General features: G+C 64.0%; 51 protein-coding genes and 1 pseudogene (2 of these 52 only partly in view). 24 read left to right on the top strand and 28 right to left on the bottom strand.

What is annotated here, in order from left to right; translation table 11 throughout:
- Positions 1–339: the 3' portion of a dimethylsulfonioproprionate lyase family protein gene (locus NKI05_RS04335; protein ID WP_023815484.1), read on the top strand. 270 nt of this gene lie to the left of the window's left edge; the window shows 339 of its 609 coding nt (coding positions 271–609); its start codon lies off the left edge, out of view; its stop codon occupies positions 337–339.
- Between the two features lie 2 nt (positions 340–341).
- A complete protein-coding gene (locus NKI05_RS04340; protein ID WP_352792193.1) occupies positions 342–1,817 on the top strand; it encodes a cobyric acid synthase in 1,476 nt (491 codons plus the stop codon).
- Between the two features lie 148 nt (positions 1,818–1,965).
- Here the strand turns inward: NKI05_RS04340 and NKI05_RS04345 are convergent, their stop codons facing one another.
- Both NKI05_RS04345 and NKI05_RS04350 read right to left on the bottom strand, forming a co-directional pair.
- Positions 1,966–2,136 carry a hypothetical protein gene (locus tag NKI05_RS04345; protein WP_023670429.1) on the bottom strand — a complete coding sequence of 57 codons (171 nt, stop codon included), beginning with the start codon at positions 2,134–2,136 and terminating at the stop codon, positions 1,966–1,968.
- A 52-nt stretch (positions 2,137–2,188) separates the two neighbouring features.
- Positions 2,189–2,974: a TSUP family transporter gene (locus NKI05_RS04350; protein WP_352792194.1), complete on the bottom strand. Its 786-nt coding sequence runs from the start codon at positions 2,972–2,974 to the stop codon at positions 2,189–2,191.
- 196 nt (positions 2,975–3,170) lie between these two features.
- Between NKI05_RS04350 and NKI05_RS04355 the strand changes: the two genes are divergently transcribed.
- On the top strand, positions 3,171–3,602 hold the full coding sequence (locus NKI05_RS04355; RefSeq protein WP_023688142.1) for a TerB family tellurite resistance protein: 432 nt from the start codon (positions 3,171–3,173) through the stop codon (positions 3,600–3,602).
- Between the two features lie 115 nt (positions 3,603–3,717).
- On the opposite strand, the gene NKI05_RS04360 is transcribed toward NKI05_RS04355, so the two are convergent.
- The 5 genes from NKI05_RS04360 to NKI05_RS04380 form a co-directional block, all read right to left on the bottom strand.
- On the bottom strand, positions 3,718–5,340 hold the full coding sequence (locus tag NKI05_RS04360; RefSeq protein WP_023815482.1) for an ABC transporter ATP-binding protein: 1,623 nt from the start codon (positions 5,338–5,340) through the stop codon (positions 3,718–3,720).
- On the bottom strand, positions 5,337–6,206 hold the full coding sequence (locus NKI05_RS04365; protein WP_023688144.1) for an ABC transporter permease: 870 nt from the start codon (positions 6,204–6,206) through the stop codon (positions 5,337–5,339). The genes NKI05_RS04360 and NKI05_RS04365 overlap by 4 nt, the downstream gene beginning before the upstream one ends.
- On the bottom strand, positions 6,203–7,150 hold the full coding sequence (locus NKI05_RS04370; protein WP_023815481.1) for an ABC transporter permease: 948 nt from the start codon (positions 7,148–7,150) through the stop codon (positions 6,203–6,205). Before NKI05_RS04370 ends, NKI05_RS04365 begins: the two co-directional genes overlap by 4 nt.
- 334 nt (positions 7,151–7,484) lie before the next feature.
- Positions 7,485–8,960 (bottom strand): ABC transporter substrate-binding protein, encoded by a 1,476-nt coding sequence (locus NKI05_RS04375; protein WP_023815480.1) that lies wholly within the window; start codon positions 8,958–8,960, stop codon positions 7,485–7,487.
- A 121-nt stretch (positions 8,961–9,081) separates the two neighbouring features.
- Entirely contained in the window at positions 9,082–10,362 is a 1,281-nt protein-coding gene (locus NKI05_RS04380) for an acetylornithine deacetylase/succinyl-diaminopimelate desuccinylase family protein (RefSeq protein WP_352792195.1), read from the bottom strand.
- 222 nt (positions 10,363–10,584) lie between these two features.
- Between NKI05_RS04380 and NKI05_RS04385 the strand changes: the two genes are divergently transcribed.
- Entirely contained in the window at positions 10,585–11,016 is a 432-nt protein-coding gene (locus NKI05_RS04385) for a L,D-transpeptidase (RefSeq protein WP_023681747.1), read from the top strand.
- Between the two features lie 13 nt (positions 11,017–11,029).
- Here NKI05_RS04385 and NKI05_RS04390 read toward each other — a convergent pair whose 3' ends face one another.
- The 7 genes from NKI05_RS04390 to NKI05_RS04420 form a co-directional block, all read right to left on the bottom strand.
- Entirely contained in the window at positions 11,030–12,037 is a 1,008-nt protein-coding gene (locus NKI05_RS04390) for a lipid A biosynthesis lauroyl acyltransferase (protein ID WP_031196351.1), read from the bottom strand.
- A gap of 4 nt (positions 12,038–12,041) precedes the next feature.
- Positions 12,042–13,070, bottom strand: coding sequence for a zinc-binding dehydrogenase (locus tag NKI05_RS04395; RefSeq protein WP_023815478.1), 1,029 nt, complete (start codon positions 13,068–13,070; stop codon positions 12,042–12,044).
- A gap of 36 nt (positions 13,071–13,106) precedes the next feature.
- A complete protein-coding gene (locus NKI05_RS04400) occupies positions 13,107–14,378 on the bottom strand; it encodes a beta-ketoacyl-ACP synthase (RefSeq protein WP_023706061.1) in 1,272 nt (423 codons plus the stop codon).
- A gap of 42 nt (positions 14,379–14,420) precedes the next feature.
- Positions 14,421–15,614: a beta-ketoacyl-ACP synthase gene (locus NKI05_RS04405; protein WP_023735253.1), complete on the bottom strand. Its 1,194-nt coding sequence runs from the start codon at positions 15,612–15,614 to the stop codon at positions 14,421–14,423.
- Positions 15,615–15,669: 55 nt separating this feature from the next.
- Complete coding sequence (locus NKI05_RS04410) at positions 15,670–15,951, bottom strand: acyl carrier protein (protein WP_010909964.1); 282 nt, start codon at positions 15,949–15,951, stop codon at positions 15,670–15,672.
- A gap of 209 nt (positions 15,952–16,160) precedes the next feature.
- Positions 16,161–16,709 (bottom strand): histidine phosphatase family protein, encoded by a 549-nt coding sequence (locus NKI05_RS04415; RefSeq protein WP_023670442.1) that lies wholly within the window; start codon positions 16,707–16,709, stop codon positions 16,161–16,163.
- Between the two features lie 99 nt (positions 16,710–16,808).
- Positions 16,809–19,823 carry a caspase family protein gene (locus NKI05_RS04420; protein ID WP_023815477.1) on the bottom strand — a complete coding sequence of 1,005 codons (3,015 nt, stop codon included), beginning with the start codon at positions 19,821–19,823 and terminating at the stop codon, positions 16,809–16,811.
- A 145-nt stretch (positions 19,824–19,968) separates the two neighbouring features.
- On the opposite strand from NKI05_RS04420, the pseudogene NKI05_RS04425 reads away from it, so the two are divergent.
- From NKI05_RS04425 to NKI05_RS04435, 3 genes and pseudogenes are all read left to right on the top strand, one after another.
- A pseudogene (locus NKI05_RS04425) lies at positions 19,969–20,918 on the top strand (AEC family transporter).
- Between the two features lie 217 nt (positions 20,919–21,135).
- Positions 21,136–22,593, top strand: a complete 1,458-nt coding sequence (locus NKI05_RS04430; protein WP_023714372.1) for an NAD-dependent succinate-semialdehyde dehydrogenase — start codon at positions 21,136–21,138, stop codon at positions 22,591–22,593.
- A 193-nt stretch (positions 22,594–22,786) separates the two neighbouring features.
- Positions 22,787–23,812: an aldose epimerase family protein gene (locus NKI05_RS04435; protein ID WP_023714373.1), complete on the top strand. Its 1,026-nt coding sequence runs from the start codon at positions 22,787–22,789 to the stop codon at positions 23,810–23,812.
- Between the two features lie 4 nt (positions 23,813–23,816).
- Here NKI05_RS04435 and NKI05_RS04440 read toward each other — a convergent pair whose 3' ends face one another.
- Entirely contained in the window at positions 23,817–24,737 is a 921-nt protein-coding gene (locus tag NKI05_RS04440) for a sugar kinase (protein ID WP_023725631.1), read from the bottom strand.
- Between NKI05_RS04440 and NKI05_RS04445 the strand changes: the two genes are divergently transcribed.
- Entirely contained in the window at positions 24,661–25,335 is a 675-nt protein-coding gene (locus NKI05_RS04445; RefSeq protein WP_245260578.1) for a FixH family protein, read from the top strand. The genes NKI05_RS04440 and NKI05_RS04445 overlap by 77 nt on opposite strands.
- 4 nt (positions 25,336–25,339) lie before the next feature.
- Positions 25,340–26,539: a cytochrome-c peroxidase gene (locus NKI05_RS04450; RefSeq protein ID WP_023696486.1), complete on the top strand. Its 1,200-nt coding sequence runs from the start codon at positions 25,340–25,342 to the stop codon at positions 26,537–26,539.
- A 1-nt stretch (position 26,540) separates the two neighbouring features.
- On the opposite strand, the gene NKI05_RS04455 is transcribed toward NKI05_RS04450, so the two are convergent.
- Positions 26,541–26,993, bottom strand: a complete 453-nt coding sequence (locus NKI05_RS04455; protein ID WP_023688158.1) for an Lrp/AsnC family transcriptional regulator — start codon at positions 26,991–26,993, stop codon at positions 26,541–26,543.
- Positions 26,994–27,156: 163 nt separating this feature from the next.
- On the opposite strand from NKI05_RS04455, the gene putA reads away from it, so the two are divergent.
- Entirely contained in the window at positions 27,157–30,765 is a 3,609-nt protein-coding gene (gene putA / locus NKI05_RS04460) for a bifunctional proline dehydrogenase/L-glutamate gamma-semialdehyde dehydrogenase PutA (protein WP_023815476.1), read from the top strand.
- An 87-nt stretch (positions 30,766–30,852) separates the two neighbouring features.
- On the top strand, positions 30,853–31,917 hold the full coding sequence (locus NKI05_RS04465) for a glycosyltransferase (protein WP_023815475.1): 1,065 nt from the start codon (positions 30,853–30,855) through the stop codon (positions 31,915–31,917).
- Between the two features lie 45 nt (positions 31,918–31,962).
- On the opposite strand, the gene hmuQ is transcribed toward NKI05_RS04465, so the two are convergent.
- From hmuQ to NKI05_RS04485, 4 genes are read right to left on the bottom strand one after another with little or no spacing between them, the layout of a single operon-like run.
- Positions 31,963–32,277, bottom strand: coding sequence for a heme-degrading protein HmuQ (gene hmuQ, locus NKI05_RS04470; RefSeq protein WP_023681734.1), 315 nt, complete (start codon positions 32,275–32,277; stop codon positions 31,963–31,965).
- A 54-nt stretch (positions 32,278–32,331) separates the two neighbouring features.
- Positions 32,332–33,423 carry an energy transducer TonB family protein gene (locus NKI05_RS04475; RefSeq protein WP_245261861.1) on the bottom strand — a complete coding sequence of 364 codons (1,092 nt, stop codon included), beginning with the start codon at positions 33,421–33,423 and terminating at the stop codon, positions 32,332–32,334.
- Between the two features lies 1 nt (position 33,424).
- Positions 33,425–33,859 carry a hypothetical protein gene (locus NKI05_RS04480; RefSeq protein ID WP_023710743.1) on the bottom strand — a complete coding sequence of 145 codons (435 nt, stop codon included), beginning with the start codon at positions 33,857–33,859 and terminating at the stop codon, positions 33,425–33,427.
- A gap of 5 nt (positions 33,860–33,864) precedes the next feature.
- Entirely contained in the window at positions 33,865–36,012 is a 2,148-nt protein-coding gene (locus NKI05_RS04485) for a TonB-dependent hemoglobin/transferrin/lactoferrin family receptor (RefSeq protein ID WP_352792196.1), read from the bottom strand.
- A 258-nt stretch (positions 36,013–36,270) separates the two neighbouring features.
- Here NKI05_RS04485 and hemP point away from each other — a divergent pair, with 258 nt between their 5' ends.
- From hemP to NKI05_RS04510, 5 genes are read left to right on the top strand one after another with little or no spacing between them, the layout of a single operon-like run.
- Positions 36,271–36,477: a hemin uptake protein HemP gene (hemP, locus tag NKI05_RS04490; RefSeq protein WP_023673860.1), complete on the top strand. Its 207-nt coding sequence runs from the start codon at positions 36,271–36,273 to the stop codon at positions 36,475–36,477.
- Between the two features lie 36 nt (positions 36,478–36,513).
- On the top strand, positions 36,514–37,572 hold the full coding sequence (locus tag NKI05_RS04495; protein ID WP_023815473.1) for a hemin-degrading factor: 1,059 nt from the start codon (positions 36,514–36,516) through the stop codon (positions 37,570–37,572).
- Between the two features lie 10 nt (positions 37,573–37,582).
- Positions 37,583–38,464 (top strand): heme/hemin ABC transporter substrate-binding protein, encoded by an 882-nt coding sequence (locus tag NKI05_RS04500; RefSeq protein WP_023815472.1) that lies wholly within the window; start codon positions 37,583–37,585, stop codon positions 38,462–38,464.
- A 4-nt stretch (positions 38,465–38,468) separates the two neighbouring features.
- Positions 38,469–39,563 (top strand): FecCD family ABC transporter permease, encoded by a 1,095-nt coding sequence (locus tag NKI05_RS04505; protein ID WP_352792197.1) that lies wholly within the window; start codon positions 38,469–38,471, stop codon positions 39,561–39,563.
- Between the two features lie 6 nt (positions 39,564–39,569).
- The gene (locus NKI05_RS04510) at positions 39,570–40,358 is read left to right on the top strand and encodes a heme ABC transporter ATP-binding protein (RefSeq protein WP_023815471.1); all 789 of its coding nucleotides are present in this window, start codon (positions 39,570–39,572) and stop codon (positions 40,356–40,358) included.
- Between the two features lie 109 nt (positions 40,359–40,467).
- Here the strand turns inward: NKI05_RS04510 and rirA are convergent, their stop codons facing one another.
- Entirely contained in the window at positions 40,468–40,929 is a 462-nt protein-coding gene (rirA, locus tag NKI05_RS04515) for an iron-responsive transcriptional regulator RirA (protein ID WP_023672640.1), read from the bottom strand.
- 295 nt (positions 40,930–41,224) lie between these two features.
- On the opposite strand from rirA, the gene NKI05_RS04520 reads away from it, so the two are divergent.
- The 3 genes from NKI05_RS04520 (at position 41,225) to NKI05_RS04530 (ending at position 43,708) form a co-directional block, all read left to right on the top strand.
- Positions 41,225–42,520 (top strand): DUF445 domain-containing protein, encoded by a 1,296-nt coding sequence (locus tag NKI05_RS04520; protein ID WP_023815470.1) that lies wholly within the window; start codon positions 41,225–41,227, stop codon positions 42,518–42,520.
- 107 nt (positions 42,521–42,627) lie between these two features.
- Positions 42,628–43,050 carry a phasin family protein gene (locus tag NKI05_RS04525; RefSeq protein WP_023815469.1) on the top strand — a complete coding sequence of 141 codons (423 nt, stop codon included), beginning with the start codon at positions 42,628–42,630 and terminating at the stop codon, positions 43,048–43,050.
- A gap of 160 nt (positions 43,051–43,210) precedes the next feature.
- The gene (locus tag NKI05_RS04530) at positions 43,211–43,708 is read left to right on the top strand and encodes a MaoC family dehydratase (RefSeq protein WP_023681725.1); all 498 of its coding nucleotides are present in this window, start codon (positions 43,211–43,213) and stop codon (positions 43,706–43,708) included.
- A 15-nt stretch (positions 43,709–43,723) separates the two neighbouring features.
- Here the strand turns inward: NKI05_RS04530 and NKI05_RS04535 are convergent, their stop codons facing one another.
- Positions 43,724–45,196, bottom strand: a complete 1,473-nt coding sequence (locus NKI05_RS04535; protein WP_023735265.1) for an MFS transporter — start codon at positions 45,194–45,196, stop codon at positions 43,724–43,726.
- 131 nt (positions 45,197–45,327) lie between these two features.
- On the opposite strand from NKI05_RS04535, the gene NKI05_RS04540 reads away from it, so the two are divergent.
- Entirely contained in the window at positions 45,328–46,221 is an 894-nt protein-coding gene (locus NKI05_RS04540) for a LysR family transcriptional regulator (RefSeq protein WP_023815468.1), read from the top strand.
- Positions 46,222–46,225: 4 nt separating this feature from the next.
- Here NKI05_RS04540 and NKI05_RS04545 read toward each other — a convergent pair whose 3' ends face one another.
- Positions 46,226–47,644: an aminotransferase-like domain-containing protein gene (locus tag NKI05_RS04545; RefSeq protein ID WP_031205404.1), complete on the bottom strand. Its 1,419-nt coding sequence runs from the start codon at positions 47,642–47,644 to the stop codon at positions 46,226–46,228.
- A 105-nt stretch (positions 47,645–47,749) separates the two neighbouring features.
- Here NKI05_RS04545 and NKI05_RS04550 point away from each other — a divergent pair, with 105 nt between their 5' ends.
- Positions 47,750–48,613: a DMT family transporter gene (locus tag NKI05_RS04550; protein ID WP_023815466.1), complete on the top strand. Its 864-nt coding sequence runs from the start codon at positions 47,750–47,752 to the stop codon at positions 48,611–48,613.
- A 498-nt stretch (positions 48,614–49,111) separates the two neighbouring features.
- Here NKI05_RS04550 and NKI05_RS04555 read toward each other — a convergent pair whose 3' ends face one another.
- From NKI05_RS04555 to NKI05_RS04565, 3 genes are read right to left on the bottom strand one after another with little or no spacing between them, the layout of a single operon-like run.
- Positions 49,112–50,152, bottom strand: coding sequence for a zinc-dependent alcohol dehydrogenase family protein (locus NKI05_RS04555; RefSeq protein WP_023751579.1), 1,041 nt, complete (start codon positions 50,150–50,152; stop codon positions 49,112–49,114).
- 33 nt (positions 50,153–50,185) lie between these two features.
- Positions 50,186–50,836 (bottom strand): maleylacetoacetate isomerase, encoded by a 651-nt coding sequence (gene maiA / locus NKI05_RS04560; protein WP_352499600.1) that lies wholly within the window; start codon positions 50,834–50,836, stop codon positions 50,186–50,188.
- A gap of 4 nt (positions 50,837–50,840) precedes the next feature.
- Positions 50,841–51,548: a fumarylacetoacetate hydrolase family protein gene (locus NKI05_RS04565; RefSeq protein WP_023815463.1), complete on the bottom strand. Its 708-nt coding sequence runs from the start codon at positions 51,546–51,548 to the stop codon at positions 50,841–50,843.
- 208 nt (positions 51,549–51,756) lie between these two features.
- On the opposite strand from NKI05_RS04565, the gene NKI05_RS04570 reads away from it, so the two are divergent.
- Complete coding sequence (locus tag NKI05_RS04570) at positions 51,757–52,440, top strand: response regulator (protein ID WP_023701705.1); 684 nt, start codon at positions 51,757–51,759, stop codon at positions 52,438–52,440.
- 123 nt (positions 52,441–52,563) lie between these two features.
- Here the strand turns inward: NKI05_RS04570 and NKI05_RS04575 are convergent, their stop codons facing one another.
- Positions 52,564–53,907: a hybrid sensor histidine kinase/response regulator gene (locus tag NKI05_RS04575; protein WP_023805427.1), complete on the bottom strand. Its 1,344-nt coding sequence runs from the start codon at positions 53,905–53,907 to the stop codon at positions 52,564–52,566.
- 3 nt (positions 53,908–53,910) lie between these two features.
- On the bottom strand, positions 53,911–55,047 hold the full coding sequence (locus NKI05_RS04580; protein WP_031200506.1) for an FIST signal transduction protein: 1,137 nt from the start codon (positions 55,045–55,047) through the stop codon (positions 53,911–53,913).
- A 296-nt stretch (positions 55,048–55,343) separates the two neighbouring features.
- Here NKI05_RS04580 and NKI05_RS04585 point away from each other — a divergent pair, with 296 nt between their 5' ends.
- On the top strand, positions 55,344–55,844 hold the full coding sequence (locus tag NKI05_RS04585; protein WP_023815462.1) for a (2Fe-2S)-binding protein: 501 nt from the start codon (positions 55,344–55,346) through the stop codon (positions 55,842–55,844).
- Positions 55,845–55,966: 122 nt separating this feature from the next.
- Positions 55,967–56,443 carry the 5' portion of a xanthine dehydrogenase family protein molybdopterin-binding subunit gene (locus NKI05_RS04590; RefSeq protein WP_023672623.1) on the top strand. Its footprint extends 1,869 nt past the window's final position, so 477 of the gene's 2,346 nt are visible here — the first part of the coding sequence; its start codon is at positions 55,967–55,969; its stop codon lies beyond the right edge, outside the window.

Genomic DNA, 56,443 nt, shown 5'->3' on the forward strand with positions numbered 1-56,443 from the left:
TTCTTGCAAAAATACGGCTGGCTGGAGGTGTTTGGCACGCGCGGCCATTTCGCCAATGAAGAGGTCGCGGCCGGATTGCTGATCCTGGGACCCGGCATCACCTATCCCGACCATCATCACATTGCCGAGGAGATCTACATTCCGCTGACCGGCGGCACCGAATGGCGCATGGGCGAGGGCGGCTTTCACATCCGCCAGGCGGGCGAAATTATCCATCACGCCTCCAATGTCAGCCATGCCATGCGCACCGGCAGCGAACCGTTGCTGGCGCTCTACATCTGGCGCGGCGGGCCGCTGTCGCAGAAGTCGACCGTTTCCGGCGCGCAGGGCAGGGGCTGAGCATGGCCAAGGCGATCATGCTGCAAGGCACGGGTTCGGATGTCGGCAAGACGGTGCTGGTGGCGGGGCTCTGCCGCGCGGCCAGGAGTCGCGGGCTGAAAGTCAGGCCGTTCAAGCCGCAGAACATGTCGAACAATGCCGCCGTCGCCGACATTCCGGGCGACGACCGCCCCGGCGGCGGCGAGATTGGCCGTGGGCAATGGCTGCAAGCGCTGGCGTGTGGTGTTCAGCCGACCGTGCATATGAATCCGGTGCTGCTCAAACCCCAGAGCGACATCGGTTCGCAGGTGATCGTGCAAGGCAAGGTGTTCGGCGAGGCGCGAGCGCGCGACTACCAGACAATGAAAGCGGGGCTGATGGACGCCGTGCTGGAGTCCTGGACGAAGGTCGGTGAGGGCGCCGATCTGGTCGTCGTCGAGGGCGCCGGATCGCCGGCCGAAATCAACCTGCGCAGCCGCGACATCGCCAATATGGGCTTTGCCACACGCGCCGACGTGCCGGTGATTCTGGTCGGCGACATCGACCGCGGTGGCGTCATCGCTTCGGTCGCCGGCACGCATCTGATCCTGCCGGAGGAAGACAGGCGCATGATCGTCGGCTACCTCATCAATAAGTTCCGCGGCGATGTCTCGCTGTTCGACGACGGCATCCGGTCGATCGAAAGCTTCACCGGCTGGCGCTGCTTTGGCGTCGTGCCGTGGCTGAAGGCGGCGGCGCGATTGCCTTCGGAGGATTCGGTCGTGCTCGAACGCCTGGCATCGGGCGAGAAGCGGGCGTTGAAGGTCGCCGTGCCGATGCTTGGCCGCATCGCCAATTTCGACGACCTCGACCCGCTCAAGGCCGAGCCGCAGGTCGAAGTGGTGTTCGTGCCGCCAGGGCAGCGCTTGCCGGAGGATGCCGGCCTGGTGGTCATTCCCGGTTCCAAATCGACGATCGGGGATCTCATGAAATTCCGCGAGAATGGCTGGGATCGCGATCTCCTCGCGCACCGCAAACGCGGCGGCCATATCGTCGGCATTTGCGGCGGTTTCCAGATGCTCGGCCGCCTGGTGCGCGATCCCGATGGCATCGAGGGCAGCGTCACCGAGGCGGAAGGTCTTGGTCTGCTCGACATCGAGACGGTGATGGAACCGGAAAAGACGGTGCGCAATGTCAGCGCGCGCTCGGTGCCGTTCGGCTTGGCGCTCGAGGGCTACGAAATCCATCTCGGCCGCACCACCGGGCCGGACATGGCGCGGCCGTCGGCTGTGATCAACGGCATCGACGACGGTGCCATTTCCGCCGATGGCAAGGTTTTTGGCAGCTATCTGCACGGCCTGTTTTCCGCCGACGCTTTCCGGGCGAGATTCCTGGAAAGCCTCGGCGTGAAAGGCGGCGGCGTCGACTATCGGGCGGACGTGGAAAACGCTCTGGACGAGATCGCAGCCGAACTGGAGCGCCATCTCGATTGCGATGCGATTTTTGGGTTAGCGAGGTAGGGCCGCCCATCGTTTCGTCATCCTCGGGTCTGCGCGTCCGCTTTGCTTCATGGTCATCCTTCCGCGCGGAAGAGCCTAACAGACCATGCATCCAAAGCAAAAGCGCCCGGCTTTGACCGGGCGCTTCGAATGCAGAAGTCGCGGGTGCCTAGGCGCCGCGCATCAGGCAGGCGGCGGCAAGCACGATGTATGCGATGAGGACAATCCACACCGCAGCCAGAGGAATGAACGCAAGAACGCCAAGCGCGGCGAGCACGCCGATGATGGCGATAACTAGGGATATGATGAAAACAAGCTGAGTGGGTGCACTAAGATTCATGTGTGGTCCCTCCAACATGATTCGTACAACGGCACTCTATCAGGCGTGAGGCTTATACACCAATCAGCTGGCGCAATGGGTTCGCCGGGTCGGCCAGCAGCTTCACCGCCAGCGACAGGCAGATGATCACCAGCAGCGGCTTGATCAGCCGGGCGCCGATGCGGATGGCAAGGCTGGCGCCGAGCCGGGCGCCGAGGAACTGGGCGACGCCCATCATCAGCCCGATCTTCCAGTAGACGACGCCGGCGACGGCAAAGACGATGAAGCCGCCAATGTTGAAGGCGAAATTGAGCAGCTTGGTGTGTGCCGTCGCCTTGAGCACGCCGAAGCCGGCAAGGCTGACGAAGGCCAGCATATAGAAGGAGCCGGCTCCCGGCCCGAACAGCCCGTCATAGAAGCCGACCAAAGGGGCGATGACCAGCCCGAACAGGAAGTGCGACAGGCGCTCGGCGCGGTCGACATCGTTCATGTTGGGTTTCACGGCGAAGTAGATCGCGATGGCGATCAAAAGCAGCGGCAGCAGCGCTCGCAGGAGATCACCCGGCACGAATGCCGCCAGCAAGGCGCCGACGGCACTGCCGGCAAGGGCCAGAAGCGCCGATGGCAGCTGTCGGCGCAGATCGACATGGCCATTCATGGCGTAGTGGATGGTCGCCGAAGCGGTGCCGAAAATGCCCTGCAGCTTGTTGGTTCCAAGTGCTGCGACCGGCGGGAAGCCGGCAAGCAGCAGGGCCGGGATGGTGATCAGCCCGCCGCCGCCGGCTATCGAATCGACAAAGCCGGCTGCAAAAGCGGCCAAGGCAAGCATGATGACGGTCTGGGTGGCGAGGTCGAGCATCGGGATTTTCTGAACATTCCGGCGGGAAAGGTGGTGCCGCGCCTTCTCATGGCCATCCGGTTTGCGCAAGGCCGATTCCGCGCTACGTCCATCCAAGCGCGTTGCGCTTGGATTTCCTGTGGTGCATGTCATTATCTCAGTACCGCTGCGCAGTTTTGGGTCATGTGCGCTGGGCGGGCTCGGGAAAGGGACACTGTTGGCGATGGCATTGCTCGACCAGATACGCTCGATCTTCGATGGTGACCCCGGCGTGCGCAAGGTTGCCGACGACCCTGTGCTGTCGGCGGAGCTCTTGATGCTGTTTCGCATGATCCTGGCCGACGGCTCGGTTTCGGAGAGCGAGATGGTCGCCTTCCGGCGCATCTGCAAGGACGCCTTCGGCATCCCGGAAACCAGCATCGACGCGGTCATCGAATATCTCAATGATTTCGGCTACGAGACCAACGGTTCGCAAGCCATTGCGCTGTTCCGCGATCTCGATGTCGAACGGCGCAAGTTGCTGGCGCTCCACATGGCGGAGATCGCCAAAGCCGATTCCAAACTGGCCGAGAGCGAAGTGCGGCTGTTGCGCCGCACGCTCGATTTGCTCGACATCAGCCCGGTCGATGTGGTGAAGCCGGAGGAGTGAGGCAGACCAGGGGCAACGGCCGCCCAGCCGGGTCCCCGCTGCTTCGCAGCGTCCCAGCGTTTGTGACCTTTCATCGTGCCACTGGCACGATGAATTCGCTGCGCGAACCGGTCACTTACCCCTGTTCCTGCATACGGCGAGCGATCGCCCGATGCAGATCGGGCGCAGCCGCGACCAGCGCCCTGGCCGCCTCCGACTGCGGATGATCGAGCACGTCACCGGTCTTGCCGCGCTCGACGATCCTGCCGTCATGCATGACCAGCACCTCATCGGTGATGGCGCGGGCGACGGTCAAATCGTGGGTGATGAAGAGATAGCCGATGCCGAGCTTCTGGTTGAGCTCTGCGAACAGGTCGAGGATCTGGGCGCGGATCGAGACGTCGAGCGCCGAGACCGGCTCGTCGGCGACGACCAGCTTCGGCCTAGTGATGATGGCGCGGGCGATCGACAGGCGCTGGCGCTGGCCGCCGGAAAACTCATGCGGATATTTGTCCATGTCGCTGGTGCCGAGGCCGACCTCGTGCAGCGCATGCGCCACCATCTCGCGCCGCTCAGCCGGTGTCGGCTTCGTCTCCAGTACATGCAGCGGCTCGGCGACCAGTTTTACGACCTTCTGGCGCGGGTCGAAAGAGCCGTAGGGATCCTGGAACACCACCTGCATGTCGCGCCGCGCGGCTTTGAGCTCCGCCTCGCTTTTGCCGGTGATAGTCTCGCCGCGAAAGCGGATCGTTCCCGATGTCGATTTGTCGAGCGCCAGGATCATGCGGGCAAGCGTTGACTTGCCGCACCCGGAGCGGCCGACCAGCGCCACCGATTGGCCCGGCGCCAGCGACAAGGACACGTCGTCGACGGCGCGGATTGGAGCCGCTGACTTGAACAGGGAGGTGCGCCGGCCCGGATAGTCCCGTGTCACGCCTTCGACCTCAAGCAGCGGTTTGCCCTGGCCGGCGGCGTGAACCTTGGCGCGCGCGGGCACGTGCATGGAGGCCAGCGCCAGCTGGCGCGTGTAGGGATGCAGCTGTTCCGACAGCGTGCGTGCGGTGTCGCCGGCTTCCATCACCTCGCCATGGCGCAGAATGGTGATGCGGTCGGCCATTTCGGTGACGACCGCGAGATCGTGCGAGATCAACAGCAGGCCCATTCGGTTTTCGCTGACAAGGCCGCGCAAGAGGTCGAGGATCTGCGCCTGCAGCACCACGTCGAGCGCCGTGGTCGGCTCGTCGGCGATGAGCAGCTTGGGTTTCAATGCGCAGGCAATGGCGATGACGACGCGCTGGCGCTGGCCGCCCGACAGTTCGTGCGGATAGCGCGACAGCGGGAATTTGGCCTCCGGCAGGCCAACGCGGTCGAGCATTTTGCGCGCGCGGTCTTCGGCGTCGGCACGGCTTGCCCTAGTGTGCCAGCGTATGCCTTCGGCGACCTGCTCGCCGATGGTCTTGACGGGGTTGAGCGCCGTCATCGGCTCCTGGAACACCATGCCGATGTCGTCGCCGCGCAGCGCGCACATCTGGTCCTCGGTTGCGGCCAGAATATCGATGCCGTCGAAGGTCACGCGGCCGGTGGCGCGCGCCGCATGCGGCAGAAGCTGCATGATGGTCAGCGCCGTCATCGATTTGCCGGAACCGGATTCACCGACCAGGCCCATCACCTCGCCGGGCGCGACGGAGAGCTCGACCCCTTTCAGGATCGGCGTGTCGCCGACGGCCAGCGACAGGTTCTCGATCTGCAGCAGGCTCATCGCTGCCGCCGCGATTTCGGGTCGAGTATGTCGGCGATGCCGTCACCGAGCAGATTGAGCCCAAGCACGGTGATGACGATGGCCATGCCGGGGAAGATCGCCATCCAAGGCGCCACCACCATGCGCGTCTGCGCGTCGAACAGCATGCGGCCCCAGCTCGGCATTGGCGGCTGGGCGCCGAGGCCGACATAGGAGAGACCGGCTTCGGCCAAAATGCCGAGCGCGAACTGGATGGTGCCTTGCACCAGAAGCAGCGTGGCGATGTTGGGCAGCACGTGCTCGATTGTAATCTGCGTCTTGCTCTTGCCGGCGGCGCGCGCGGCGAGAATGAACTCGCGTGGCCAGATCGCCAGCGCGCCGGCGCGGGCGACGCGCGCAAACACCGGGATGTTGAAGATGCCGATGGCGATGATGGCGTTGATCGCGCCCGGTCCGAAGATGGCGGTGATCATGATCGCCGACAGCAGCGCCGGGAAGGCGAAGACGAGGTCGTTCAGCCGCATCAGCGCCTCGTCGACCAACCCGCCGCGCGCCGCGGCGAAGGCGCCGAGCGGCACGCCGACGCCCATGCCGATGCCGACCGCGACCAGCGCCACGGCGATCGAGTTGCGGGCGCCGACCATGATCATCGACAGGATGTCGCGGCCGAAATGATCGGTGCCGAACCAGTGCGCCGCAGAGGGCGCGAGCGTCTTGTCCGAGATCACCAGTTTGGTCACGTCGTAGGGCGTCCAGACGTAGGAGATGACCGCTATTGCAGCCACCAGCACCGTGATGGCGAAGCCGATGAGGAAGGAGCGGTTGCGGAAGGCCTTGGCCAGAATGCTGCCCAACGTCTCCTGCGGGATGTCGATGTGCAGCGTCATTGCCGGCCTCGAAGGCGCGGATCGACGATGGCGTAGGAGACGTCGACGACGAGGTTAACGGCAATGACGGCGACGACCAGCAGCATGACGATGCTTTCGACGACGATCAGGTCGCGCTGAGTGATCGCCTGGAACACCAGCCGTCCGAGGCCGGGGAGATAAAAGACGTTCTCGATGATGATGGTGCCGGCGAGCAGGAAGGCGAATTGCAGGCCCAGAATGGTCAGAACCGGGATCATCGCGTTGCGCAGCGCGTGCCGCCATAGTACGGCACGATAGCGCAGGCCCTTGGCGCGGGCGGTGCGGATATAATCCTCGTTCAGCACCTCGAGCAGCGCGGAGCGGGCAACGCGCGCCAAGATCGCCGCCTGCGGCAGCGCAAGTGCTACGGCCGGCAGCAGCAGCGATTTCAGCGCCGGCCAGACACCGGCGCTCCAGCCGGGAAAGCCGCCGGCCGGCACCAGCCGCAGCCAGACGGCAAAGAGGTAGATCAGCATCAGCGCGAACCAGAAGTTCGGGATGGCGACGCCGAGTTGGGCGGCGCCCATGGCGACGGTGTCGCCGGCCCGCCCGCGCCGGCTGGCGGAATAGAGCCCGACCGGGATGGCAATGATGGTCGACAGCGCCAGCGCCATCAGCGCCAGCGGCAGGGAAACCGCCATGCGCTCGCGGACAAGATCGATGACCGGCACCGAATAAGTGTAGGAGCGGCCGAAATCGAGGCTGAGCAGGCCGCCGACCCAGTGGAGGTAGCGCAGGAGAAGCGGCTCGTTGAGGCCCATCTGGTTGCGCAGGAGCTCGACCTGCTCGGCGCTGGCGTTGAGGCCGAGCATCAGCCGCGCCGGGTCGCCAGGCAGGATTTCGAGCACGGCGAAGACGACCATCGAGGCCAGGATCAAGGTGGCGATGGCAATCGCGAGGCGTTTGAGGAGGTAGGCGGTCATGGTGGAGGGAATGGTGCGTTGCCAAGTGCGATGACTGAGCAAAGGCAGCGTTCTGTCACACCCCCCTCTGTCCTGCCGGACCCGGCCCTTCGCTGTCGCTTCGGGCGTTCGTTGTTCGGAAAGCCAAGCAGTTGGCTTTCCGTCCGCTGCGCGGACCACTCCTCACCCCCCGCAAGGGGGGAGATCAGCAGTTTCTGTGTCGTCGACCAGCGTTCAACGTTCGCGATAGGCGAAAGCGGAGACGAGAGCCCAATCTCCCCCCTTGCGGGGGAGATGCCCGGCGGGGCAGAGGGGGGTGTGACGGAGCGCAAACGCCGCCCTTTGGCCCGCCGCCTCAATCCGCCCACTTCACCTTGGTCAGGTCATTCGCCTGGATCGGCGCGTTTTCCCACAGGCCCTGCAGCTTGGCGTCCCAGACGCCGACCTTCGGCAGTTCATAGAGGAAGCCGACCACGGCGTCGTCGGCCAGGATCTTCTGTGCTTCGCCGAGCAGCGTGTTGCGCTTGGCGTCGTCGGAGGTGAGGTTCAGCTCGGCGATGATCTTGTCGAAGGCGGGGTTGTCGTAGTTGAAGTAGTAGTCCTCGCGCGAGTAGATATCGATGTCGTTGGGCTCGGTGTGGGAGACGATGGTCAGGTCGTAATCCTTCTTGGTGAACACCTGATCCAGCCACTGCGCCCATTCGACCGGAATGATTTCCAGGTCGATGCCGACGTCGCGCAGCTGCGAGGCGATGATCTCGCCGCCAAGCCGTGCATAGGAAGGCGGCGGCAGTTTCAGCGTCGCCTTGATGCCGTTTTCGAAGCCGGCTTGCTTCAGCAGCTCCTTGGCCTTGTCGACATTGTGCGGGTACAGGCCGGTGAGGTCGACATAGGCCTTGCTGGCGGGCGACATGTGCGAGCCGATCGGCACGCCGAGGCCGGCCGAGGCGCCGTCGATGATCGCCTTGCGGTCGAGCGCGAAGGCAATTGCCTGCCGCACCTCGAGCTTGTCGAAAGGCGGCTTCTTGTTGTTGATCGCCAGAATGGTCTCGCCCTCAGTCGAGCCGATCACCACCTTGAAGCGCGGATCGTCTTTGACCTGCGCGACGCTGTCGGGATCGAAGAAAGGGAAAGCCTGGATGTCGCCGGAGAGCAGCGCCGGCACGGCGGCAGCGGCGTCGGGAACGATGCGGAACTCGGCCTTGTCGAGGAACACCGGGGCGCCCCAGTAAGTGTCCGATTTCACCAGCGTGATCGACGAGCCCTTGGCCCAGCTCTGGAATTTGAACGGGCCGGTGCCGATGGGCTTTTCCTTGTTGGTGTCGGCGCTCTCGGGCGCCACAATCACCGCGTCGCCCCAGCCCAGATTGTAGAGGAACGACCCCTGCGGGTTCTTCAGCGTCACCTTGACCGTCGTCGGATCGATGACTTCGACCGTATCGATGGAGGCGAACAGGGCTTTTTGCGCGTTGACCGAATTGTCGGCGCGGGCGCGGTCGAGCGAGAACTTCACGTCGCCGGCGTCGAAATCGCTGCCGTCATGGAATTTGACGCCGGTGTGCAGCTTGAAGGTGTAGACCTTGCCATCGTCGGAAATGGCCCAGCTCTCGGCAAGGTCGGGCAGCACTTCGCCATTCGGACCGATGCGGGTCAGGCCCTCGAAGACGTTGGCGTAGAGCACTTCGTCGATCGCCGCGGCAGCACCGGCGGTCGGATCGAGATGTGGCGGCTCGAGCGTAATGCCGATCACCAGGTCGGTGCGTGCGGCAAATGCCTGACTGCCGGCCAGTGCCAGCACCGTGGCGGCAAGAATGGTTTTCCACAATTTCATCGTGCAACTCCCAAATGCTCGAACCCTGGTACGATAGAAGCGTGATTTCGAGGTGGAGTAAATTGCGTTTCGTGCTCTGCAGCGGCGCGGGGAGGAATGTTTTTTCAGCGAAGTCGATGGTTCAGTCCGCGGCCGTGCCCCTAAGCAGCACATTCAGCCCGATCGCCATCACCTTGGCCGACTCCACCATATCAGAGATACCGACCCATTCGTCGGGCCGGTGGGCGAGGTCCAAAATGCCCGGGCCATAGGCGATGCAATCATAGATGTGGCCGATGCGGGCGATGTGCTTCTGGTCGTAAGTGCCTGGTGAAATGACATAATCCGGCTCACGGTCGAAGATCGCCATGATGCCTTGCGCCACCGCCTTGACCACCGGCGCGTCGCGCTCGGTCATCAGCGGCAGCACCTCCATCAGGTCGCGAATCTCGTAGTCGAACTTTTTGCGCTCGCGCTTCAGCCGGTCGAGGATATCGGTCACCTCGCTCTTGACCGTGGCAAGGTCCTCCTCGAGCAGGAAGCGGCGGTCGATGGTCAGCCGGCAGGCGTCGGGCACGTTGGGTGAGGGCAGGCCGGGGCGGAAATCCTCGGTCTGGCCGCCATGGATCGAGTTGATGTTCATGGTCGAGCGCTTTGCGCCTTCGGGCACGACAGGCATGCGCGTCACCTTGCGGTCGAGCGCCGGAAACAGTTCATCCTCGAAGGCCTGCAGCACGGCGCCCATGTGGCGCACGGCATTGTCGCCGAGGAACGGCATCGAGCCATGCGCGATCTCGCCCTTGGTCTCGATCTCCGCCCACCAGACGCCGCGATGGCCAAGACAGATGCGGTCCTTGTTCAGCGGCTCGGGGATGATGACGTGGTCGACCTTGGGTTTCGAGAAATAGCCAAGCTTCGCCAGATGGGCGACGCCGCCGAAGCCGCCGGACTCTTCATCGACGGTGCCGGAGATTTCGATGGCGCCAGGAAAGTCGGGGAATACCTCCATGAAGGCTTCCGCCGCGATGATCGAGGCAGCCATGCCCCCTTTCATGTCGCAGGCGCCGCGCCCGTAGACCTTGCCGTCCTTCACCACGCCGGCAAAGGGATCGACGCTCCAGCCCTCGCCGGCTTCGACCACATCGATGTGCGAGTTGAAATGGACGCAGGCTCCAGGCGAGCGGCCGTCGAAGCGGGCGACGACATTGACGCGGGGATAGCGGTCGGTGTCGCCGGGCGTGCCTTCGGCGCGGATGAATTCGGTTTCGAAGCCAAGCCTGCCTAGGCGCGCACCGATATGTTCGGCGCAGGGGCGATAGGCTTCGCCAGGCGGGTTGATGGTCGGGAAGCGGATCAGGTCGGCGGTCAGTGCGACCAGGTCATCAACACGGGCGTCTATCGCTTTGAAGAGTCGTTTGTTCATTCCCGGATTTGAGCAGGCAAGGGGGTGGTTTTGCAAGCATCGCGCCACTGGCGCCGAAACTTCGTGTCGCAGCGGCAACTATGGCGGAAAATCGTTCAAATTCGCTGCTTTAGATTGGCGAATTTATCAAGGAGTGTGTGTTAGATCACTCACCTGTCGTTAAAAAGATGAAAAACCGCGTGATGACAGGGCAGGCAAGGGGCATCAAAGGGGTTTGATCTCATGACTAAAATCGTTCTCATGGCAGCTGCTTTTGCGGCGATGCTGTTCGGCACGTCCATCGAAAGCAGGGCTGCCTCGCTGGTGGCCAGCATCGACGTCTCGTCGCAGACCATGACCGTCAGCCAATACGGCCAGGTGCTTTATCGCTGGAGCGTGTCGACCGCCCGCAGTGGCTATTTCACGCCGCGCGGCACCTATCGGCCGCAACGCACGGCGCGGATGTGGTATTCGAAGAAATACCACATGTCGCCAATGCCTTACTCGGTGTTCTTCCATGGCGGCTACGCCATCCACGGCACCGGCGCGGTCAGGCAGCTAGGGCGTCCGGCATCGCATGGCTGCGTGCGGCTGCACACCGCCAATGCCGCGATGTTCTATGCGATGGTGCGCGAAGTCGGCTTCGGCAATACGCGGATCGTTGTGACGAACTGAGGCTTTCGACGACTTAAGATTGACGCTGCCCCTGGCCGGTGGCGTTGGCCTGTCCGCGCCGGCGGCGACGCCGGCCTGAGATTTCCCACCTTTTGTGGAACCACATCCACTGTCCCGGATCTTCGCGCACCCAGCGCTCGACCACGTCGGCGAGCAGTTGGGTGGTGGCCGCGACATCGACGCTGCCGCTTTCATTGCGCGGCAAGGTCAGCTTGTCCTCGATCTCGAGGCGGAAGCGGTTGCCTGGCAGCCGCACACATCGCGCCGGATAGACGTCGCAATCATAGTGACGGGCGAGCATGCCCAGAACCGGATTGCTCTGGCATGGGCGATTAAAGAAGATCGTCTCCAGTCCGCTGGAGAATTTCTGGTCGACCAAAACGCCGATATTGCCGCCTTTCTCCAGAATCGACGCCAACGCGAAGGAGGCGCCGGTCGAAGACGGCAGCAAGGCGCCCATGCTCGAACGCCGCGTCGAATGGATATAATCGGCGAGGTAGGGATTGTTCGGCGGACGAAACAGCGCCGTGATCTTCATGCCGAACGTCGCGGCAGCCACCGGCAGCAATTCAAAATTGCCGAGATGGCCGGTGAACAGGATATGCGGTTTGTCCTCGCCAGCTATCTGATGGAAATGATCGGCGCCACCGACTTCGACGCGGCCGGGCGTCGCTGCGTTCGGATCATAGTCGAAGAGGGCGTCAAGAAAGATGTATTCGGCGGCGAGCCGGGCCATGTTGCCCCACATGTCGGAGGCGATGGCCTCGATCTCGACATCGCTCTTTTCGGGATAGGCAAGGCGCAGATTGTTGATGGCGACACGGTGGCGCCCGACCCACGGACCGATGCGCCGTGCCGCCCGGTCGGCGAAATTGAGCGCCCTGTCCGCGGGCAAGAGGCGCAGCAGCGAGATGATCGTCATCGCCACGCGCGCCACCAGCCAGTGCTCCATCTGGCGCAGTCTTCGGCCATAGCGGAACATGAAGTCCCGGCGGGCTTTCTTGAACACCTTGCCGACCATAGTCCTAAGAAACGCGCAGGATGATCTTGCCGAACACGTCGCGGCCTTCCATGCGCTTCAACGCGGCGTCGATGCCGTCGAAGCCGACTTCGGTGTCGATGACAGGTGCGACCTGTCCCGCCGCCATCTTCTGCATGGCGTTGGCCATGTTCTCCATGCGGCAGCCGAAGGACCCAAGCAGCTTCAGCTGCTGCTGGAACAGCTGCATCAGATTGATCTGCGTCGACACGCCGGAGGTCGAGCCGCAGGTGACCAGGCGGCCGCCGCGCTTGAGGCACAGCATCGAGGCGGCAAAGGTGTCGGCGCCGACATGTTCGAAGACGACGTCGACGCCCTTCTTCCTGGTGAGCTTGCGCACGACGCCTTCGAAACGATCGTCGCGGTAGTTGATGACATGGTCGGCGCCGAGCGCCTTGGCCTTGTCGATCTTGTCGTTGGAACCGACCGTGGTGATGATGGTGCAACCCATGCGCTTGGCCAGCTGGATCGCCGCCGAGCCGATGCCGGAGCCGCCGGCATGGATGAGGATGGTTTCGCCGGGCTGCAGCTTGGCATTGTCGAACAGCATGTGCTCGACGGTGCCGAAGGTGACGGGGGCGACAGCCGCGCCGACATCGGTCACGCCGGGAGGAGCAGGGACCAGCAGGCGCGCCGGCAGGTTGATCTTCTCCTGGGCAAAGCCGTCGAGATGGAAGCCGTGGACGCCCGAGACATGTTCGCAGAGATTGTCGCGGCCTTCGCGGCAGGCGCGGCAAAGGCCGCAGGTGCGCGCGCCGTAGATCGACAGCAATTGTCCGGGCAGCAGGCTGGAGACGCCGGGGCCGACAGCTTCGACCTCGCCGGAGGCTTCGGCGCCGACGACCAGCGGCAGCTTACGCTTGGCGAAGGCCATGCCACGCCAGCCCCAGACGTCGATATGGTTCAGCGCCACCGCCTTGATGCGCAGCGTGACTTCGCCCAATGCGGGGGGCGGCGGGGGCGGCAGGTCCACCGTTTCAAGACGGCGGTCCTCGATAAGTTGCAGTGCGCGCATGGAGCCTGTCAGTTCAGTCTGGCTGAAAAAGGTCGCTTAGACCGGTTCCCGCGCCATGACAAGGCAAGTGTTCTGGCCGCCGAAGCCGAACGAGTTCGAGAGCACGGTGCCGACTTCGGCATTGCGCTTCTTGTTGGGCACCACGTCGAGCACGATTGCCGGGTCGGGATTGTCGTAGTTGATGGTCGGCGGAATGACGCTTTCGCGCATGGTCATCAGCGAAAACGCCGCTTCGACAGCACCCGCCGCCGACAGCGTGTGGCCGATCATCGACTTGTTGGACGAGACCGGCATCGAGCCGATGCGATCGCCGAACACGGTCGACAGCGACAGATGCTCCATCTTGTCGTTTTCCGGCGTCGAGGTGCCGTGAGCGTTGACGTAGTCGATCTCGTCCTTGCTCAGGCCGGCATCCGCAAGGGCGGCGCGGACTGCTGCGATCGCCGGGGAACCGTCGGGCTTGGAACGGGTGCGATGGAAATCGTCGGCCTTTTCACCGCAGCCGCGCAGGATGCCGAGAACGCTGGCGCCCCGGGCAAGGGCTGCCTCAAGCGATTCCAGCACCAGAGCGCCGGAGCCTTCGGCCAGCACAAAGCCGTCGCGGTCCTTGGAGAAGGGTTTTGACGCCTTTTCAGGGATGTCATTGTGGGTCGACAGCGCCGAGAGCAACGAAAAGCGGATCAGCGCCTCGGCGGTTGCCGAACCGTCGGCGCCGATGGACAGCGCCCGGTCGCATTCGCCGCGGCGGATCGCTTCGACGCCGAGCTGGATGGCGGTGGCGCCCGAAGCGCAGGCCGTCGACAGTGTGATCGGCAGGCCGCGCGTGCCAAAGCGGTCGGCCAGCCGGTCGGCGATCGCGCCGAACTGCGTGCTTGCGAACGTATCTGTTTCCTTCAGCCCGCGCGCCACCCTGAGCAGCCTTTCGGCGCCGGCGCCTTTGCCGTCGGAATTGTAGAGCGCGAAGCGGTCGTGCCAGTCGAGTTCGACCGGCGGCGAGGCGAGGAACAGAGGCCCGCCAAAATCAGAGGAATCGAGGCCGGATTCGGCCACCGCCTCATTCGCGGCGGTTTCGGCCAGTTCGTAGGTCAGCAGGCTGGCGCCTTTCGAGCTTGAGTCGAGGAAATCGACCATGCCGGAGATGCGGGTGTTGAGGTGGTCGACGGGAAAGCGGGTGATCGGGTGGATGCCCGATTTGCCGGAGGTCAGTGCCGCCCAGTTATCGGCCTTGCCGATGCCGAGCGACGTTACCACACCGATGCCGGTGACGGCGACGATCGGCCTGCCCATGTGATCTCTGAGATTGGCCATCCGGAACCTCTTAACTTTGCAGCATGATCGCGCAGCGCTGCTTCAAGCAGCAGCGTTGACCAGAGCCATGCCCTCGAATTGGTGATAGCCGATCGCCGTTGCGAGCACGGTTTCGGGAATGCCTTCGAACGGCTTCTCGGCCGCGGCGTCGAATACTGGGTAGGCGGCCTTGCGGTCAACGGCCAGGGCGGCGAGGGCGACCGCGAATGGAAACTGCGCTTCCTTCATATGCCCGGTCAGCGTGGCGAAGCCGCGCGCCGATATCGCCGGATTGGCATCCAGCGCTGACTTTTCGGCTGACGTTGCGGTATGCGCGCCGGAGGCGCCCGACAGGGCAAGCAGCTTGCCGCTTGGGAGAGTTGCCTGTTTGAGCAGTGTCGCGATCTCGGCGTCAAGCTCGCCGCGCGAGCGCCGGGCGCGGCCTGAGACGACCGGTCCGAGCTCGGCATAGATTTTCCGCCCACGGCTTTGCGCGTGTTCGCGCTGCTCCAGCACCAGGAACGCGCCGCCGGAGCCGGAGACCAGGCCGCCGCCCTCGGCGCCCTGTCTCTGCCAGACCGGCTTCCATGGGCCGCGATGCAGATAGCCGGCCAATTCATAGCCGAGCAGCATGTCGGAATGTTCGGTCTGGAAGGCGCCACCTACCAGTATGTGGGTCGACTGTCCGGAGCGGATGCGCGCCGCGGCGGTCTCGACGGCGGCGACGCCGGCACCTTCCTCGCCCATGAAGGTCCTCGACGATCCCGTCACCTTGTGGACGATGGAGATGTTGCCGGCGAGCAGATTGGAGAGCTGGGCCAGGAAAAGCGTCGGCCGCAATTCGGTGGTCAGCTTCTCGTTGAGCAGCACGTCGCGGTCGTTGCGGCTCTCGGACGCGGCGAGGATGGCGGCATCGACCGCCTCGTCCCGCTCGCCGCCGCCGGCAGCGACAACCATGTCCATGGTCGTGCAGAGTTCGTCATTGCCCTTGATGCCGGCGTCGTCCAGCGCCATGCCGGCGGCATAGGTGCCCAGCCGCTGCCAGGTTTCCATCTGCCGCTGGTCGCCGCGCTTGGCGATCTGCAGGTTCCAGTCGATCTCCGGCAGGGGATGCACGGTGTAGGGCCCAAAGCGCGCGGCTTCGAGCACCGGCTCCAGGCCCGGCTGCGCCAGCTTCTGCCAGTGGGTATCCGGACCCTCTCCCAGCGAGGAGACAAGGCCGATACCGGTGATGACGACGTCGCGAGGGCTGCTCATGAGCGGCTTTGTGGGTCAGGCGGCGCAGCCCGTCAAGGCCGCGCGCTTGCCGATATCAGGCGGTCTTGGCGGCGACCAGCGCGTCGATCTTGGCGCACAGGTTCTTCATGACGAAGTAATCGTCGGTCGAAGCCTTGCCGTCATTGACTTCCTGGGTCCACTTTTCCAGCGGCACCTTGATGCCGAATTCCTTGTCGATGGCAAAGACGATATCGAGGAAATCGAGACTGTCGATGCCGAGATCGTCGATCGTGTGGCTCTCGGGAGTGATGGTATCGATGTCGATCTCGCTGGTGTCGGCAATGATCTTGGCGACTTTGTCGAACGTGGTGGACAAGGGCTCTTCCTTCGGTTGCGGGCGGAATCTGTCCGCATCTGGTTTGGGCGCTGTCTAATCGGTTTTTCCCGGCAGGAAAAGGCCTGATGCGCCGGGCGCAGATGGGATGGCCTTCCCATAAAGACAAGAAGGGCCGCCCGACAAGCCGGCGGCCCTCCCAGTTGACGTTACGTCAGCTCAGTTTTCACGGAGCTTGACCACTGGCTTTCTCAGAACGTGACGCGGCCGAGCACGCGCAAGCCATCGCCCTGCGGCTCGACCACCACCGCTTCGCCCTCGCGCGGCGAGACGCCGGTCAGCGCGACGATGTTTTCGAGATGCGTGACCATGACCAGATTGTCGGAACCGGTGTAGGCGCGGATTTCCTTCATCACCGCGTCGAGCTGCGCGGCCTTCTCGGTCGGATCGCTCCTCAGGAGGTCGAGCGGCGCAAAAAGCTCCGGCTCCGCCTCGAAGGCGATGCGGGCAGTGTCGAGGCAGCGGCAATAGCGGCTGGACAGCACCCGCTCGATGGGGGCGGCGCGGGCGCCGAACAAGGCGCCGATCTTGCTCGCCTGCTGCTTGCCGCGCGCCGATAGGTTGACCTGGGTGGCGCAGTTGTCGATGACGAAATTGGCGGGGTCGGTGGTGCCGGTGACCAGCGCGTGGCGAAGCAGCACGACATGGCCGCCGTCACGCAGCAGCGCCCAGCCGGCGTCGGTCGCGTGGGCGACGGCGGGAACAGCAAGCAGGAACAGCGACAGCACAAATCGAATCATCGAAACCTTTTCCGGGAGCCCGATGCCGCTCCGGTCATTCTGATATAGGGATCGGAAAGCCGGCACAAAGACAAGCGAAAGGCGAACCCTCGGTTCGCTTCACATTTTCGCCATTTGCTTCTTCGCCAGCTCGATCTTCTGATCGGTGAGCGGGATAGGGATCGTGTAGCCGGCTTCGGTGAAGCCCTGCTTGGCGTTCTCGAAGAATTCGATCGCCTTGAGATATTCCGGCTTGCCCGCGCCATAGCTGGCGCGGTTCCAGTGGACGTCGCCGATATTGTTCTGCTCGAAGGCCCACTGCAGCGGCTGACTTTCGCGCGTAAACACCTTCAGCGCCGCCGTGAACGCCGCTTCGGCGTCGTTGAGATATTTGTCGGTCCGCTGGAGATTGCCGAGATTGAGCAGGCTCATACCGATGCCATTTTGAGCGTTGGCCCAGTCGACCGGCGCGGCCTCGATGGTGAGTATTTCGAGCGCTGCCCGCCGCGCCGCAATCGAATCCTGCAGCGTCTTGGCATCGCCATTGCTCATGCTCAACCAGTGCAGCGTCGAGCCCAGGCCGGCCTGGGCCATTGCCCATTGCCGCGGGTTCGTCTCGCGCTTGTACTCGCGCAACGCATTGCCGTAGGCGTCGACCGCCTCGCTGTAATGCTCGGGCTTGTCGGTGACGCCGCCGAGAAGCTGCAGCGTGTTGCCGAGATTGTAGTAGCTCATCGCCCAGTCCTGCGGGAACTTCCGCCTGACATAGACCTGCCGTGCCGCCTGGAAGGCTGCCGCCGACTGTTCCAGCTTGGCCGCATCACGGGTGCGCTGACCAAGGGTCTGATAGATCGATCCAAGATTGTTCTGGGCTGACGCCCAGTCCATCGGGAAGCGCTTGCGGGTAAACACCGTCAGAGCGTCGTTGTAGGCAGCTGCAGCTTCTTCCAGCGTAGCCGTGCCCATATCGAAGCGGGCGATACCGCTCAGCGCATTGCCCAGGTTGAGGCGGCTGGTCGCCCAGGACACCGGGAAGGTTTCGCGGGTTCGCACTTCCAGCGCGGCGCGGAAAGCGTTGGCCGCCTCATTGATCTTGGCCTTATCGTTGAGCTGGATGCCAAGGGTGACCAGCGTGTTGCCGAGATTGTTCTCGATCATCGCCCATTCTACCGGCGCTTTTTCGCGCGTGTATTCCTCAAGCGCCAGCCGGTAGGCGGCTTCGGCCTGCTTAAGATGCTCGCCGGTGGGTTCGCGTTCGGAGAGCGCATAGAGGGCGAGGCCAAGATTGTTCTGCGAAGAGGCCCAGTCCAAAGGCAGCTTGTCGCGCGGGCGCCTCTCCAGCGTGGCGCGCATTGCCGCCACCGCATCGTTCAGGCGCTTGGGGTCGCTTTCGCGTTCCCCGATCTTCAGCAGCACATTGGCCAGGTTGTTCTGCGCAGCGGCCCAGTTGCGATCATCTTTCTCGCGCTCGAAAACGGCAAGCGAACCGCGGAAGATCTGCGCTGCCTCTTCCAGATGCGCGGTCTCGGTTTCGCGTTCGCCGATGGTTTGCAGCACGACCGCCATGTTGTTGCGGGTGATTGCCCAATCGCGGTTCTGTTCGCCATTGGGAATGAAGTTCAAGATGACATGATAGGCCTCGATGGACTGTTGTAGTGCATCGAGGTCGCCGGTGGCGTAGCCATAAGCGTTCAGCGCCTCGGCCTCCTGGTTCTTGTAGTTCCAGCGCAGCTTTTCGTCCCACTTCTCGACCAGCGAAAACGCCTTGGCGTAGTCGGTGGCGGCGGATTTGTAGTCGAAGACCAGCGCGGCGGCGTCGGCGCGTTTGGCATAGATGGCGGCGTCGGCGATGCGCTTTTGCCGGAGCAGGTCCTCGGCCTCGTCGACCGCACCGCTGTTTTCCTCGATCCGGCCGACCGCGTCGTCGAGGAATTTGCGCGCCGTCACCATGGCGCCCTGGCCTATGGCCTTGTCGGCGGATGCGACCAGGCGACTGATCTCGGGATCGTCGGTGCGTAATGCGGCGCGCTCGGCCATCATCTTCTTCAGACGCTCGGCCTGGCTGTCCAGCACCTTCTGCAGGTCGTTGGGATCCTCAGGGATCTTTTCCGTGCCGAGCGCCTTGAGCACGCCGTAGAGCGCGTCAAGGGGCACGCCGTCCTGCAGAGAAGCCAACTCCACCTGAGCCCGTTTGGGATCGGGCAGGTCGGAAATGGTCAGCAGCAATTGCCGCCGCTCACCGGTGATCAGCCCGTCGTCGCCGGTCGGTTCCGGCGGCGCGACGCCGAAATAGAGCAGGCGACGCAGACTCTCGCTGACCCAGGGGCGCTGCTTTGCCTTGGTGTCGAGATAGACCTCCTCGGTGACCATGCGCATGACCGAGCCGAATTCCGTGCCTTTCATCGCGGTGAGGTGGCGCAGCAGGGCGGCGGCGTAGGGGCTGTTTTCGCCGGCGGCGCCATCAAGTGCGGGTCGGCCCGGCTCAGCGGCGAAGCCGACCACGGTTCCCAGGCTGGCATTATCCAATGAGGCATCGGCGAGGGCTTTTGCGCCGCGCACCGGTTCCAGCCCGCCGGCGCCGACAGGCTCGGCGGAAGCCGTCGGCCCGCGTCGCACGACCGCGTCCGGCGGAAACGGGTTGGTGCGGCAGGCGTCAAGCAGCACGATCGTCACCGGCACGGTCTTTTTCAGCTCGTCCATGACGGCTGAAATCGGCACCAGCGCCTCACCAGCATTTTTCAACGACGAGACGTCGGCATCGACCGGCACCAGATAATTCTCGCCGCCCGCCTCGATGCCGTGGCCGGAATAATAGATGAAGGCGACGTCGGCGCCTTCGGCGTCCTCGACAAACCGATCGAGATCGCGCTTCAGCTTGGCGGCATCGCGATCGGTGACGTTGCGGGCGTCGAAGCCGAGGTCGGTCAGCATCTTGGCCATGTCGCGGGCGTCGTTGGCCGGGTTGGCAAGGGCTGCGATGTGTTTGTATTTCGACTGGCCGATGATCAGCGCCACGCCCTTGAGACTTTTGGTCTCGGCGGCCTGGGCCTCAGATACGCCAAGGCAAAGCAGTATAGCGACGAAACCCGCCAGCCACCCCTGTCTGAAATGACGCTGTTTCGGCGTCGCAACCATTCGCTGTGTGTCCGCCCTGATGATCCCAAGCCTGTATAGCGCTGCCACCCGACCATGATCAAATTCAGGCGCCGGGCGGATCGAGGATCAGTTTCTGAAGATCATGGCGATTGCGCTGGAATCCGGGCTCGCCTATCCCTGAAAAATGTCTCCGCTTACCGAAACCGTTCTTTTCGTCTTCAGCCTCGTTGCGCTCGGCTATGTCACCGGGCTCACCGGCTATCTGAAACCGGCCAGCGGGGACGGCATCTCCGAATTCGCCATCAACGTGGCATGCCGCTGCTGCTGTTTCGGACGATGGTGAATTCCGATTTCCACGGCGTGGCGCCCTGGTCGCTGTGGGGTGCTTATTTCGCGGCGGTTGCAATGACATGGGCCGCCGGCCATCTGGTGACGACACGGATCTTCGGGCGGGACGCGCGCACCGGCATCGTCGGTGGAGTGTCGTCATCCTTCTCGAATGTGGTGTTGCTGGGCATTCCCTTCGTTCTCGGCGTATTCGGGTCCAGCGGATTCGAAGTGCTGTCGCTGCTCGTTTCCGTGCACCTGCCGACCATGATGATGGCTTCGATCATCATGTTCGAGATATTTGGCCGCGGCGGCAGCGAGCCCGTACACCCGCTGCGCATCATCCAGAGCTTTCTGAGAAGACTGTTCACGAACCCGCTGATCATCGGCATCCTGGCCGGGCTGGCATGGCGCCTCACCGGCGCGCCGCTGCCGAACCTTGCGACGCGGCTGGTCGATGCGCTGGCTAACACCGCCGGGCCGGTGGCGCTGTTCGCCATGGGGCTCAGCCTGCGCCGTTTCGGCATTTCCGGTAACATCCGACCGGCGCTGGCGCTGTCGACGCTGAAACTGTTCCTGATGCCGGCGCTGGTGCTCGGCCTGGTCTGGCTGTTTGGCCTGCCGCCCTTGACGGCCAAAGTGGCGGTCGTGGTGGCGGCGCTGCCGTCCGGCATCAATTCCTATCTCATCGCCGTTCAGTTCAACACCGGCCAGGCGCTGGCGTCGAACCAGATGACCATCGCCACGGCAAGCGCGGTTGTTACAACCGCCTTTTGGCTGACGGTGGTGGTTCATGTCTTTGGGTAGGCTTGGTCTTCGGCAAGGCTGGGGCCCAAACTAATTTACATGTGAATTTTCTCTGGCGTTTGGCTGGCCCAAAGCCTATATGCCATCTTGCATTGCTTGCCGAGCTTGCCCTAGGTAAAGAGCAGTGGCTCAGCGTGTCGGGCATCCAGGCCATTGCGCGCGCTCATCGAAGACATCCACAGACCGGCCCGTCAGTGCGCCGAACGGAGGCTAGACCATGCTGCAGAAAACCAGCCATTTCATGCGCCAGGCCAATCTCATCAATGGCGAATGGGTGCAGGCCGACAGCGGCCAAGCGGTCGACGTCAACAACCCGGCCACCGGTCTCAAGATCGGCACCGTGCCGAAGTCGGGCAAGGCGGAAACCCGCCGCGCCATCGAAGCCGCAAGCGAAGCCTTCAAGACCTGGCGCAAGACGACCGCGCTGGAGCGCTCGAAGCTGCTGCGCAAGCTGCATGACGCGATGATGGATAATCAGGATGTGCTGGCCGAACTGCTCACCATCGAGCAGGGCAAGTCGCTCGCCGAATCCAAGGGCGAGATCGGTTCGGCCGCCGCCTACATCATGTGGTTTGCCGAGGAAGGCCGCCGCACCTATGGCGATGTCGTGCCATCGCCGTGGGGCGATCGCCGCATCCTGGTGACCAAGGAGCCGGTCGGCGTCATTGCCGCCATCACGCCGTGGAATTTCCCCTCCTCGATGCTTGCCCGCAAGCTCGGCCCCGCGCTTGCCGCCGGCTGCACCGCCGTGGTCAAGCCCGCCTCGCAGACGCCGTATTCCGGCCTTGCATGGGGCGCGCTCGCCGAGGAAGTCGGCTTCCCAAAGGGCGTCATCAACATCCTCACGGGTGCTGCCGGCGAAATCGGCGACGAGATCTGCGCCAATCCGCTGGTGTCGAAGATCACCTTCACCGGCTCGACCGAGATCGGCAAGCTGCTGATCCAGAAGTCGTCCGTCACCGTCAAGAAGGTCTCGATGGAACTCGGCGGCAATGCGCCGTTCGTGGTCTTCGACGATGCCGACCTCGATCGCGCCGTCGCCGGCGCCATCACCGCCAAATACCGCAATTCAGGCCAGACCTGCGTGTGCACCAACCGCTTCCTGGTGCAGGCCGGCATCTACGACAAGTTTGTCGAGAAGCTGGCCGCTGCCAGCAATGCGCTGAAGGTTGGCTCGGGCCTGGAAGAGGGCGTGCAGCAGGGACCGCTGATCGACGTGAAGGCGGTCGAGAAGGTCGAGGAATTCATCGCCGACGCCACGTCGAAGGGCGGCAAGGTCGTTGCCGGCGGCAAGCGCCACGCGCTTGGCGGCTCATTCTTCCAGCCGACCGTCATCGCCGATGCGAAGCCTGACATGCGCTTCATGAAGGAAGAGATTTTTGGCCCGATCGCCCCGGTGTTCAAGTTCGAGACCGAGGAGGAAGCCATTGCGCTTGCCAACGACACCGAGTTCGGCCTTGCCGCCTATTTCTACACCGGCGACCTCGGCCGCGCCTTCCGGGTCATGGAAGGCCTGAAATACGGCATGGTCGGCGTCAATGAAGGCCTGATCACCACGCCGGAAGCGCCGTTCGGCGGCGTCAAGGAATCGGGCCTCGGCAAGGAAGGCGGACATCAGGGCATCGAGGACTATCTCGACACCAAATATGTCTGCATCGGGGGTCTCGGCCTCTAAATCATTGACGGGCAGGGCAGGCCGCGGGCCGGCCCTTGCCAGACGACATTCAGCCGGCCTGGAGCGGTTCAGCGTTTCACGGAAACGCCGAACCGCTCCAGTTCTTTGTTTTTTGCAATTCCGGACGGAAAACCGTTTCACACTTTTCCTGGAATTGCTCTAAGTCGATAGATCGACGAATTAGCATTTGGACATAGCGATGAAGGACGGCGAAGTCTTCGGCACGACGCAGGCGGGCGAACCCGTTCGCCGTTTCACCATCCGGGGCGGCGGCATCAGCGCCAACATCATCGGGCTCGGCGCAATCATCCAGGATCTGCGCCTCGCCGGCCACGATGCGCCGCTGGTGCTGGGCTACGACCGCTTCGAGCCTTACGAGACCGACCGGGCCTTCTTCGGCGCGGTCGTCGGCCGTTACGCCAACCGCATCCGCGACGGCCGCTTCACCATTGCCGGCCAGCGCTACCAGACCGAGCGCAATTTCCTCGGCAAGCACACGCTGCATGGCGGTTCGGAGGGCTTCTTCCAGCGGCCGTGGACGGTTTCGCTGCATGGCCGGGATTTCGTCACCCTGACCCTGCACGATCCCGAGGGCACGATGGGCTTTCCCGGCGCGCTCGACGTCACCTGCACCTACCGGCTGAAGATTCCCGGCACGCTCTCGATGGAGCTGACCGCCACCTGCGAGGAGCCGACGCTGTGCAATCTGGCGCAGCATTCCTATTTCAATCTCGACGATGGCGGCACCGGTGACATTCTCGACCACCGGCTGATGCTGAATGCCGGCGCCTATACGCCGGTCGATGGCGAGATGATCCCGACCGGCGTCGTCAAACCTGTCGACGGCACGCCCTTCGACTTCCGCCAGGCGCGGCCGCTGCGCATGGAAACGGAAGGCGAGCAGCTTCCCTACGACGTCAATTTCTGCCTGGCGTCAGCCCGGGGCCCGCTTCACCAGGTGGCGTGGGCGCAAGGCGCCAATTCCGGCGTCGAGATGGAAGTCTGGACCACCGAGCCGGGCCTGCAGCTTTACACCGGCCAGTATGTCGCGCCGACCTCGGGCGGCCTGGACGGACGGCGCTACAAGGCGTTTTCCGGCTTTTGCCTGGAAGCGCAGACCTGGCCCGACGCGCCGAACCGGCCCTATTTCCCGCAGGCCACGCTGTGGCCGGGCCAGATCTATCATCAGGTGACGGAATATCGTTTCAGGCTTCCCTAAGGTCTTAGCCCTCGAAAGCGGTTCTTAGAACCTCGAACGGCGCCAGCGCGCCTCGCACCTGCACGACAGCGGCGGCGACGCGATGCGCGCGCTGCACGGCATCCGCCGGGGCATGGCCGGCAAGCCGGGCGGCGAGATAGCCGCCATTGAAGGAATCGCCGGCGCCGGTGGTGTCGACCGGGGTGGCGACATGCTGGGCCGGAACCGGCTGCAGGGCTCCGCCAGTGGCGATCAGCGCGGGTTCCTCGCCATTCTTGACGACGACTTCGCCGACCAGTTTTCCGAACCGCTCGGCGGTCGCTTGCGATGCCGTGTCGCCAAACAGCATCTGCTCGTCGGGAAAGGTCGGCAGCGCGATGTCGGTGACGGCAAGCGCGTCGAGGATCGCGGCTTGCGCCTCCTCGCGGCTCTGCCACAGGCGCGGCCGGTAGTTGGGGTCGAAGGCGACGAGCGAACCGGCAGCCCGCGCCTTGGACACTTCCGCCAGCAACGTCTTGCGCGCGGCGGCATCCAGAATTGCCAAAGTGATTCCGGAAAAATACACAAGAGCCTGGTTTTCAAGGCTTTTTGCCAAGGCGGCCGGGTCCGAGGCGAGCCGCCTGGCCGCCGCGTCGCTGCGCCAGTAGGTGAAGGCGCGTTCGGCGCCGGTCAAGGTGATGGCGTAGAGGCCGGGCCGCGCGCCTGGGATGACCGGGCTGGCGCCGATGTCGATGCCGTTTTCGGCGAAGAACGAAATCTGGCCCTGCGAGAAGGGATCGTCGCCGAAGGCCGAGACATAGGTCGCCGGCCGCTCGCCGCTCAGCGCATGCAGCGCCCACAGCGTGTTGAACGTGTCGCCGGCAAAGCCCATGCGCCAGTTCGGCCCGGCCTGGCCGGACAGCTCGAGCATGCATTCACCGATCGAAGCGACGCCGTCTGCTGCCATGTATCTGTCTCCGGATCAGTTCGCTGCTGTAGCTTTTTGCGGCCGGCAGCGCCATGCTTGGCGGCGGCGGTTTTTTGCGCCAGAAGCGTTTTCCCACAGAAGCGGCGGGACGCGAATTGCTTCCCGAGACGTTATGCCCAGAAGAGGAACCGGTTTGGCATCGATATGGCGTTATCTTCTTGCGGGCGTTGGTCTGGCCGGCTTGCTGGCTGGCATATTGGCGATCGTCTATCTGACCGCGCCGCAGTCGGCGCCGGGCCCGGATATTTCGCGCTCGAAGAAGACGGCGAACGGCTTGTTTGTCGCCAGCATTCAGCCGGAACGCGGCGTTATCCGGCAAGGCGAACTGCAATCCTGGTTGCTGACCCTGAAGACGGTCAACGGCGATTCCGTGGAAGGTGCGGCGATCTCGGTGTCCGGCGGCATGCCGCAGCACAATCACGGCTTGCCGACCAGTCCGCAGGCGACCGATTATCTTGGCGAGGGGCGCTACAGGATCGAGGGGCTGAAATTCACCATGAGCGGCGTGTGGCAGTTGCGCTTCGCCATTTCGGCGGCGGCCGGTTCCGACACGGTCGTCTTCAACGTGGTGCTGTGAGCGGATGAACGGCCTGTTGCGCCTTCTGGCATTGGCGGCGGTCGTGCTCGTTGCCGGCTGCGGCAAACCGGATTTTTCCGATGCCGAGAAGAAGACCATCGCTTCGCTGGCGCTGAACACCTTGCCGGCGCTCAAACCCGACACCACCAACCGCTTCGCCGACGTGCCGGCCGCCGCCGCCCTGGGCTCCACTCTGTTCTTCGATCAGGGGATGAGCCGTGACGGGAACGTATCCTGCTCGACCTGCCACAAGATCGACCGGCAATTCCAGGATGACCTGCCGCAATCCGTCGGCGTTGGCCGAACCAACAGGCGCTCGATGCCGCTGGCCGGCATTGCCCGCAATCCGTGGTTCTTCTGGGATGGACGGCGCGACAGCCTGTGGGCGCAGGCGCTGACGCCGCTGGAAAACCCGCTTGAGCAGGCGGGGAACCGCGCGGCCTTCGCGCATTACATCCAGAAGCGGTTCGGCGAGCGCTATGAGCGCATCTTCGGGCCACTGCCGGATCTTTCCGCCGTGCCGGCCAACGCCAGCCCGCTCGGCAATGAGGCCGAGCAGGCGGCGTGGAAGGCAATGACCGCGGCGCAAATGGACGACGTCAACCGCGTCTTTTCCAACATCGGCAAGGCGATCGCCGCCTTCGAACGGTCGATCGAACCGGCACAGACGCGCTTTGACCGCTTTGCCATCGATCTTGCGTCAGGCGCCAAGCCGAAAGCCGACGATGCCTTTTCGCAGGAGGAGATGCTCGGGCTGAAACTGTTCATCGGCAAGGCCAATTGCGTCACCTGCCATAACGGCCCGCGCTTCACCGACAACGCTTTCCACAACACCGGCGTGCGGCCGGTCAGGGATTTGCCATTGGATCGCGGCCGTTTCGATGCGGTGGCCCAGGTTCAGGCCGACCCATTCAACTGCTTCGGCGCCTTCCGCGATGGCGACGCCGGCGCCTGCGGAGAACTGCGCTTCATCGTCAAGGCAGCACCCGAACTGATGCGTGCCTACAAGACGCCGTCGCTGCGGGGCGCGGCGACACGGCCGCCCTATATGCATGCCGGACAGTTCTCCACGCTGGAGGAGGTGGTGGCGCACTACGCGAAGGCGGAGGCGGCCGTTGAAGGCACCTCCGAAGTGCACCCGTTGCAACTGTCGGACCGCGAACGCGCGGCGCTGGTGGCGTTTTTGAAGACGCTGTCGGAGTGAGCTAGCGATCCTTCACCGTCTCCATCGCCACGAAGGTCGAGGTCTGGGCGACGTGGGGGAGCGCCGAGATGCGCTCACCGAGAACACGGCGATAGGCGGCGATGTCGGTGGTACGGACTTTCAGGAGATAATCGAAGCTCGACGCCATCATGTGGCACTGCTCGATCTCCGGCACGGCCTGCACCGCGCGATTGAAAGCATCGAGCGCGGCCGAGCGTGTGTCCGACAATTTGACCTGGACGAAGGCGACATGACCTTCGCCCATGCGCTCGCGATCGATGATCGCCTGATAGCCCCTGATATAGCCGTCCTTCTCCAGGCGCTTCACCCGCGCCTGCACCGGCGTCTTCGACAGGCCGACCTTGCCGGCCAGTTCCGACATGGACAGCCGCCCGTCGCGCGCCAGCGCCGACAGGATGTTTCTGTCGATGCGGTCCAATTGGTCTCCTGTCACGGATATCACAGTCCATCTGATAACAATTTAGCCGCATGATAGACCGCTCGGCCTGCCATGTCGATTTCTTTGGACCGGCCGAAAATGCGGCTCTGTGCTAGCTTGCGCCATTCGGTCCGGCGACCGCCGGCCCGCTCCCAGATGCTTGCTCCGCAGGACCGCCATGCCGCTCGACACCATCCGCCAGCAGATCCGCGCCAACTACCTGCCCGACGAAGACGCGGCTGTGAAGCGCCTGGCTGCCGCGACAGAACTTTCGGCCGATGACCGCAAAGCCGTCTCGGCCCGTGCCGCGGATCTGGTGCGCGCGGTGCGCGGCTCGTCCGACCCGCGGCTGATGGAGGTTTTTCTCTCGGCCTACGGCCTCTCCACCAAGGAAGGAGTGGCGCTCATGTGCCTGGCCGAGGCACTGCTGCGCGTGCCTGACACCGAGACCATGGACGACCTGATCGCCGACAAGATCGCACCGCATGACTGGTCGGCGCATTCGGGCGGTTCGAGCTCGATCTTCGTCAACGCCTCGACCTGGGCGCTGATGCTGACCGGCCGTGTGCTCGACGAAGGCGAGGGCGGCATTGAAGGCACGCTGCGCTCGATGGTTCGCCGGCTGGGCGAACCGGTGATCCGCAAGGCGGTCGCCGCCGCCATGCGCGAAATGGGCGAGCAGTTCGTGCTCGGCCGCACCATTGCGGAAGCCGTCAAGCGCGGCAAGTCGATGATCCAGAAAGGTTATCTCTATTCCTTCGACATGCTGGGCGAGGCCGCCCGCACCGAGGCCGATGCGCTGCGCTACCTCAAGGCCTATGCCGACGCGATCTCCTCGCTGGATTCAGGCTCCAACGGTCCCGATATCCGCCAGAACCACGGCATCTCGGTCAAACTGTCGGCGCTGCATCCGCGCTATGAAGAGGCACAGAAGGAAAAGATGCTGCCGGTGATGGCCGAGCGGCTGCTGTCGCTGGCGCTGGCCGCACGCCATTCGCGCATGGGCCTCAACATCGACGCCGAGGAGGCCGACCGGCTCGACCTGTCGCTCGATGTCATCGAGCGCGTGCTGGCTGAGCCGGAGCTTGCCGGCTGGAACGGCTTTGGCGTCGTCGTCCAGGCCTACGGCCCGCGCGCGGCCTTCACAATCGACTGGCTCTATGCGCTGGCGAAAAAGTACGACCGCAACATCATGGTGCGGCTGGTCAAGGGCGCCTATTGGGACACCGAGATCAAGCGGGCGCAGACGCTGGGGCTTTCCGGCTACCCCGTCTTCACCCGCAAGGCCAACACCGATGTTTCCTATATGGCCTGCGCTAGGAAGCTGCTTGGCATGACCGACCGTATCTATCCGCAATTCGCCACGCACAATGCCCATACCGTCGCCGCCATCCTGTCGATGGCTGACAACCGTGACGCTTTCGAATTCCAGCGCCTGCACGGCATGGGCGAAGCGCTGCATGAGACGGTGCGCCGGGCCGAAGGCACGCGCTGCCGCATCTATGCGCCGGTCGGCGCGCACTCCGACCTCTTGGCCTATCTGGTTCGCCGCCTGCTGGAGAATGGCGCCAACTCCTCCTTCGTCCATCAGCTCACCGACGAGGACGTCGAGCCGGAGGATATTGCGCGCGATCCGCTCGAGACGGTCGAGAGCCAGGGCCCCGCCGCCAATCCGGCAATCGCTCGTCCTGCGACGATCTTCGGCGCTGGTCGGCGCAACTCGAAGGGGTTCGACATCACCGATCCGGTGACGCTGGCGGCGATCGACAAGGCCAAGGCGGCCTTTGCCGGGCCCGAGCGCTGGCATGCCAAGCCGATGACGCGCGCCGCCGGCTACGGCAAGCAGCGCCCGGTGGTCAATCCGGCAAAGCCTGCCGAGATCGTCGGCACGGTCGCCGAAGCCGCTGCCAAGCAGGTCGCGACCGCGGTGCGCTTTGCTGTGGAAGCGCAGCCGTCCTGGGCGAAGCGTCCCGTTGCCGAGCGCGCCGCCATCCTCAACCGCGCCGCCGACCTCTATGAGGCCAATGCGGTCGAGTTTTTCGCGCTGGCTACAAGGGAAGCCGGCAAGTCGCTGGCCGACGGCGTGGCTGAAGTGCGCGAAGCCGTCGACTTCCTGCGCTACTACGCTGCCGAAGCGGCCAACAACGAAGCGGGCACCGAGGCGCGCGGCGCGATCGTGTGCATTTCGCCGTGGAATTTCCCGCTCGCCATCTTCACCGGCCAGATCGCGGCAGCGCTCGTCACCGGCAATTCGGTCATCGCCAAGCCAGCCGAACAGACCCCGCTGATCGCCTTCCGCGCCGTCGAGCTGCTGCGCGAGGCCGGCGTGCCGGAAGATGTCATCCAGCTTCTGCCGGGCGACGGTCCGTCGGTCGGCGGACCGCTAACTGCGGATCCGCGCATTGCCGGCGTATGCTTCACCGGCTCGACCGAGGTTGCAAAGCTGATCGAGAAGCAACTGGCCGAGACAGCCGCGCCCGACGCCATGCTGATCGCGGAGACCGGCGGTCTCAATGCCATGATCGTCGATTCCACAGCACTGCCCGAACAGGCGGTGCGCGACATTCTGGCATCCGCCTTCCAGAGTGCGGGTCAGCGCTGTTCGGCGCTGCGCGTGCTCTACGTGCAGAAGGATGTCGAGAAGAAGATGCTGGAGATGCTGAAGGGCGCCATGGAAGCGCTCACCATCGGCGATCCCTGGCAGATTTCGACCGATGTCGGGCCGGTCATCGATGACGAGGCGCAGGAATCGATCCGCGAGTATTGCACCAAGATGGGGCTGCAGGGCCGGTTGATTGCCAAACTCGAAGCACCGAAGGACGGCCGCTTCGTTGCGCCGCATGTGTTCCGGGTCAAAGGCATCGAGGAGATGGAGCGCGAAGTGTTCGGCCCGGTGCTGCATGTCGCCAGCTTCGACGCCGACGGGATCGACGCCGTCATCGCCGCCATCAACCGCAAGGGCTATGGCCTGACCTTCGGCCTGCACACCCGCATAGAAGGCCGCGCCCAGCATTTCGTCGACGGCATCCATGCCGGCAACATCTATGTCAACCGCAACCAGATCGGCGCCGTCGTCGGTTCGCAGCCCTTTGGCGGCGAGGGGCTTTCGGGCACCGGGCCGAAGGCCGGCGGGCCGCATTATCTCCGGCGGTTCCGCAAAGGGCCGGAGGCGGGCACGGAGATTGCCGAGGGCCACAAGGTGACTGCGACCGAACTCGCCGACAATCTGCCCGATCCGACGCTTGGCGGCTGGTCGACGCGGCCGGATCGCATCGCCATCTTGAGAAAGCATTTGCGTGGCAAGGGCGCTGCAGCCATCGGCGCTGCAGCCGCCATCGATTTCGGCCAGGTCGACCTGCCCGGACCGACCGGCGAGGCCAACACGCTGTCGCTGTCGCCGCGCGGCCGGGTGCTGTGCCTCGGTCCGGACGCCGAAACGCTGCTTGCCCAGACGATCCAGGCGCTGGCCGCCGGCAATGCGGTGCTGGCCGTGGCGCCGGGCGCGCCGGCAGCACTGTCGGCGCTGACCGGCAAGGGGTTGCCGCTGGCGGCCATAGACGGTCGGCCAGACCCAGTCGAAGCGCGTTCGCTGCGCGTCGATGTCGTCGCCTTCTCGGGCAGGCCCGAGGCGGCGCGGATCGTGCGCAAGGTCATTGCCGACCGCAGCGGGCCGATCGTGCCGCTGGTCAGCGAGGTGCTCAACCCGGCGGCCTATGCGCATGAACGCGCTGTCTGCGTCGACACCACGGCTGCCGGCGGCAATGCCAGCCTGCTCGCGGCGGCCTAGGGGGCTTTTCGCGGCTCGCTTGCCTGCGTCGGGTTGCAAGGGTATGCGCAAGGGACAGAGAGCAACTCGAGCGGGGCAGCCGAACAGATGGAAGACACGTCCCGACCGTTTGAGCTGCCGCGCGTGGCGGTGGTCATCACTTGCTTCAACTATCGGCCGTACGTCGAACAGGCGATCCGCTCGGTGCTTGCGCAGACCTACCGGAATTGGGAATGCGTCATCGTCGACGATGCCTCGACGGACGGCTCGGCCGACCATGTCCGACAGCTTCTAAGGGATATAGACGATCCGCGCCTGCGCCTGTTGGCGCGCACGGAGAATGGCGGCCAGACCGCGGGATTCCGCGACGGCTTTGCCGCAACCGACGCGCCCTTCGTCGCGTTTCTCGACGCCGATGACGTGTGGCTGCCAGATTTTCTCCTCGCGCATCTGTCCGCCCATCTCAACACGACGCATTCGGCCGCTCTCTCGAGTTCCGATGTGTTCCTTGTCGATGGCGACGGCACGTTGCTGGGCGGCACCTTCCTTGCCTTGCGCAAACCGCGCTCCGGAGCGGATCGCAGCGGTGTCGCCATCGCGCCCGGTGGCTGGCTTGCCGGCATGGCGCCTGGGATCGCCTACGCATCGGAGCATCCGGTAACCTATTTCGCACCTGCGGTGACGGGCTGGCTGTGGTCGCAATGCTCGGCGATCATGTACCGGCGTGGCGCGCTGGAACCGGTATTGTCCTTCCCGTTCAAGGCCAAGGTCGGGACGGATTATCTGACGGCGACACTCGCGCACCAGGCCGGCGGCAGCCTCATCCTGTCAGAAGGTCTCGGGCTCTATCGCCTGCATGGCTCCAACCTGTCCACCGGAACTGCCTTTGCTGGCGGCAATGTGCGGCAAACGCCTGCATACAGGAGCTACAGGAGCGTGTTGGCGGCGGATGCCGCAGACTATTTGCTGGCGAATTCTGCCTGGCTCAGCGATCTCAACGGGCGCAATTTCATAGCTGCATTCCTGACGCAGCATGTGAGCCAGTTCCCGGAGTTGGCCGGTGATCCGCGGTTGGCGCGCTACCTGACACGCGGACAGCCCTGGCGGCGGCTGCGCCTGCACATTGCCCAGTGGCTTCGGCGACTGGGCGGCCGGAATTCAACCGGAACCTGACGGCATCTGCCCGTCGTCAGATCTCGTCGACGGGTGAAATCTCAATCAGGCCCCTTCGACGACCGAAAAGCCTTCGAACTGCGGATGGCCGAGATAATGCACCTTCGAGGTGCCGGTGTTGCGATGGGCGGCGCGAAAATTCTCGGATTTGGTCCAGGCGACGAAATCCTCATGGCTTGCCCACACCGTGTGCGAGGCAAACAGCGTGTAACCCTCGGCCTCGTTGACCGGGCCGCGCAGCAAGTGGAATTCCCTGAAGCCTTTCATCTCCGAGAGGCTCGAATCGCGGTTCTTCCAGACATCCTCGAAGGCGGTCTCCGAGCCATTCTGGACCTTGAAGCGGTTCATGGCGATGTACATTGGCTTCCTCTCGAATTGGTGGACGATGCCATTTGGCGAAGGTCTACAAGCTGTTTAAAACGGACCGATCCGCGCCCTGAACACCCAACTTGATAATCCGGTCTCGGGTGGAATGGGCGGGAACGGGGCTTGCTGGCGCACCAGTTTCAAAGCGAATTGGTCTAGCTCGGCAGACCCTGAACTTTCGACAAGCTGCAAGTCGCTGACGCTGCCGTCGGCCATGACGACGAAATAGACCCTGGCATTGTTGCGAGCCTTGGCTTGAACCGCCTTCGAAACGTGGCGGTTGGCGCGGACAAGCTTGTTCTGAACTTCAACGCTGTAGCCGGATTCCATCGAATTGCCCGCCGCGCTCTGTTTTCCGCCTTTGCTGGCAACCGCCGTTGCCTCGCGCTCCTCGCCATCTGCCGTGCCGCCAGTCTCTCCCGATATTGGTGCGCCCGATATTGATGTACTTGGCCTCGGGCTTGGGACTGGTGGCCTCGCGGCAGGCAATTCAACGGCAGGCTGATTGGCGGGAGATGCCTCCGAACTCTGCGTTTGAACCGGTGACGGTGCAGGCGTCTCAGCCTCTGGGGCGACACTTTGATCATCCGGGATGGCGGCCGTTGGTGCATCGGGAGCGACGGTTGCCTGGTTGGCAGATTCCGGCGCAGATTTGGGCGCCGCCGGCTCCTCTACGGCTTGAGGCGCCTCGGTTTGCGGCGTGGGTTGGACGGGCTTGGCCGGCTGCGGATCGGTTACCAGGGTAACATCCACCGCGTCGGGTACCGGGTTTTGCAAAGCGGTGCCGAGGACGTCTGCGCCTGATCGATCGGCGCCTTCGGCCTGTATTGCCTTCCCGGTATCAAATGTCCCGGCGGGTGCGACCATGAACGCCGCTGCGGCAGCGGCATGGAGCAGGCAGGACGCGACGATCGCCACAGTCCATTTGCGGTCCGCGGCCGCCGGCTGTACGAGCTCGTCCATTGTTATCGCCGGTTCGTTGCCGGCGTCGGGGAGGGGGGTGATGTCCTGCATGGTTCGCGGCGAGACCTGCCGCGAGCGCGGCGGGATTGTCAAATCAAGATCGGTTGCCGGCCATAACGGCGGAGCTGCGACGGGTCGTGTCGCATTGTCGTGCAGGAAGGCGGGATGCAGACCCACCTCAAACGCCGAATGCGATACCGGTCTTGGTCTGCGTCTTCAGGCCGCGCATGCAGGCGCCCGGTTCGACGCCGGCGCATTCGGTGGCGCTGTTGATCAGCACGCGGCTGAGTTTGGTGCAGTCGGTGCCGGCGAGGTCGAAGCGGATCACCTTGGTCTTGCCGGCCGGCAGGTCCTTGAAGTCGAGCACGCTCAGGCGGTCGACAATGCCGGCCTCGTTGAACAGCGCGATTTCGAATGCCGCCTTGGAAAGATCGGCGCCGAGCGCATTGTTGACGACGAAGGTCAGGCGGCAACCCTTTTCGGAGGGCTGCGCGGCATTGAGCTCGAGGCTGAGTTGCGGAGCCGGCGCGGACTGAGCCCACGCCGGCATCAAGCCAAGCGACATCGCCAGCGTCGAGGTCAGGAGCCGAAGCGATGCCGTCAAACTTGTCATGGGTGTCAGCCTCCAAAGCGCATGGTTGCGGCCAGCTTCAGCGTGATGCCGGGTTCATAGATGACGGCGGTGGTGCCGCCGTTCAGCGGGTTGGTGTATTTGACGTCGAACAAATTGTCGGCGCGGAAGTCCACCTTCAGATTGTCGGTGGCCTGGTAACTGGCGAAGGCGTTGACCAGAGTATAATCCTTGGCCACGGGGTTGCCCTTCGGCTTGCCGTTGTACTGCACCTCGCCGCCGACGGTCAGCTTGTCCTGAAGGAAGCGGAAGCCGAGCTGCCCGGTGACCTGCGAGGACGGGATGGTGGCAAGGTCGGCCCGCTCGCCTTCATCGGAGATGGTGTGGCCGTTGATGATCGAGGCCGACAGCCCGGCATAACCCCAGGCGGCATCGTAGACGCTTTCCAGTTCGAAGCCGTTGATCCTGGCCTGGGCGACGTTCTGGTACTGGAAGCAGATCGGAATGCCGGGGCCGAACGGGCAGCCGCTGGTCGGGTCGAATGGCGACAACGTGACGCCTTCGATGTAGTCGTCGACATCGTTGTGGAAGTAGCCGGCCTTGAGCCGGAACGCGTCGCCGGCCTCGATAAGGTCGTTCAGCTTGTAGTTGACGCCGAACTCGGTGGTCTTGCCGGTTTCAGGCCGCAGGTTTGGGTTGGGCAGGAACGGGAAGGTGACGCCTGCCGGATGGTTGCCGCTGATCAGCGTTTCGGTCAGCGAGGGTGAGCGATAGCCTTCGGCGTAGGTGCCATAGAACTGCAGGCCCGCCAGGCTGGCGCTTTCGAAGGGCGTGACACCAACGGTGATGCGCGGCGACAGACGATCACCTGACGTTCCATTGTCGGAATCCTCCAGGCTGTAATTGTCGTAACGCAGCCCGGCAATGACCTCGAGCCAGTCCCAGGTGAGCTTGTCCTGGATGTAGGCGCCCGAAACACTACGCTTGCCCGATGGGGTGTAGAAGCTGTCGCCGCCGGCGGTGCCGCCGGTCTCGACATCGTCACCCACCCAGTCGCCGCCATAGGTCAATTCGTGCGCAACACCGGCTGTTTCGAAGCGCGACGTGTTCCAGATGTCGACGCCGGCCGTGCCAACGTCGAAGGTCGAGGTCGAACCGACGGGCAGCAGCACGGGAAGGCCGGTCGACGGATCGAAGCGGTTCTGCGGGACCAGCGTGGCGAGGTCGAGATTGGTCTTGTTGTAGGAGGCGTTGATGTGGAGATCGAGCCAGCTCCTGGCGTCGTCAGTGATGTTGTAGCGGGCGGTGAAGGTGTTCGACTTCAGGTCGACGTCGTTGGCCGGCACGCCGCCGCTGGTTTCCGTCCAGCCGTCGCTCGAGCCGACCCAGCCGAGCTTCAATTCGCTGTTCTCGCTCGGGCGGATTGTGGTCTTGAGCAGGCCGCTCAGCACGTCGAAACCGGTACCGGCGACGGTGTCGCCGCTGCCATTCTTGTAGTCGCCGTAGTCGCGGTAGACGATGTTGCCCAGCACATCCAAATCGTCGTTGAATTTGTAGGCGCCGCTGGCGCTGGCGGTCCAGCCCTTGCCGTTGCTTTCATAGCGCCCGGTGACGGAGCCGGCCCAGGTTTCGCCCGGTCTGAGGAAATCCACCGCATCCTTGGTGTCGAAGAAGACGACGCCGCCAATGGCGCCGGAGCCGTAGGTGTTGGCGGTCGGTCCGCGAATGACGTCAACGGATTTGATGAGCTCGGGATCGACATAGAAGGTCGACTGCGTGCCGTGGTCTGAGCGCTGGAAATTCTGCCTGGCACCGTCGACGATGACCGCGACGCGACCGAAATCCTGCAGGCCGCGGATGTTGATGCTGGAGCTGACGCGTCGCGCATCGGCCTGCACGGCGACACCAGGCACACCGAGCAGCATTTCGTTCGGCGTCGTCGCCATGCGGCGGTCGAGCTGTTCCTGGTCAACATGGCTGGCCGAGGCCAGCGATTCGATTGCCGTCTCGCCGGTGCGGCTGATGACGAGGATCTTGTCCAGCAGGGTCGCGCCGGCGGGCGCCGGCTTGGTGTCCTCGGTTTTCCTGGTCTGGTCGGCCTGGTCAGCGGCCGGCTGAGCGGCCTGCTGAGCGCTGACCGGCGATGTCAGCAGCGCGATCGTCGCTGCCCCCGCAAGCAAGGCCACCTTTGCCATACACCGATGCACCGGACCGGTGCTCGCCAGACCCAGTCGTCCAGAATTTCCCAAGCCCATGCCCCAACTCCAAATTCCAGGTTCGACGCTGGCTGGCTTGGCGCTCGCTGGCTTTTTTCATTCCGTCCGGCGTCTTAAATATTGACTCATTTAGTCCGGTATTGCACTGACTAATAAACATGATGATTCAAGTCAAGAAATGAATCGGCATTTGCAACGCCTAGCCAGTTGCCCGGCACAGGAAAGGGATCGAAAGAGATGAACACCCACAATCCCAACGACTTCCGTTACCGCGTCCGCCGTTCCGAGGAGACGCCGACCCGCTTCGACCGGGTGCCGCTGGCGGTGCGGACGCTGTCCTCCAACACGCTGTTCCAGGGCGAGCACGAGATCGGCATCGAGCACCATGGCGCGCTCTATCGGCTGAAGATCACCCGCCAGGGCAAGCTCATCCTCAACAAGTGACGAAACGACCAAACACGGCAGACAGGTAAGCAGGACATGGACCAGCGCGCAAAACCCGCCCCGCATGAAATCCGGCGGGCGCGGGCAGACAATCCGAAAGCGCGCGAGCGCGATCTTGCCGCCGAGCTCGGTATTTCCGAGGCCGAGCTGGTGGCCGCGCATTGCGGCGACGGCGTCGTGCGCGTCGAGCCCAGGGTCAACGATCTTCTGACCGGCCTCGACGCCGTCGGCGAAGTGATGGCGCTGACCCGCAACGAAAGCGCGGTGCACGAGAAGATCGGCGTCTACAACAAGGTTGTCACAGGCACGCACGACGCCATGGTGCTGGGCGAAAACATCGACCTGCGTATCTTTCCAAAGGTCTGGGCGCATGGCTTTGCCGTCGAGAAGCGCGACGGTGGCGACATCCGCCGCAGCCTGCAATTCTTCGACGCGGCCGGCGATGCGGTGCACAAGGTGCATCTGCGGCCGGCGTCTAATCTCTATGTCTACCAGAAGCTCGTGGCCGCACTCGAATCGCCGAACCAGGAGGCGACCGTGTCTATCGCAGGCCTGGCCGACGACGACGCGGAGACGTCGGGCATTGCCGCAGACATCGATGATCTGCGCGACCGCTGGAGCCGGCTGACCGACGTGCATCAGTTCTTTGGCATGTTGAAAACGCTGAAGCTCACCCGCCGCCAGGCCGTGCGCATGGTCGGCCAGGACTATGCCTGGCTGCTCGACAATGATGCCATCGGCGCCATGTTCCACCATGCCGCCGCCGACGGCATGCCGATCATGTGTTTTGTCGGAAACCGAGGCTGCATCCAGATCCATTCCGGTCCCGTCAAGTCGATCAGGCCGATGGGGCCGTGGATCAACGTGATGGACGAGACGTTCCACCTGCATCTGCGCACCGACCACATCCAGGAGGCGTGGGCGGTGCGCAAACCGACCAAGGACGGTCATGTCACCTCGCTCGAAGCCTATGGCGCCGACGGCAAGATGATCATCCAGTTCTTCGGCGAGCGCCATGAAGGCGAGGGCGAGCGCGACGACTGGCGGTTCCTCGCCGAAAATCTGCCGCGCATTCCAAGCCCGACCGCAGCCTGAGGAAACGACGATGATTTCACTGTTCAGGACGCTTGCCGCGGCCATGGGCCTGTCGCTGTTTATTGCCGCCCCAGTGCCGGCCAGCGAGAACGTGGCCGTGTTTGCCGACACGTCGCGGATCGTGGCGATCGGCGGTTCGATCACCGAGATCGTCTACGCGCTTGGCGAGGAAGGTCATCTCGTCGCCCGCGATTCGACCAGCCGCTACCCCGCCGCCGCGGTCGCGCTGCCCGACGTCGGCTATATGCGCCAGCTGTCGCCGGAAGGCGTGTTGTCGGTCAATCCTTCGGGCATTCTGGCGCTGCATGGCAGTGGGCCGAAGGAAGCGGTCGATGTGCTGAAAAAGTCGAGCGTTCCGTTCATCGACGTGCCCGAGCATTACAGCCATGACGGCATCCTGGAAAAGATCCGCATCGTCGGCAAGGCGCTCGGCGTCGACGCCAAGGCCGAGACGCTGGTGGCTGAGACCGACGCCAAGCTGAAGGCGGCCGAGAAGCAGACGGCGTCGATCAAGCAGCGCAAGCGCATCCTGTTCGTGCTGTCGATCCAGGGCGGCAAGATCCTGGCCGCCGGCACCGACACCGCCGGTGATGGCATCATCAAGCTCGCCGGTGCGGTCAACGCCGTCGAAGGTTTTTCCGGCTACAAGCAGATGTCCGACGAGGCCATCGTAACCGCCAGGCCGGACGTGATCCTGGCCATGAAGAATGCCGGACCGCCGATTGCGGAGGCCGAGCTTTTCGCCATCCCGTCGATCACCTCGACGCCGGCGGGTGAAGGCCGCAAACTGATCCTGATGGATGGCAGCTATCTGCTCGGCTTCGGGCCGCGCACGGCCGATGCCATCCACGATCTCGCAGTCTCGCTCTATGGCAGCCAGGTCACGGACTGAGCCGATGGTGGATCAGTCGATCGCCGGCACGGCGCGCAAGATGGCCGAGGGCGATCGTTCCGGGCGCGCGCGCCTGGTTATTTTGCTCCTGTGCGTGGCCCTTGCCCTTTCGCTGTTCCTGTCTCTGAGGTCGGGCGCTTCCGATGCATCGGCCGTCGGTGTCATTCGTGACTGGCTAACCGGCGCCGTGCCGGCCGACGCCGCGCTTGGCGCCCGCGACCGGCTGATCGTCTACGACATCCGCATGCCGCGCGTGCTGCTCGGCGTGCTCATCGGGGCGGCACTGGCCGTATCGGGTGCGGTCATGCAAGGCCTGTTTCGCAACCCGCTCGCCGATCCCGGCCTGATCGGCGTTTCCGCCGGGTCGAGCCTCGGCGCGGTCGCCGTCATCGTGCTCGGCACGACGTGGCTGGCGCCGCTCACTCTGGCGCTCGGCGGGCTGGCCTTGCCGCTCGCCGCTTTCTGCGGCGGCCTTGCGGTCACGCTGGTGCTCTACCGCGTCGCCACGCGGCAGGGGCGCACATCGGTCGCTACCATGCTGCTTGCCGGCATTGCGCTCGCAGCCCTTGCCATGGCGCTGACCGGTATCCTGATTTTCATGGCCGACGACCGGCAGTTGCGCGACCTGACCTTCTGGCAACTGGGCTCGCTGGGCGGCGCGACCTGGCCGAAGATCGCTTCCGTCGGTCCGATCATCATCCTGGCGCTTGCGGCAATGCCGTTCCTGGCCAAAGGCCTCAACGCCCTGGCGCTCGGCGAGGCGACGGCCGGACATCTCGGCATCCCGGTACAGCGGCTGAAATACACCGGGATCGTCGGCGTCTCGGCAGCGGTCGGCGCCTCTGTCGCAGTCAGCGGAGGCATCGGTTTTGTCGGCATCGTCGTGCCGCATCTGCTGCGGCTGCTGATCGGTCCGGACAATCGCTATCTCTTGCCGGCATCGGCGCTGCTCGGCGCCTCGATGCTGCTGCTTGCCGACGCAGTTGCCCGCGTCATCGTGGCGCCGGCCGAATTGCCGATCGGCATCGTCACGGCGATCGCCGGCGCGCCGTTCTTCCTCTGGATCCTGCTGCGCAAGCGCGGCGTAATCGACTTGTGAGGCGGCATGATCGAAGCACGCGATGTCTCGGTGGCGATCGGCGGCAAACGCATCGTCGCTAATGTCGATTTTGTCGCACGGCCGGGCGAGATCGCCGCCATCGTAGGACCGAACGGCTCGGGCAAGACGACTTTCTTGAAGGCGTTGTCGGGCGATCTGGCGTTTACGGGGACAGTGGCCGTCAACGGGCGCGACCTCTCCGAGATGAAGCCGGTGGAGGCCGCGACCGTGCGTGCCGTGCTGCCGCAGACCGCGACGCTGTCCTTTCCCTTCACCGTGCACGAAGTGGTCAGGCTCGGCCTTATCGGCGGCCGTTCCGGCGTTCTGCCGGGCGAAGATGATCGTCTGCCCGAGCGGGCGCTGGCGCGGGTCGACCTCGACGGCTTTGCCGGCCGCTTCTATCAGGAGCTTTCGGGCGGCGAACAACAGCGTGTGCAGCTGGCGCGCGTGCTGTGCCAGGTCTGGGCGCCGGTGCTGGACGGCAAGCCGCGCTATCTCTATCTCGACGAGCCGGTCTCCAGCCTCGATATCAAGCACCAGCTGATCATCATGAACATCGCCCGCGATTTCGCCCGGCGCGGCGGCGGTGTGATCGCCATCCTGCACGACCTCAATCTGACGGCCATGTATGCCGACCGGATTTTCGTGATGCATCGCGGCCGGCTCGCCGCCGACGGTTCACCGCAGGAGGTGCTGAGCGACGATCTGATCGAAAAGGTGTTCGATTGTCGGCTAAGGGTCGGTGTGTTGCCGGCGGCGAACATGCCGTTCGTCTTGCCGCAGTCAGCCGCCTAAAAGCGCGTCGCGTTTGAACGGACTCAGGCGACGCGCTTTAGGTCTTTGTTTTTATGCATGTCGTTGTCTCAAAACCGGGGCCACTTTTGAGCGACATGCACTAGAAAACTCAGGCGGCCGGAGCTCGCTGGACCAGCATGTCGATGCCGAGCAAATGACGCACATTCGGGCGCGCCGCCACCATATCGGCGATAGTGTAGCGGGAGAGTACGGCAAAGAAGGCGTTGAGCGCCTCGCGCAGCGCCGAATTCAGCTGGCAGCTGTCGACCAGCGGGCATTCGGCGGCGTCGTTTTCGAAGCACTCGGCCATGGCGAAGCTCTCTTCGGTCACCCGTACGACGTCGAACAGGCTGATCTGCTCGGCGGGGCGGCCGATTCTCACGCCGCCATTCCTGCCGCGCACCGTCTCGACCAGGCCATGCTCGACCAGCGGCTGCAGGATCTTGAACAGGAAAAGCTCCGACACCGAATAGGCGGCCGCAATCTCGGGGATGCGGCTCAGGCGATCGTTGTTGGCGGCGCAATACATCAGGATGCGCATGGCGTAGTTGGTCTGGCGCGTCAGCCGCATTTCATTCCTCACCCGAGTCCTGGCGCGTTGGAACTGCACCAGATTTTAGATTGTGCTGGTGCGGCTTTCTCACCCGGAGTTTCGGATTCGCCCACACTGGCCTGATCGGAATATGGCCTATACCTTGGAACAATTCCAGACTGGCATTGCATGATAGATGAACATTCTTGTCAACTTTGCGTGCGAAACCGACAATTCCCGGACGAAATCGGCCCATCCGATCATGCTACGGGCCCAAACACCCCCTAAATAGCCCATGCAAGATAGCCAAGAGATCGATGAGGAGCGGCGTATCATGTCCCAATCGGCTTCGTCCCTGGCGCCTGGCGGTTTTGATGCCGAGACGGGCGCCAAGCTTTTCGCGTTGCGGCGGACAAAGTTCCTCGCCACGGCTGCGCTGGTGCTTTGCGTCGTGGTTTTTGCCGTGGCCAAATCGTTCGAGGCCAAGTATCCGTGGCTGGGCTTCGTGGCGGCCTTCGCGGAGGCGGCGACCATTGGCGGCCTGGCCGACTGGTACGCGGTGGTGGCGCTGTTCAAGCGGCCGCTGGGCCTGCCGATCCCGCACACCGCCATCATCCCAGCGAACCAGAACCGCATCGCCGATAATCTGGGCCGCTTCATCGAGGTCAATTTTCTGGCGCCGGAGCCGGTGCGCGAAAAGCTGGCCGAGGTTGATTTTGCAGCACTCGTCGCCGACTGGCTGACTGACGCCGAACGCTCTGCCGGCCTGTCGCGCTTCGTCGTGCGGTTGGTGCCGCAGACGCTTGCGGCGATCGAGCAATCCGGCCTGCGCGGCTTCGTCACCAGCCGCATGCTGGAGCAGATCGACAAGGTGCCGCTGGCGCCGCTGGCCGCCGAATTGCTGTCGGCGCTCACCGACGACCGCCGCCACCAGAAACTGTTCGACGAATTCACCAGGGTGATTGGCCGGTTCCTGAACGACGAGGAAGCGCTGGCGACCATGCGCGAAAAGATCCGCGAGGAATTGCCGTCGCTGTTCAACCTGTTCAGAGCCGACGCCTATCTGCTGAAGAAGATCGTCGCTTCCGCCGGTTCGCTGCTTGACGAGGTGCGGGCCGATCCCGACCATCCGATGCGCGCCGAATTCGACCGTTTCGCGCACAGCTTCATCGAGCGGCTCAGAACCTCGAAGCAATACGCCAAACGGGCCGAGAAGCTGAAGCGCGATTTCCTGGCGCGGCCGGAAGTGAAGTCGCTCGCCGGCGACATGTGGCAGAGCCTCAGCCTGTTCATCGAACAGGACGCCAAGGCGGAGAATTCGATTGTTCGCGCGCATCTCGCCAACATGTTCGTCGAGGTCGGCCGCCATCTCTCAGGCGATCCGCAGATCAGGGCCGACATGAACCAGGGCTTTGTCGTGGCGCTGTCGTCATTCGTCGAGAGCCAGAAGAGCGGTGTGTCGACGTTCATCGCCGATCAGGTCAAGCGCTGGGACCTTGCCCAGCTGACGAGGCTGATCGAGATCAACATCGGCAGGGACCTGCAATATATCCGCTTCAATGGCATGATTATTGGCGGCCTGACCGGTCTCGTGCTCTACACGGCTGAGAGGCTGTTTCTCGCTGGCTGATGCTGCATTTGCCGCTGAATTGCTTGGGCGTCCGAATGGACACACGGCGCGCGAGTGCTATTGTCCAGAACAGGGTTCAGCATTTGCGACACTGGGGAGCACGAGCAATGGCCACACAACCCGACTCCGATTCGTTCCTTGACATGTTCAGCCGGTTCGGCCGTGACCTGAAGGTGCCGAATGTCGAGGCGATCCTCGCGCATCATCGCAAGAACCTCGAGGCCCTGGAAAGATCGGCGCGGGCGGGAGCTGCCGGCGCGACCTCATTGTTGTCCAGACAGCGCGAGATGCTGCAGGACACGCTGCGTGAAGTCAGCGACATGGCGCAGAGCTACAAGGCGCCGGGCAATCCCCAGGAACTGATGACAAAACAGGCGGAGTTCGCCAGGAAATCCTTCGAAGCCGCCCTGAAAAATGCCGGCGAAGTGGCCGAGCTGGTCAAGAAATCCGGCACCGAATCGATCGAAATCCTGCGCAGCCGCATCAAGGAAGCGATGGAGGAAATCCGCTCGGGCTATGACAAGAAGTGACTCTCAACGCAACCATGAGAGGAGTGGGCCGGTTCCGGCGCATGAGCATGGACGAGGGACGCTGTTTGGCGGAAAATGGCGGAACGGAATCGCAACGGGCGAATTGACAGGAGCCGTCCGTTCGTGGTCCGAGGCACTGGGAGCCATCGGGAAAGCAGGAATGACGGAACTACGGCCGAAAACGCCGCCGACCTTCGAGCAGTTAAGGGCAATGGCCGGGCAGGAGCTCGGCGTGTCGGAATGGACGACCGTCGACCAGAACCGCATCAACCAGTTTGCCGAATGCACAGGCGACCATCAGTGGATCCACGTCGATCCGGAGCGGGCGAAGCGGCAGAGCCCATTTCGCACCACGATCGCGCATGGCTATCTGACGCTGTCGATCATCGGCGCGCTGGCGCTGGGCATGGGCATCGTCCCCGAAAACACGCAAGCCGCCTTCAATTACGGCTTCGACAAGGTGCGGTTCCTGGCGCCTGTCAGGGTCGGCGCACGCATCCGGCTGCGCACGACGCTGTTGTCGGTGGAGGACAAGGGGCCGGGCCAGTATCTGATGAAGGCCGCCAACACTGTCGAGATCGAGGGCGAACAGAGGCCGGCTCTGACCGCCGAAACGCTGGTCATGCTTTATGAGCGGCGCAAGCGGGCGGGAGCGTAAGCTCCCCATCTTCGGTCATGATGGCTGTTGCCGCACCGACAGCCTGCCGCCGGCGCGGGTCGAGAGCAGTGCCAGCAACAGCGCAGCCACCGCCAGGACCGTTGCCGTCTGAAAGGTAACCTGCATGCCGCGCGCGGCTGCCGCTGAGGTCAGCATGTCCTGGCTTTGCCGTTCTCCCGTCGAGGCAGCCGCAAAAATGGCGCCCATAAGCGATGCGCCGGTGATCAGGCCGAGATTGCGCGACAGATTGAGCAGGCCGGACACCACGCCGCGCTCGCCGGCAGCGACACCGCTCATGACGGCGGCATTGTTGGATGTCTGGAACAGGGCGTACCCGAAGCAGGTGACGGCGATCGGCACGATATAGCTGGCAATGCCGAGTTTTGTTGCGGCGAGCGACAACAATGAGGTTCCGACGGCAAGACTGAACAGTCCGACGACCATCATCCTGTGCGCGCCGAAGCGATCGGTGAGGCGGCCGGCGACGAGCGCCGAGAGCGCGGAGACCAGCGGACCTGTCGACAGGACCACGCCGACCATCGCAGCATCGAGCCCCAGCGCTCGCGACAGATAGAATGGAGCGACCACCAGGGTCGCCATCATCACTGTGGCGACAACGAGGTTCGTGGCGAGGCTGGCGCTGAGCCGGATGTCGTACAACCGGGCAAGCCGGATCAAGGGATTCTTCGCCCTCTTCTGCGCGACGCCGAACAGAACGACGCCGATGCCGGCGGCAACCAGCAGGCCGGTGTTGAGGGCGCCGAAATGGCCGCGGCCGAGCGTCATGGCCAATGCATAGGCGGCCAGCGTCAGGGCCAGCAAGACCGTCCCGATCGCATCGAAGCTGTTTTGAGCTGCTTCCGCAGTCTTGTCGCGGGCAGGCAGGGCCAGCGAGGCGAGGGCAAAGGTCAGGAGGCCGAGCGGCACATTGACGAGGAAGATCGCCCGCCAGCCGAAGCCGGCGATCAGCAAGCCGCCGAGCGAGGGTCCGAGCGTCGTGCCGATCGCCGACATGGCGCCGAGCAGGCCCATGGCGCTGCCGGTTCTCTCCTTGGTCACGGTCTCCGCGACAAAGGCCAGCGTCAACGCCATCATCAGCGCGGCACCCAGTCCTTGTACGGCGCGCGCCGCAATCAGCAGCCAGAGCGTCGGCGCCAGGCCGCAGAGCACCGAAGCCAGTGTGAACAGCGCGATGCCGCCGAGCAGCAACGGCCGGCGGCCGAGCATATCGGCCAGCCGACCGGCGCTGACGATCAGGGCCGTGATGGCGAGCAGATAGGCGAGAACCACCCATTGCACGGACTGGAACGGCGCACCGAACGCCTGCATGAGGGAAGGCAGTCCGACGCTGGCAATGCTGGTTCCAAGCGACGACAGCAGCGTGGCGAGCGACAGGCTGGCCAATGCCAAGACAGGAGAGTGGGCCAGGCCTGCGGACCGGGTGTTGTGCGGCGCCGATGCGCACTCGTTCTGCTCAGCAATTGCCATGGCGATTTCCTCCTTGTCAGTCCCGCAACCGGACCTGTCGGAGATCTAGTCGTCAGGATGGAATGGCGGAAGGCGCATCATTTGCATCTTATTCGTGCACCAAACGCCATGGCATGTGCTACAATCCGCCGATGGCATCGCCAGATCTCAATCTGCTGTTCGCTCTCGACGTCCTGCTGACCGAAGGTAGCGTGGCTCGCGCGGCAACCCGGCTGCGGCTCAGCCCTTCGGCGATGAGCCGCACGCTGGCGCGGCTGCGGGAAGCGACCGGCGATCCGCTGCTGGTCCGCGCCGGCCGCGGCCTGGTCCCGACGCCGCGCGCGGAGGCATTGCGGCAGCAGGCCGGCCGTGTCGTCCACGATGCGGAAACGCTATTGCGTCCCGCCAGGCTGCTCGATCTGGCAAAGCTGAACCAGATCTTCACGCTGCGCACCAATGAAGGGTTCGTCGAGGAATTCGGGCCGCGTCTTGTCGCCCGCATCCAGGCCGAGGCGCCGGGCGCGCGGCTGCGCTTTAGGCCCAAATCCGACAAGGATGTCGCCTCGCTGCGCGACTCGGACATCGACCTCGAAATCGGCGTTGCCGGCGAGGCCGGACCTGAAGTGCTGATACAGGCGCTGTTTCGCGACCGCTTCGTCGGTGCTGTGCGAGCCGGCCACCCTTTGAGTGAAGGCGCGGTAACGCCTGAACGCTACGCGGCCGGCCGCCACATCAGCGTTTCACGGCGGGGTCGGGAAAGAGGGCCGATCGATCAGACTTTGGCGCTGCTCGGCCTGCAGCGAACCGTGGCGTGCATGGTCTCCGGCTTTTCGGCTGCACTCTCCATGGCGCGCGCTTCGGACCTTATTGCCAGCGTGCCCGAACGGCACACGCAAGGCGCACGCGCCGGCATGGTCAGCTTTCTGCTGCCGGTCGCCACGGTGGAGGTCACCATCTCGATGCTCTGGCATCCACGGCTCGATGCCGATCCGGCGCAACGCTGGCTGCGAGATTGCGTTCGGGAGGTCTGCGCGGCCTCCCGCTGAGCCCTCAGCGCGCCATTGCCCCCTTGAGCACCCTGAAAATCCGCTCGTCCTGGCACTGGGCAACGTTGAAGCGCAGGAAGCGGCTGGCGGTTCCCGACAGGCTGAATGCGTTGCCGGGCGCCAATACGATGTTGTCGGCCAGCGCGCGGCGGGCGATTTCGGCTGCGTCCACGCCATCGGGCAGGCCGCACCACAGGAACAGTCCGGCGGGCTGGTCGATCCAGGGCGCGATGCCGATCGCCTTCAGGCGCGCGCTCGTCTCGCCCATGGCGCGGGAAAGGCGCGCGCGCAGCAGATCCATGTGCTTGCGGTAGCTGCCATCCCTAAGCAGCGTCAGCACAAGTTCGGCCGCCAGCCTGCCCCCGCCGAAGGTGGTGGCGATCTTGAGGTCGGTGAGCTGTTCGATCCAGTCGCGGGGTGCGGCGATAAAGCCGCAGCGCACCGAGGCCGACAGCGTCTTGGAGAAGCTGCCGATATGGACGACGCGGTTGAGGCCGTCGAACGCCGCCAGCCGAGGCGCTGGGCTGTGCTCGAAATCGGCGAAGATATCGTCCTCGATGATGGTCAGGTCCGACTGGTCGGCGAGTTTCAGCAGCCGGTGCGCAGTGACCGGCGACAGGATCGCGCCGGTCGGGTTGTGGATGGCGGAATTGGTGATGTAGAGGCGCGGCTTGTGCTCGGTCAACGCCTGCGCGAACAGCTCGATATCCGGTCCCGATGGCGTGTAGGGCACGCTGACCACGTTGGCGCGGTGGGCGCGCAGCAGCGCGTGAAAATTGAAATAGCAGGGGTCGTCGAGCAGCACGGTATCGCCGGGTTCGATCAGGAAGCGGCACAGAAGATCGATGGCCTGCGTGCCCGATTCGGTCAGCATGATCTGTTCGGGCGAGACCTCGATGCCGTGGCCGGCCATGCGCCGCGCGAGCAATTGCCTGAGCGGCGGCAGGCCGAGCGGCGTGCCGTAATCGGCAAGGTCGACATCGTCAGCGCGTGCAACGGTGCGCAGCGCCCGGCGCAGGGCGGACTGCGGCATCCACGAGGCCGGCATCCAGCCGCAGCCGGGTTTCAGCATGTCGTCGCCGGCTTCCAGTGACTGGCGCGAAACCCAAAGCGGATCGACAGCGCGGTCGAGCCGCGGGCCGATCTCGGCCAGCGACAGTGGCGCCAGCGATCCGGCGGCATAGAAACCCGAGCCCGGCCGGGAGCGTATCGCGCCTTCGGCAGCGAGCCGCTCATAGGCTTCGACCACGGTCGACTTGGACACCTGCATGGCTTTGGCGAAGGCGCGGATCGAGGGCAGCCGCGCGCCCGGCGTCAGGCTGCGCGCGGCAATCCGCTGACGGATGGTCGCCATGACAGTTTCGACCAGAGTGGCCGCGGCAACAGTGCGTGCGGTGTCGACTTCCAGAACGAGACCAGTCATCTGTATTGCTCAATCAGCCATTACAGTTTAGCGAAATTGTACTGCATTGTCTCTGGCTGCACCATAGGCACTTGCCCGATAGAGGGCAAAGCAATGGAGCCTGGAATGGACAAGACCGCGAGCGGCTGGGTGAACGGATTCATCGGCGTGTTGATCTTCTCAGGCTCGCTGCCGGCGACGCGCGTCGCCGTGGCGGAGTTCGATCCGACATTCCTGACCTCGGCCCGCGCCGCGATTGCCGGGCTGCTTGGTCTCGCGATGCTCGTCCTGTTCCAGCAGAAGCGCCCGGCGCGCAGCGATTTTCTGTCGCTGGTGATCGTCGCCCTTGGGGTGGTTGTCGGCTTTCCCTTGCTCACCGCTCTGGCGCTCAAGCACGTCACCTCTGCCCACTCTATCATCTTCGTCGGCCTGCTGCCGCTGGCCACCGCGATCTTCGGCGTGCTGCGCGGTGGCGAGCGTCCGCGCCCGGCCTTCTGGCTGTTTTCCTGCATCGGCAGCGCGCTGGTCGCCGGTTTTGCCCTGATGCAAGGCGTGACGGCCTCACCTGTCGGCGACGGCCTGATGCTGGCCGCCATCATCGTCTGCGGCCTGGGCTATGCCGAGGGGGCGGCATTGTCGCGCAGGCTGGGCGGCTGGCAGGTGATCTGCTGGGCGCTGGCGATCTCGCTGCCGATCATGCTGGTTCTGACCTTTGCGACGCTGCCGTCGTCCTTCGCCGGCGTCGGCTCCGGCGCCTGGATGGGTCTCGCCTATGTCTCGCTGTTCAGCATGCTGATCGGCTTCGTGTTCTGGTACCGCGGCCTGGCCCAAGGCGGCATCGCCGCCGTCGGGCAATTGCAGTTGCTGCAGCCCTTCTTCGGACTGGCGCTGGCGGCGACGCTTCTGCACGAGCAGGTCAGCCCGCTGATGGTGGTTGTCACGCTGGGTGTGGTCGCCTGCGTGGTCGGGGCAAAGAGGTTTGCGCGGTAGGATTGGCTGATTCGGCCGCGGTCTCATTAATGTGAAATGACAGAACTTGGTGGAAGCAGTCACTCCGCGATCAGGTTGGGCCACGAGTCGGAAAGCGGAGCGGGGTTGCCGGATCAAGGCCAACCTCGAAAACCCGAAGCGGTACAACTGTATCGTGTGGATGAACGCGGCCGGGCCAATTTCCCCATACCACCTCAGCCATAAACCTGCGGCCGCGACATTCGACCTCAATCAAGTCACCAACCACCGGAGCCGTTCCAGCAAATCGGTTTTCGTCTGCGCGAAGCTCACGTTCCGTGACTACTTCGCCATCCTTTAGTGCAATACGCTTTACCCAATAGGCCATAGCGACAGTATAGTCCTGTGTGTGGCTGGTCCAGCCAGGTTCAATCCGATGATCGCTTGGGGTCGATTCTGACGGACTAGCGCAACCTTGTCGAGCGATTCTACTGGCGTCTTGGTTGCATGGACTGTTCTGCAATTTCTATCGAATCGCTGTCAGAATTTCGTCACAACCCCGATGCCAATCCCCTCGAACCCGCCCATCGCCATCAGGGCGGCTGGCGCCTCGTCGAGGCTGATCTTTCTGCCGACCAGCAGATCGGGCTTCAGCTTGCCGGTGCGGATCATTTCCATCATTGCGGGGTAGCGATGGGCCTGCATGCCGTGGCTGCCGAGGATTTCGAGCTCGAAGGCAATCACCTTGTCCATCGGCACCTGTGGCCGGGCATGCTCGCCCAGCATCAGGCCAACCTGCACATGGCGGCCACGCCGGCGCAGATTGGAAATCGAGTTGAACGACGTCGTGGGGTGGCCGAGCGCGTCCATCGACATGTGTGCGCCGCCATTGGTGATCTGCTTGACCGCCTTGACGACATTCGGCGTGTTCGAGGCATTGATGGTCGCCACGGCGCCGATCTTTTTGGCGAACTCCAGCTTCTCGTCGGTAAGGTCGATGGCAATGACATTGGCGCCCATGGAACTGGCGATCATGATCGCCGACAGGCCGACGCCGCCGCAGCCATGCACCGCCACCCATTCGCCCGGCGTGACCCGGCCCTGGTCGACAATGGCGCGAAACGAGGTGACGAAGCGGCAGCCGAGGCTGGCGGCGGTGGCGAATTCCATCTCCTCGGGCAGCCGCACGAGGTTGGTGTCGGCATGTTCGATGGCGACATATTCGGCAAACGAGCCCCAGGCGGTGAAGCCTGGCTGCGTTTGATGCTCGCAGACCTGGTGGTTGCCGGAGGTGCATTCGAAACAGCGGCCGCAGCCGACGCAGAACGGCACGGTGACGCGTTCGCCGGCCTTCCAGCGGGTTACCCGCTTGCCGACGGCTACGACAATGCCGGCCAGTTCGTGACCGGGAACATGCGGCAGGGTGATGCCGTCATCATGGCCCATCCAGCCATGCCAGTCGCTGCGGCACAGCCCCGTCGCCTCGACCTTGATGACGACGCCATCGGCGGCCGGCTTCGGATCCGGCACGGTCTGGATCGTCGGCGCTTGGCCGAATTTCTCGAAGACGACGGCTTTCATCGGGTGGTCCTCATGCTCTGCGCCAGTGCGCTTCTATTCCGCATCTATCTGATTCTCCGGTGCTGCCTTCTGAAAGGCCGGCAGCGCCATGCAGGCGGCGTGGATGCGCGAGATCTCGGGGTAGGGTGTCAGGTCGACGCCGAAGCGGGCGTTGCTGGCGATCTGGGCGACCAGGCAGATGTCGGCGAGACCCGGTGCGTCGCCATGGCAAAATGTGCCGGTCTCATCCGATGAAGCCAGAATCTTTTCAAGCGGCTGGAACCCTTCGTTCACCCAGTGGCGAAACCAGTGGATGACATCCTGGTCGCCGGCGCCGAACAAAGTGCGCAGCGAGGTCAGCACCCGCAGATTGTTCACCGGGTGGATGTCGCAGGCGATCATCTGCGCCAGCATTCGCACACGCGCCCGGCCGAGCGCGTCCTTCGGCAACAGCGGCGGTTCGGGATGGGTCTCGTCGAGATATTCGATGATCGCCAGCGACTGCGTCAACAGCGTGCCGTCGCCCAGGATCAGCGCCGGTACCAGCGCTTGCGGATTGACCGCGCGGTAAGCCGGCTCCAGATGGTCGCCATGACGCAGATGATGCGGCACGTAATCGTAGCTTAGCCCCTTCATCTCGAGCGCGATGCGCACGCGGTAGGAGGTGGAGGAGCGGTAGTAGTTGTGGAGGACGAGGTCGCTCATCGGGTCACGGCTTGTCGGTGGAATCTTGGCCGACGGTGATCTCGATGGTGCCGATGCCGTCGACGCCGCCGGTCATCGTCTGTCCCGACGCGACCGCGCCGACGCCCGCCGGCGTGCCGGTGAAGATCAGGTCGCCCGGTTGTAGTACAACCGCACTGCTGCAGATCGAAACGATATCGGCGATCGGCCAGATCAGTTCGGCGAGGTCGCCCTCCTGCTTCACCGCGCCGTCGACGGCGAGCCAAATGCGGCCCTTTTGCGGATGGCCGGATTTGGCGGCCGGCACCAGCGGACCGCAGGGTGCCGAGCGGTCGAAGGCCTTGGACCAATCCCAGGGCCGCGCTGCTTTCTTGGCTTCGTCCTGCAGGTCGCGGCGGGTGAGGTCGATGCCGGCGCCGTAGCCCCAGACATGGTCTAGCGCCTCAGCGCGGGGAATGCGGAAGCCGGCCTTGCCGATCGCAGCGACCAGCTCGATCTCGTGGTGCAGGTTCTTGGTCAGCGGCGGGTAGGGGATCGTGGTGCCGGAATCGACCACCGCGTCGGCCGGCTTGGTGAAGAAGAAGGGCGGGTCGCGTTCGTCATTGCCGAGTTCGCGGGCGTGCGCGGCGTAGTTGCGGCCGACGCAGAAGATGCGGCGGACCGCAAAGCGCTCGGCCGAGCCTTCTATGGCGACCGATGGGGTTGCGGGCAAGGGGAGGACGAAGTCTGTCATGCCAGGTCTTTCTGCTTCAACTGCCGGCACATTTGACCGATTTGGACCGCCGGGCAAGGCAGGAGCCTCCGCAAAAGCGTCGGCTGCGCCTTGATTGTCTGATAAAGTCGGCTTCGCCTCCTGGGGTTAAGATTGCGATAGACTATTTGCCAATAAGCTGGCCATACCAGCGGGAGTATCGTGCCCAGGGAGGACTGAAACGAACACCATGACCGCAGTCAACGATCGCGCCCGGTTTCTGATCATCGACGACCATCCGCTGTTTCGCGAGGCGCTGCACAGCGCCGTGCAGATGGCCTATCCGGAAGTCGACACCGTGGAGGCGCGCTCGATCGCCGAGGCGCTCGATCTCCTGGGTGGGATAAAACCGTTCGATCTGGCGCTGCTCGATCTCAACATGCCTGATGTCCATGGCTTCGATGGACTGCTGCAACTCAGGACCCGCCATCCGCGGCTGCCGGTGGTCGTCGTCTCGGGCTATGAGGAGCCGAAGATCATCTCCGAGGCGTTGTCCTATGGCGCTGCCGGCTTCATCCCGAAATCGGCGCGCAAGAGCGATCTTGCGGCCGCAATCCGCTCGGTGATGGAGGGCGCGATCTATGTGCCGGAGACATATGAGGGACAGCCGCCCGACGCCGACAGCGCCGACCGCGCCGATATGGTGCAGCGGCTGGCCAAATTGACGCCGCAGCAGCTGCGCGTGCTGCAGATGCTGCGCCAGGGCCTGCTGAACAAGCAGATCGCCTACGAGCTGCAGGTCGGCGAGACCACGGTCAAGGCGCATGTCTCGGAGATCCTGCGCAAGCTCAACGTCTACAGCCGCACGCAAGCGGTGATTGAGGTGTCGAAGCTGGACAATGCGGAGCTGTTTCGCGATCAGGCCGGGTTTTGATCTTTACCCTCCCCCTTGTGGGGAGGGTCGATCCGCGAAGCGGAGCGGGGTGGGGGAGCTTGGCGCTGCACCCCGCCCCGGCGCTGCGCGCCGACCCTCCCCATCGAGGGGAGGGTATGGGGCTCAAGCCAGCAGATGCGCCAGCAGCGCCCTTAGCTGCGCCGGCTTTAGCGGCTTCCGCATCAGCTCTATGCCTGCGGCGCGGGCTGCCTTGGCGACGGCCTCCGATCCGTCGGCGGTGACGATCAGCGCCGGCACGGCGCGGCCGAGATAATCGCGGACTTCGGCGATGGTGGCGGTGCCGAGGTCGCCGTCGTCGAGATGCTGGTCGGCAATGACGATGTCGGGCACCCAGTCGGTGTCGCCAAGCAGGCTGATCGCAGCCTCGGTCGAAGTCGCGGCGCGCACCAGGCACTGCCAGCGCTCGAGCAGGAAGGTCATCGCCTGCAACACGTCGGCGTCATTTTCGACCAGCAGGACCTTGGTGCCGAACAGGCCGTAGCCGCGCGGCCGCTCCATCTCGGCAAGGCTGGCGATGGCGTCGGCGCTGGCGCCGATGCCGACCGGCACGTCGATGTGGAAGATGGTGCCGCGCCCAACCCTCGAGGAGAACGTCACGGGATGACCGAGCGCGGCGGCCATGCGCCGCACGATGGCAAGGCCCAGGCCCAGCCCGCCGCCGGAGATCCCGGTATCGGCTGGAATGGCGGAGCCGCGATGGAACTCCTCGAAAACCGCCTCGCGCTGATCCTCGGGAATGCCGCAGCCGGTGTCGGCGACATCGATGCGGATGGTGTCGCCGCGATGCCTGGTGCCGACCAGCACGCCGCCGAAGCGGGTGTAGCGCAGAGCGTTGGACAGGATATTCTGCAGGATGCGGCGCAAGAGCGTGCGGTCCGAACGCACCACGGCGCTGACCGGGCGGAACTTCAGCGCCAGCCCCTTCATCTCGGCCACGGGCAGGAAATCCGACCGCAGCGAGGAAAACAGCGTCTCCAGATTGACATCGCCGATGTCGGGCTGGACCACGCCGGCATCGAGCTTGGAAATGTCGAGCAGCGTGCGCAACAGGTCTTCCATGGTCTCCAGCGAGCGCTCGACCTGGCGGACCAGCTTCTTGCCCTCGTCGCTGGTCTGCACTTCGGCCAGCGCCGAGACGGAGAGGTGGGCGGCGTTCAGCGGCTGCAGCACGTCATGGCTGGCGGCGGCCAGGAACCTGGTCTTGGACAGGTTTGCCAGCTCGGCGTTTTCCTTGGCGGCGCTGAGGTCGATGTTCGACTGTTCCAGCCGGCGCAAGGTCGAGTGCAGTTCCTCGGTGCGCATACGCACGCGGTTTTCAAGTGAAATCGCGGTCTGGAACAGCGAGAAGGCATTGCCTTGCTGGTCCATCGAGCGCTCGACGCGGCTGACCAGAGCGGCGTTGATCTTCTTCAGCCTGTCGACGTCGTCGATGTCCCTGAGCGGCATGGGCTATTCCGCCGCCTGGCGTTCGCCGAAGGCGATGCCGGTGAAGGTTTGGTTCAGATGCATCGAGCGGTACTGTTCGCCATAGGTGCCGAAGCCGATGACATTGTTGACCCGGTAGAGCTCCGAAATGTCGCGGAACACCTGGCGGTTGCGCGCATCGAGCCGGCGCAGCACGCAATCGAAGCCGAGGATCATGTCGATGCCGCCGAGCCGTTGCTCGACGTCGCGCAGTGCTGCGCGCGTCGATTCCACCATGTCCTTGGGCTGGGCGATGGACAGCACGACGCCGTCGTCTATGGCGCAGAAGAAAGACAGCGATCCGTCGGCATGCATCTTCTGGATCGAGCGGCAGTAATATTCGCCGCCCACTTTCACCACCACCGGGTGCGAGGCGAAGCTCATCGGCGTCAGGTTCTGCGCAACGATGCCGACCGAGGCGGCATATTCCTCAGCCGCGTTGGTGGCGTTGAATTCGCGCACGGTGCGGTGGTCCGGATCGGATGCCGTCACCACCAGCTTCTCGTCGGTTGGGATGAAATTGTCGGTCTTGAAGACATGGAACGGTATCTCGGTGGCGATCAGCACAATGATGGCGCTGTCGGACGCTACCTTGCCGTTCGAAATCAGCCTGGTGGTTTCGAATTTCAAATCGTCGCCCGCCGAACCGCCGATCAGCGGGATGTCGTCCAGCCCCCAATGGATGGCCGAGGTCACCGCTTCCTCTGCAAAGGACAGGCCGTCGATGAAGCAGAGCGCGAAAGTGCTTTTGGCATGGCAACTGCCGGTGCGTCCGCGTAGCAGGCGCCGCAAGCCCTCGACTTCATCAGTGATCCTGTCCATGCCCGACGAGGAGAGATTGTCGACCATGGTGCTGACCGCCGAAAACGACGCGGAGGGAAAGAGCAGCGCCAGCACATGGCCTTCCTCCAGGCCCTGGGGGGTAATCTCGCCGGCGGTCGAGCAGGCGGCGTAGGCCAGCGTCGGCGCGTGGGTCTTCAGCCCTTGCGAAAGGACGCTCGCGTCAAACAAGCTCTGGGAGAAGAACAGCAGGGCAAAGCCGGCATCGATGGCTGCGGCCTCGACGGCGACCGCCAGGGCGAATGCATCGGCGTCGGGCTCGTCGGTGGTGAGCGCCGACAGACCGGATGCATAGCTCGTCCGTGAACTGGCCAGAGGCTTCCTCCCGATATCCTCCGACGCTTCCTGCGCGCGCCCGTTTTATGTCTCTCGGCGCGTTGGCGTCGAGGGCATTGTTGCCCCCTATTCGCTCTTTGGCAATGGGGCGGACAGGCCCATGATTTTCGTTTTCTCCATGACCGAAAGTACAATGAGCGCCGTGTGTTTTTTGCGCTTTGTGCAGTGTACCAATAGCGCATGGCCGAGCGCCAAAGCCGCATCGGCAGCATGACTACCAAGGTCATACCCAGGGAGGATGCATGTCGGACGTTTCGTTTGTCGTGAACGGAAAACGGATCAGCGGCGCTGCCGAGGACCGAACGCTTCTGGTTCATTTCCTGCGCGAAAATCTTGGTCTCACCGGAACGCATGTCGGTTGTGACACCTCTCAATGCGGCGCCTGCGTCGTGCATGTCGACGGCAAGGCGGTGAAGTCCTGTTCGATGCTGGCCGTGCAGGCCTCCGGGTCGACCGTGGTGACGATCGAAGGGCTTGCCAATGGCGGCGACCTGCATCCGATGCAGGCCGCGTTCAAGGAACATCATGGGCTGCAATGCGGCTTCTGCACGCCGGGCATGATCATGACCGCGACCGACATGATCGCGCGCCATCCCGAAGGCCTCGATGAGGCGACGGTGCGCGCCGAGCTCGAAGGCAACATCTGCCGCTGCACCGGCTACCACAATATCGTCAAGGCGATCCTTGCCGCATCGCAAACGATGGCGAAGGCGCCGAAGGGCAGGGTGAAACAAGCGGCGTAGAAAGAAGCGAGTAGTGAATAGTGAATAGCGAGTAGTCGGTTTAGCCGAACCGCTCCGAGCACAATTCCCTACTCACTGTTCACTATTCGCTACTCACTATTCGCTATTCCGGAGGAATTCCTATGGGCATTGAAGGCATCGGCGCTCGGGTCGTGCGCAAGGAAGACAAACGGTTCATCACCGGCGCCGGCCGCTATGTCGACGACATGGTGGTTCCCGGCATGAAGCATGCCGCTTTCGTGCGCAGCCCGCACGCGCATGCTCAGATCAAGAAGATCGACGTCAGACGAGCGCAGGCGATGCCCGGCGTCATCGGCGTCTTGACCGGCAAGGAGCTCAAGGCCGACGGCATCGGCAACCTGATCTGCGGCTGGATGATCCATTCCAAGGACGGCTCGCCGATGAAGATGGGCGCGTGGTCGCCGCTGGCCGTCGACAAGGTGCGCTATGTCGGCGACGCGGTCGTCATCGTGGTGGCGGAAACCAAGGGCCAGGCCCGCGACGCGGCCGAAGCGGTCGAGATCACCTACAAGGAATTGAAGGCGGTGGTCGATGCCACCAAGGCGCTGCAAAAAGGTGCGCCGCAGGTCCATGCCGAA

The organism is Mesorhizobium sp. M0771, from assembly GCF_040320155.1.
Lineage (GTDB): Bacteria > Pseudomonadota > Alphaproteobacteria > Rhizobiales > Rhizobiaceae > Mesorhizobium.

What these genes read in the sequence shown, in the direction of transcription:
- NKI05_RS04340 (WP_352792193.1), top strand. Translation starts at nt 342, where the DNA reads ATGGCCAAGGCGATCATGCTGCAAGGCACGGGTTCGGATGTCGGCAAG.
- NKI05_RS04345 (WP_023670429.1), bottom strand. Translation starts at nt 2,136, where the DNA reads ATGAATCTTAGTGCACCCACTCAGCTTGTTTTCATCATATCCCTAGTT.
- NKI05_RS04350 (WP_352792194.1), bottom strand. Translation starts at nt 2,974, where the DNA reads ATGCTCGACCTCGCCACCCAGACCGTCATCATGCTTGCCTTGGCCGCT.
- NKI05_RS04360 (WP_023815482.1), bottom strand. Translation starts at nt 5,340, where the DNA reads ATGAGCCTGCTGCAGATCGAGAACCTGTCGCTGGCCGTCGGCGACACG.
- NKI05_RS04365 (WP_023688144.1), bottom strand. Translation starts at nt 6,206, where the DNA reads ATGACGCTGCACATCGACATCCCGCAGGAGACGTTGGGCAGCATTCTG.
- NKI05_RS04370 (WP_023815481.1), bottom strand. Translation starts at nt 7,150, where the DNA reads ATGACCGCCTACCTCCTCAAACGCCTCGCGATTGCCATCGCCACCTTG.
- NKI05_RS04375 (WP_023815480.1), bottom strand. Translation starts at nt 8,960, where the DNA reads ATGAAATTGTGGAAAACCATTCTTGCCGCCACGGTGCTGGCACTGGCC.
- NKI05_RS04380 (WP_352792195.1), bottom strand. Translation starts at nt 10,362, where the DNA reads ATGAACAAACGACTCTTCAAAGCGATAGACGCCCGTGTTGATGACCTG.
- NKI05_RS04385 (WP_023681747.1), top strand. Translation starts at nt 10,585, where the DNA reads ATGACTAAAATCGTTCTCATGGCAGCTGCTTTTGCGGCGATGCTGTTC.
- NKI05_RS04390 (WP_031196351.1), bottom strand. Translation starts at nt 12,037, where the DNA reads ATGGTCGGCAAGGTGTTCAAGAAAGCCCGCCGGGACTTCATGTTCCGC.
- NKI05_RS04395 (WP_023815478.1), bottom strand. Translation starts at nt 13,070, where the DNA reads ATGCGCGCACTGCAACTTATCGAGGACCGCCGTCTTGAAACGGTGGAC.
- NKI05_RS04400 (WP_023706061.1), bottom strand. Translation starts at nt 14,378, where the DNA reads ATGGCCAATCTCAGAGATCACATGGGCAGGCCGATCGTCGCCGTCACC.
- NKI05_RS04405 (WP_023735253.1), bottom strand. Translation starts at nt 15,614, where the DNA reads ATGAGCAGCCCTCGCGACGTCGTCATCACCGGTATCGGCCTTGTCTCC.
- NKI05_RS04415 (WP_023670442.1), bottom strand. Translation starts at nt 16,709, where the DNA reads ATGATTCGATTTGTGCTGTCGCTGTTCCTGCTTGCTGTTCCCGCCGTC.
- NKI05_RS04420 (WP_023815477.1), bottom strand. Translation starts at nt 19,823, where the DNA reads ATGGTTGCGACGCCGAAACAGCGTCATTTCAGACAGGGGTGGCTGGCG.
- NKI05_RS04430 (WP_023714372.1), top strand. Translation starts at nt 21,136, where the DNA reads ATGCTGCAGAAAACCAGCCATTTCATGCGCCAGGCCAATCTCATCAAT.
- NKI05_RS04445 (WP_245260578.1), top strand. Translation starts at nt 24,661, where the DNA reads ATGCGCCAGTTCGGCCCGGCCTGGCCGGACAGCTCGAGCATGCATTCA.
- NKI05_RS04440 (WP_023725631.1), bottom strand. Translation starts at nt 24,737, where the DNA reads ATGGCAGCAGACGGCGTCGCTTCGATCGGTGAATGCATGCTCGAGCTG.
- NKI05_RS04450 (WP_023696486.1), top strand. Translation starts at nt 25,340, where the DNA reads ATGAACGGCCTGTTGCGCCTTCTGGCATTGGCGGCGGTCGTGCTCGTT.
- putA (WP_023815476.1), top strand. Translation starts at nt 27,157, where the DNA reads ATGCCGCTCGACACCATCCGCCAGCAGATCCGCGCCAACTACCTGCCC.
- NKI05_RS04465 (WP_023815475.1), top strand. Translation starts at nt 30,853, where the DNA reads ATGGAAGACACGTCCCGACCGTTTGAGCTGCCGCGCGTGGCGGTGGTC.
- hmuQ (WP_023681734.1), bottom strand. Translation starts at nt 32,277, where the DNA reads ATGTACATCGCCATGAACCGCTTCAAGGTCCAGAATGGCTCGGAGACC.
- NKI05_RS04480 (WP_023710743.1), bottom strand. Translation starts at nt 33,859, where the DNA reads ATGACAAGTTTGACGGCATCGCTTCGGCTCCTGACCTCGACGCTGGCG.
- NKI05_RS04485 (WP_352792196.1), bottom strand. Translation starts at nt 36,012, where the DNA reads ATGGCAAAGGTGGCCTTGCTTGCGGGGGCAGCGACGATCGCGCTGCTG.
- hemP (WP_023673860.1), top strand. Translation starts at nt 36,271, where the DNA reads ATGAACACCCACAATCCCAACGACTTCCGTTACCGCGTCCGCCGTTCC.
- NKI05_RS04495 (WP_023815473.1), top strand. Translation starts at nt 36,514, where the DNA reads ATGGACCAGCGCGCAAAACCCGCCCCGCATGAAATCCGGCGGGCGCGG.
- NKI05_RS04500 (WP_023815472.1), top strand. Translation starts at nt 37,583, where the DNA reads ATGATTTCACTGTTCAGGACGCTTGCCGCGGCCATGGGCCTGTCGCTG.
- NKI05_RS04505 (WP_352792197.1), top strand. Translation starts at nt 38,469, where the DNA reads ATGGTGGATCAGTCGATCGCCGGCACGGCGCGCAAGATGGCCGAGGGC.
- NKI05_RS04510 (WP_023815471.1), top strand. Translation starts at nt 39,570, where the DNA reads ATGATCGAAGCACGCGATGTCTCGGTGGCGATCGGCGGCAAACGCATC.
- rirA (WP_023672640.1), bottom strand. Translation starts at nt 40,929, where the DNA reads ATGCGGCTGACGCGCCAGACCAACTACGCCATGCGCATCCTGATGTAT.
- NKI05_RS04520 (WP_023815470.1), top strand. Translation starts at nt 41,225, where the DNA reads ATGTCCCAATCGGCTTCGTCCCTGGCGCCTGGCGGTTTTGATGCCGAG.
- NKI05_RS04525 (WP_023815469.1), top strand. Translation starts at nt 42,628, where the DNA reads ATGGCCACACAACCCGACTCCGATTCGTTCCTTGACATGTTCAGCCGG.
- NKI05_RS04530 (WP_023681725.1), top strand. Translation starts at nt 43,211, where the DNA reads ATGACGGAACTACGGCCGAAAACGCCGCCGACCTTCGAGCAGTTAAGG.
- NKI05_RS04535 (WP_023735265.1), bottom strand. Translation starts at nt 45,196, where the DNA reads ATGGCAATTGCTGAGCAGAACGAGTGCGCATCGGCGCCGCACAACACC.
- NKI05_RS04540 (WP_023815468.1), top strand. Translation starts at nt 45,328, where the DNA reads ATGGCATCGCCAGATCTCAATCTGCTGTTCGCTCTCGACGTCCTGCTG.
- NKI05_RS04545 (WP_031205404.1), bottom strand. Translation starts at nt 47,644, where the DNA reads ATGACTGGTCTCGTTCTGGAAGTCGACACCGCACGCACTGTTGCCGCG.
- NKI05_RS04550 (WP_023815466.1), top strand. Translation starts at nt 47,750, where the DNA reads ATGGACAAGACCGCGAGCGGCTGGGTGAACGGATTCATCGGCGTGTTG.
- NKI05_RS04555 (WP_023751579.1), bottom strand. Translation starts at nt 50,152, where the DNA reads ATGAAAGCCGTCGTCTTCGAGAAATTCGGCCAAGCGCCGACGATCCAG.
- maiA (WP_352499600.1), bottom strand. Translation starts at nt 50,836, where the DNA reads ATGAGCGACCTCGTCCTCCACAACTACTACCGCTCCTCCACCTCCTAC.
- NKI05_RS04565 (WP_023815463.1), bottom strand. Translation starts at nt 51,548, where the DNA reads ATGACAGACTTCGTCCTCCCCTTGCCCGCAACCCCATCGGTCGCCATA.
- NKI05_RS04570 (WP_023701705.1), top strand. Translation starts at nt 51,757, where the DNA reads ATGACCGCAGTCAACGATCGCGCCCGGTTTCTGATCATCGACGACCAT.
- NKI05_RS04575 (WP_023805427.1), bottom strand. Translation starts at nt 53,907, where the DNA reads ATGCCGCTCAGGGACATCGACGACGTCGACAGGCTGAAGAAGATCAAC.
- NKI05_RS04585 (WP_023815462.1), top strand. Translation starts at nt 55,344, where the DNA reads ATGTCGGACGTTTCGTTTGTCGTGAACGGAAAACGGATCAGCGGCGCT.